The organism is Mesorhizobium sp. B2-3-7 (genome assembly GCF_006442695.1).
GTDB lineage: Bacteria > Pseudomonadota > Alphaproteobacteria > Rhizobiales > Rhizobiaceae > Mesorhizobium.
Window position 1 is genome coordinate 226,621 of record NZ_VFVV01000009.1, and the last position, 45,155, is coordinate 271,775.

Below are 45,155 nucleotides of genomic sequence, written 5' to 3' on the forward strand. Positions count from 1 at the left end.
CCATAGGTGCGGAGAGCGGTGAGGAGCTGGTCGAGCTGTTTGGCCCGGCAATGTCTATATCGGCCCGCTCACGGTCGGCGGCAGAATGAACTGCTGCCCATGGTCGCAACGTCTGTGCCTTCCATCATAATTTCAGGAACTAGGAACATAGGGCCCTCGTCCGAGTTCCATTGAAAGTGTGGGAACATAGCTCAGTTTGCCAAGGGATCGGGCGAGGATTCCTTGCTCTGTGAGCGCTCCCACTTTCCACATTGTGTTCAACGAATGCTCCGGATCATGGGTCGCCCACAGCTTTCCTCCCTGGCTTTCAGCCTCCTGGTACTCGTTAATTGTGCATTGCTGCAAAGCAGGGCCTGGGCACAGCTACCCTGCCCCGCCGACCACGCCAAGCTCCTGGCTGCCCTCAAGGCAAACGTCAAAGCAAGCGGAGGCCCCGCCAATGGCGGCTTCGAGACCAATGAATGGGCGGCGATCGTTACGCGTGACGGGACAGTTTGCGCCGTTGCTTTCAGCGGCCCCACCAGCGATGCGCAGTGGCCCGGCAGCCGGCTGATCGCAGCCGAAAAGGCCAGCACGGCCAACGGGCTCAGCGTTGCCCAGATGGCTCTCTCGACGGCGAATCTATATGCTTCTGTTCAGCCGGGTGGCCCCTTGTTCGGCTTGCAGCTTACCAATCCTGTCAACCAGGCAGCCGCTTATGCCGGCGACAGCAAGACCTTTGGGAGTGCGAGCGATCCGCTGATTGGCAAGCCGATCGGCGGCGTCGTGGCATTTGGCGGCGGCCTTGCTCTCTACGACGGCAAAACGATTGTCGGCGGGCTTGGCATCAGCGGCGACTCCTCCTGCGCCGATCACAATGTCGCTTGGCGCCTGCGTGCGGCCCTGGGCCTGGACAAGGTTCCGGCGGGCGTCAACCCCAACGCCAAGGACGCCATCGTCTACGATCTCGATCCTGGCGGAAAGAGCGCCTCCGGCTGGGGTCATCCGTTGTGCGCGGGAACCGAGGCGGACGTCGCGGCCGAACTCGGCGCCGGAGTGGGAGGTTCGATCCGCAAATGAGGGGATCTCTGAAAGTGGCGTGGAAATACGCATCTGCGACACCAGACGGCCGAGGAGCGGAAAGGGGCCGCGGTTTCGACTTTAGGCCGTTGAAGTGGCTAGTGCTGGCCGCAGGCTGCTCATTGCTGAACGCCGCGGCCGCGCAGTCCGCGGTGACACCCGCCATCACACCGCCCGCCGCGGCCGCGCCACCTGATGACGGCCAATGGACAATGCCGGCTAAGAATTATGCCTCGACGCGCTACAGCGAACTGGCGGACATTAACGAGGACAATGTCAAGAACCTTCAAGTTGCCTTCACTTTTTCGACCGGAGTGAACAAGGGTCAGGAAGCGGCGCCACTCGTCGTCGGCAACACGATGTATATCGTGACACCTTTTCCAAACATCGTCTACGCGCTCGATCTTTCCAAACCGGGCGCGCCGATGAAATGGAAGTACGAGCCAAATCCTGAGCCTGCCGCGCAGGGCGTTGCCTGCTGCGACGTGGTCAACCGCGGTGCGGTCTTCGCCGACGGGCGCCTCTTCTTCAACACGCTGGATGGTCACACGATCGCGCTGGATGCCGCCACTGGCCAACCGGTGTGGAACGCGCATGTCGGCAACATCAATATCGGCGAGACCATAACCATGGCGCCGCTTGTGGTGAAGGGCAAAGTGCTGGTCGGCAATTCCGGCGGCGAGATGGGTGTGCGCGGCTGGGTCAAGGCGCTGGACGCGGGCGACGGACATGTCGTCTGGACGGCTTACGGCACCGGACCGGACAAGGACGTGCTGATCGGGCGGGATTTCAAGCCGCATTACGACATGGACAAGGGCAAGGACCTTGGCGTGACCACATGGCCGCCGGAAGCCTGGAAGATCGGCGGCGGCAACATGTGGGGCTGGATCTCTTACGATCCGGACCTCAACTTGATCTATCACGGGACCGGCAATCCAGGGCCGTGGAATCCGGACCTTCGGCCCGGCGACAACAAATGGACCTCCGGGATTTTCGCGCGCGATCCCGATACCGGAGCCGCGAAATGGTTCTACCAATGGAGCCCGCACGACCTGCACGACTACGACGGCATCAACGAGCAGATCCTGCTCGATATGAATTGGCAGGGTAAGCCGCGCAAAGTGCTCGTCCGCCCGGAGCGCAACGGCTATCTCTACATTCTGGATCGGACCACCGGGGAAGTCCTGTCAGCGACACCCTATGGGGCCGTCAATTCCAGCAAGGGCGTCGATCTGAAAACCGGGCGCCTGATCGAAAACCCGGACAAGAAAACCGGCACCGGCAGGGTGATCCGGGATATCTGCCCGACAGCATCCGGGCTCAAGGATTGGCAGCCATCTGCGTTCTCGCCGAAGACAGGACTGCTCTACATCCCACACAACAATCTGTGCATGGACGAAGAAGGCCTCGAGGTGAACTACATCGCCGGCACCCCCTATGTCGGCATGAATGTGCGCATGATCCCGGGCCCGGGTGGCAACCGCGGTGCCTTCACCGCCTGGGACATCGCGGCCGCAAAGCCGGCTTGGAACCTTAAAGAGAATTTTCCGGTGTGGAGTGGCGCGGTCGCCACCGCCGGCAACGTCGTGTTCTACGGCACAATGGAGGGCTGGTTCAAAGCTGTGAGCGCAAGGACAGGGGAATTGCTTTGGCAGTTCAAGACCTCGTCCGGGATCATCGGCCAGCCGGTCACCTATCGCGGCCCCGACGGGCACCAATACGTCGCGATCCTGTCGGGCGTCGGCGGTTGGGCCGGCGCGATCGTATCGGGCGACCTCGACCCGCGCGACGCTACCGCCGCGCTCGGCTTCGTCAATGCGATGAAAGACCTGAAGAACGCGACCACGGCGGGAGGCACGCTCTATGTGTTCCGGCTCCCCTGATGCTTTCGAGTTGAAGGCAGTTCGAAGACGCGAGGCGAACGGGCGTCTTGTGGCCGCGGTGGTAGCGTTTGCCTCGCTGCTCTTCGCGGTTGCCGCCGACGCACGTGAACTCAAGGTATGTGCCGACCCTAACAACATGCCGTTTTCCAACGCCGCTGGACAGGGCTTCGAAAACAAGATTGCCCAGATCATCGCCAAAGAGCTGGATGCAAGACTTTCCTATACCTGGTGGGCCCAACGCCGCGGTTTCGTTCGCAACACGCTCAAGGCAGGCCTGTGCGATCTCATACCTGGCACTCCCGCCAATCTCGAAATTCTCCGCGCCACCGCTCCCTATTACCGCTCGACCTATGTCTTCGTGACGCGGCGGGACAGTCCCGAGATCACGTCTTTCAACGATCCACGCCTGCGCACTCTGCGCATCGGCGTGCAGCTCATCGGCGATGACGGGGCCAACTCCCCACCGGCCCAGGCACTCGGCCGCCGCGGCATTGTCGGTCATCTCGTCGGCTATCCAGTCTATGGCGACTATTCGGCTCCCAACCCGCCCGCGCGCATTGTCGAGGCGGTGGCCAGCGGCGAGATCGATGTTGCCGTCGTCTGGGGCCCGCTCGCCGGTTATTTCGCCGCCAAGCAGAAGACACCGCTGCGCATCACGCCCGTGACACCTCGAATCGACGGGCCTCAATTGCCAATGGTCTACGACATCTCCATGGGCGTCCGACGCGGGGACGACGCGCTGCGCGACGAAGTGGATGCAGCCCTTGCCAAGCACAAGGCTGAGATCGACGCGACCCTGGCCCGATACGGTGTGCCGCGCCTTGATATCGGCGGGAGCGCGGACCGATGAGGCGGAGCCTCACCGTGCTCTTGTCGGCGATGCTGGCCCTTGCCGCTTGCCAGCGGGAAGAGCGCGACACACGTCCGCAATCGGCCCTTGGGTCCGGCCAACAGCCAACGCCGGTGACTGCGCTGGAGCCAGGCGGCCAAAGGCCGCTCCCGAGCGACAACAAGGCTGCCAGCTTCGAGGCCAACGCCTTTCATCTCAGCGAGGGCAAGCGCCTGTTCAGCTGGTTCAATTGCTCGGGGTGCCATGCCAATGGCGGCGGCGGCATGGGACCGGCGCTGATGGATGAGAAGTGGGTTTACGGCAGCTCGATCGAGAGTATCCACGCAACGATCCGGGACGGGCGGCCTAACGGCATGCCTAGCTTCCGAAACAAGATACCCGATGATCAGATTTGGGAGCTTGCAGCCTTCGTACGTTCGCTGAGCGGCAACGCCCCCTCCTCCGCCGCACCGCAGCGTAACGACGACATGATGGTCCATCCGTCGGAAAATCGCCTCCCCGATGCCGCGACGCTGGGGAAATCGCCGTGAAACGATTTTTTCCCAAAGCGAGTTGCGCAGCCGCTCTCCTGGCGCTTTCAGGTTGCAGCGGCTGGCAGTCCGCTCTCGATCCGAAAGGCCCGGCCGCAGGCGAGCTCGCCTGGTTGATCTGGTTTTTCACTGCCCTGTGCGCGGCCGTGTGGATGCTGGTGATGGTCGTGCTGGTCGCCACCCTGTTCCAGCGAGTTCGAACAGGAAAAGATCCGCTCGTGCTCGACCTCGCTTCCGAACATCGCAAAATGCGCGTGGTCTTGACCGCGGTTGGGGTGACTGCGGCGATCCTAATTGGGCTGACCCTGCTGAGCTTCTTCGCCAACCGGACCCTTGCCGGGATCGGATCGGACGAGGCGCTGACGGTCCGCGTGACCGGCCACCAATGGTGGTGGGAAGTGCGCTACGAGAATGCTCAGCCAAGCCGCATCCTGACGACGGCGAACGAGATCCATATTCCGGCCGGCGAGCCGGTTCGGCTTCTTTTGAGTTCAACAGACGTAATCCACTCCTTCTGGGTGCCGAGCCTTGCCGGCAAGCTCGACCTCATCCCCGGACATATGAATGTGTTGGACATCAGGGCTGACAAGCCAGGCGTCTATCGTGGTCAATGTGCTGAGTTCTGCGGCGCGCAGCACGCCAACATGGGCACCTTCATCATTGCCGAGCCGCGGCCGCAGTTCGATGCCTGGCTGGACGACCAGTTGCGGCCTGCCGCCGCTCCGACCAATGCCGAAGCCAAGGCCGGCGCGGATCTTTTCCTCCAGCGGCCCTGCGTGATGTGCCACAGGATCGGCGGCACACCCGCAGGCGGCACGGTAGCGCCCGATCTTACCCATATAGCCAGCCGGCAAACTCTCGCAGCCGGAACGCTGACGATGAGCCGCGGCAATCTCGCCGCTTGGATCGCCGATCCGCAAGGCATCAAGCCCGGCTCCCACATGCCTGTAATGGCTCTCAATGGCGACGAGCTCAATGCCATCGTCGCTTACCTCGAGGGGCTGAAATGACCAGCGCCGACCTGACGAGCGGACGCGACCTGCGGGCGGAAGCCCAAGCAAAGGGAGATCTCGCTCCCGAGCATGACGGACCGCGCGATACCGGCATGGAGGAAGCCGACCTCCAGCGGCGGCTGGAGCGCACCTGGCGTACGCCCCCCGGCATCGTCGGCGCGCTTTCGAGCGTCGACCACAAGGTGATCGCCAGGCGCTATCTGATCACTGCCTTTATCTTTCTGTGTCTGGGCGGGCTCAACGCAGTGGCTATGCGTGTTCAGCTCTCGGGACCACAGCGTGGGCTGATCGGGCCGGACCTCTACAACCAGCTGTTTACCATGCACGGCGTCACGATGATGTTCCTGTTCGCGGTACCGATCGTGCAGGCGACCGGCATTTATCTCGTGCCGCTGATGGTCGGCACCCGCAACATTGCGTTTCCGCGGCTGAATGCGTTCAGTTACTGGGTCTATGTTTCGGGCGGCCTGTTCGCCTGGGTGTCTTTCGCTCTCAACATGGCGCCGGACGTCGGCTGGTTCGCCTATGTGCCGCTGTCCGGTCCCGAATTCGCCCCTGGCAAGCGCGCCGACGTCTGGGCGCAGATGATTACCTATACCGAGGTGTCTTCACTGGCTGTGGCAGTGGCGACGATCGTCACGATCTTGAAGCAGCGTGCTCCCGGCATGTCGCTGGACAAGATCCCGCTATACGTCTGGGCGATGCTGGTCACCTCCTTTGTCGTCGTCTTCGCAATGCCGGCGGTGATGATCACCTCGACATTCCTGATCCTCGACAGGCTGGTCGGCACACACATCTTCAACCCGGCCGAAGGCGGTGATGCCTTGCTGTTCCAGCATCTGTTCTGGTTCTTCGGTCACCCCGAGGTCTACATCATCTTCCTGCCGGCGACCGGCATGGTCTCCTCGATCATCCCGGCTTTCGCCCGCCGACCGGTGTTCGGCCATCTCGGCATGGTTCTGTCGTTGATCGCGGTCGGCTTCCTGTCCTTTGGCCTGTGGGTCCACCATATGTTCGCGACAGGCCTGCCCAAGCTCGGCGCCAGCTTCTTCACCGCTTCCAGCATGATGATCGCTATTCCCAACGGCGTACAGATCTTCTGCTGGCTGGCAACGATGTGGGACGGCAGACCGGTGATCCGCACGCCAATGTTGTTCGTGTTCGGCTTCTTCTTCATCTTCGTCATCGGCGGTCTCACCGGCGTCATGCTGGCCTCCGTGCCGCTGGATCTGCAGGTGCACGACACCTACTTCGTCGTCGCGCATTTCCACTATGTGCTGATCGGCGGATCGGTATTCCCGCTGCTGGGTGCGGCCTATTTCTGGTTTCCTAAAATCACCGGCCGAATGATGAGCGAGCGCCTGGGCCGCTTGCATTTCTGGCTGGCCTTCATTGGCTTCAACGCCGCCTTTTTCCCGATGCACATCGTGGGGCTGTGGGGCATGCCGCGACGGGTCTACACCTATCCGGCCGAGCTTGGCTGGGGGAACATCAACCTGTTCATAACAGCAGGCGCGGTGGTCTTCTTCCTGAGTTTCGTCCTGTTCACCTTCAATCTTGTGCATGGCGCGTTGAAAGGCGCAGCGGCAGGCAACAATCCCTGGGAGGCCGGCACCCTGGAATGGGCAACGCCCTCGCCGCCGCCGAGCTATAATTTCGCGCGCATTCCGGTCGTCACCAACGCGGAGCCACTCTGGGCCGAGCGCGACGCTCTTCCCGTAGCGACCGGGCTTCGCGTCGACGCGCGCGAGCTGCTGGTCTCGACAGTCGCTGAAGCCCATCCCGACATTCGCGAGAAATCGGCGACACCGTCGATCTGGCCGCTCTTTGCAGCGTTCGCCGTAGGCGGCACGTTTCTCTATTCGATCTTCACCCCCTGGGCCATCGTGTGGGGCGCCCTGCCAATCGCCGTCACCTTGATCGGCTGGTTCTGGCCAAAAGGTGATCCGGAGGACGAGGAATGAACGAGCGTCCCGTCACAGATGTTTCCGGTCTCCCCACCTTTGGGCATGGTCCGCGCAGCCCGACCTGGTGGGGCACGCTCGCTTTCATGGCTCTGGAGGGCACCGGCTTTGCGCTCGCCGCAGCCGCCTATCTCTACTTGGCGGTCTCTTGGCCTGAATGGCCGTTGAGTGCACCGCAGCCGAACCATTGGCCAGGAACGATCGTCACGCTGCTGCTGATCGCCAGCCTGGTGCCGAACCACATCCTCGATCGCTATGCCAAGCAATGCGCCATCGTGCCGGTGCGGATCGGACTGGTTGTCATGTCGCTGCTCGGCCTCGCCCCGCTCCTTGTGCGCTGGTTCGAGTTTCCGGCCTTGAACGTTTACTGGGATACGAACGCCTACGGCTCGATGCTTTGGGTGCTGCTCGGGCTCCACACCACGCATCTGATAACAGATGTCGGCGATACGATCGTGCTGACGGTGCTGATGTTCACGCGCCATGGCTATAGCGGGCGACGCTTCGGCGACGTCGGCGACAATGTTTTCTATTGGGATTTCGTGGTCGCAACCTGGCTTCCGATCTATCTGCTGATCTACTGGGTACCGAGGCTCGGCTGACATGCGCGCGGTCCGGTTGGGAACTTCCTGGGGTGGGCTTTTGTCGGGCCCGTTGGCTTGGGCGGTCTCGACGCAACTGAACTACTCGCTGGTTCCCTGGCAATGCAATCACCAGGTGCCGGTCGTGCTTCCCTTAGCGTTGCTGCTGGCCTTGTTCTCGCTTCTGGGCGGTGCTCTGTCCTGGCAGGCAAAGCGGCAAGGCGGCGCTGCTTTCAAAGCAGAACGCACGCGCGGTACCGAGCATTTCGTCGCCGATCTCGGCATGCTGGCGGCTCTCCTGTTTGCACTGGTCATCATCATGCAGGGAAGCGCCGCACTTATCCTGGACGAGTGTCTGCGATGAACCTGGCCACTCTCTTCTCCACCTCGATCTGCTATGGCTCCGGCGCGCCCGAGGCCGGATGGACACTTGCGCTTCACATCACGGCCCCGCTGACGGCCGTCGCGCTCATCTACATGGCCGGTGCGATGCGGCTGTGGCGCCGCAGCACTCGCGGCCGTCCGCTACGGATGCGTCAGGCGCTGCTGTTTGCCGCCGGCTGGAGCGTACTGACGGCAGCGTTGGTCAGTCCGATCCATGCTCTCGGCGAGCGGCTGTTTGTCGCGCACATGATCGAGCACGAGTTGCTGATGGCAGTGGCGGCGCCGCTGCTGGTCATCGCCTGCCCCGCCCCTGCTCTGCTGTGGGCATTTCCCGTAACGTTTCGGCGTGCCCTGGGTATGGTTGGGCATGGCAAATCGCTGCGAGCGCTCTGGACCTTTGCGAGCCGGCCTGTCACCGCAACGATTGTTCACGGGATCGCGATATGGGTGTGGCACATTCCGGTCCTGTTTGAGGCAGCGCTCGAGCATGGCGTGCTGCACTATGCCCAACATGCGAGCTTCCTCGGCACAGGCCTGCTCTTCTGGTGGGCGTTGCTGCCGCGCCCAAGCCAACAGCAGACCTATGGAAATGCCGTGATGCATCTTTTCTTCACCTCCCTGCACACCGGCCTGCTCGGCGTCCTGCTTCTTCTATCGCCGAAGCTCTGGTACCCGGAGAATGCTGCCGGGGCGGCAGTGTGGAATTTAAGCCCGATCGAGGACCAGCAGCTTGCCGGGCTCGTTATGTGGGTCCCGGCCGGCCTTATCTATGGCGGGGCAGCGCTATTGCTGGCCGGCCTCTGGATAACAACGAGCGGAACCAGGAAGGTCGCGCATGCGCCCTGGCCCATCTAAATTGATCATCGCCGTGTGCATTCTGCTGGTCGTCGCGGGCGGCGCGCTCGCATTGTGGGCCGACCGAGCCCGTCGGGTGCAGCAAGAGGCGGATGCCGCTACCGGCGGCGTCGGTGCACGTGCGATACCGATCATGCTGGCGAATGGCTGCGCCGGCTGCCACACCATCACCGGTGTACCCGGTGCGGTAGGCCACGTCGGCCCACGCCTGGACGCCAGTCTATCTGACAGGATCTATGTTGGCGGTGTGCTGGCTAACAATCCGGAGAACATGATCCACTGGATACGGTCAGCAAGGGACATCAATCCGCACACCGCCATGCCCTCCACCGGCATCACCGAGCAGCAAGCGCGTGACATCGCCGCCTATCTCTATGCTTTGAGATAGACCAGTCTCGCCGCCTCGGCGGGACCACGGGCTGCGCCCAGGACCATAGCCGACCGACGGGGGAACAAAGCTGCCCGATTATGGTTTGGACAGCAGCCGGCGCAGTACAAATTCAAGTCCGCCGTGCTGCTGGGTCATAAGCCCCAGCCAAGAGCCCGCTTCCCCCTCCCTCAAGAGCGGGCTCTTTCCTTGTGGATCGATGCGGAGCGATCAGGGGCGTGGACTGAGGCGACATGAAGCAACTTCTGTCAGATCTCGCCGCAATGGCCGAACCCGGCTTCTGGATCGCCTTGGGGCTTTTAGCCCTGCCTTACTCCGTGGGAGTAATCTTCCTGATCAAGACATGCCACTGCCTCTGATCGCCCAGCCTTCCGGTCGTACGGGCTTTATTACCTGCCAGCGCAAGATGTGAGTGACCATCACGGATCGTCGCCGAGCGAGAGCGTGCAGGCCATCCGCGCCGCTCGAACACCCATAGGGCTGCCGACCACGCGTTGGAGGAGTTGCCGGGGAACCATGCATTGCCGCGGAGGAGCCTTCCGCACTTGTATGTCGCCTTCGGTGGGCCCTGAACGATGCGCGGAAGCGCGCGTTCACAGCATCGAACTGGCCGGTTGAGCATACCGCGACGTTGGTCGAAGAATCCGGATTGCGGCGAGCACATTTCTCCCCTTTTTCGGTCACATTTTATCGGGGCGGATCCCACTCACACCGATGCGGCAACCATCGAGTCCGAGGAGACACTGGACAAGTCGTTCTGTTGCTGGCGGCGAAACCAGTCCAGGGTGAGGCGCACACCCTCTTCAAGAGGTATTTGACAGGCCCAGCCGGGGATGATCCTCCGCGCTAGGGTTAAGTCCGGACAGCGGTTCGTCGGATCTTGGGGGATCGGATCAACATGCACGATTTTGGTGCCTGGCACCAAGCCAGCGACGTAACGGGCAACATCGACAACGGAAATCTCACGATCGTTTCCGATGTTCAGGGGACCAATATAACCATGCTCCTTCCCCCAGAAGAATTGTTCTAGGCCGTCCACGATATCGCTGACGTATCCCCAACTCCGCGACTGCAAGCCGTCGCCAAAAACGATTATAGGTTTGCCGAACAGCGCATTCGTGATGAAATTTGATACTGCACGTCCATCGTCAGGTCGTGTCCTAGGTCCGTAGACGTTGAACAATCTTGCAACTCGAATGTCGAGCCCGCTCAATCGGTTACTCTCAAAAAGCAGGGCCTCGGCGCAACGCTTACCTTCGTCATACGATGAACGCGGCCCGGTGCAATCAACGGAGCCCCTATAAGTTTCCGGTTGCGGCGTTACCAGCGGATCGCCGTAAACCTCAGACGTGGACGTGAAACAGAAGCGGCCCCCGGCGCGAAGAAGGGTCAGAAGCCGCATAGTTCCTATTACGTTGGCCGAGATGGTTCGTACCGGATCTTGCATATACCAGGGAGGCGAAGCAGGCGAGGCGAGATGATAGATCTCGTCAAAAAGGCTCCCCTGCTGAAAATCTTCAACAGCCACATCTATCACGACCAAGCGAGGGTCGGCGATATGATCCAGATTGGCACGCGTACCAGTCCAGAAATTGTCAACAGCAACAATTCGATTGATTTCTTGCCTTAACAACAGTCGATCAACCAGGTGGGATCCGATGAACCCGGCTGCTCCCGCGACAAGAACACTTTTCATTTCCGACCCAAAGCTTTGCAGCTTGCTCAGGAGCTATGAACGCTGACTCGTCAAGCCGTCTGAATTTCCAATGAGATGTCACTCCCTCCACGCAATGATGGTTCGCGCAACGCGCATCGCCCGAACAACCCTAATCCGCGCAAATAGTACCACCCCATTGGACAATGGCACATCTTAAGGACCCTGTCACCAGCGGTGCAGTGCATACACTACACTGTAAAAACGACAGATTTCTGTAGCCTGACTATCTTCGATGGGCATAACATCACCACAAGTTCAATGGGAAATGTATCCTCGACAAACCCAGCACAGGTGGGAGAGTAGCGGTAGAAACTCAGACGGCCCGGGCAGGTGTTCGTTCGCATCCGGATCGAACGTAAAGTCCGTGTGCGAGAAATGCCCTCCTTCTTATCGAACAACGGGGATATGTGGCGCGATCTCGCGCCCCCGGAGGATCTGGTCGAGCATTAAGGGCGGCTGCTTGCGCTCTCGAATGGTGAGGTTCGTGGAACGGCAGGCACCATCAAAAGTGCTGATTGCACTGCGCGGAAATGTAGGCCTCAATGGGGCTGTCAAGGGAGGCGGACGCCATCATCGTGTCAGATCGGACAGGCGCGCAATCAGCTGTCGTGACAATCATCGATCCGTCCCGCAAGCGAGGACTGTTCGAACCTTCCGAGCTTTGGCGATATCGGGAAGTTGTGTTCTTCCTGGCCTGGCGTGATTTCAAGGTCAAATACCGGCAGACTTATCTGGGCATCCTTTGGGCAATGCTGCAGCCGCTCGTTGCTATGTCGGTCTTCAGCATCTTCTTCGGCAAGCTCGCAGGCATTTCGTCCAACGGCGCGCCATACCCGCTATTTGTTCTGTGTGGGCTTGTGCCATGGAGTTTTTTTTCGCGAGCCGTCGCCAGCATGACGGGCAGCCTCGTCAGAAACCAGGAACTGGTGAAACGCGTCTATTTCCCGCGTCTGATCATTCCCATCTCCACGATGGCCTCATGCCTGACCGATATGCTCGTCGGCTTCGCTCTTTTGTTCGCCGCCATGCTGGCATTCGGAAGCTGGCCGGCACCACAAGCAGTCTTCTTGCCGCTGTTCGTGCTCGTAATGGCTGCGTCAGCGACTGGAGTGGGCGTGGCATTGTCGGCGATCAACGTTCGCTTTCGCGATGTGGGCTATCTGTTGCCGTTCAGCCTTCAGATACTTCTGTTCATGACCCCGATCGTGTACCCAGCCAATCTCGTCCCTCAATTGTGGCGGCCGCTTTATAGTCTGAACCCAATGGTTGGGACAGTCGAGGCCATCCGCTGGAGCGTGCTGGGCACGCCTGCGGACTGGCTCATGATCTCGATATCAACGCTCTCCTCGCTAGCCCTTCTCGTTGCCGGACTGACTATCTTCTCAAAATCCGAACGCGCGTTTCCGGACCTGATCTGAGTGATGACCGACATCGTGATCCAGGCTGCCAATCTCTCCAAGGCGTATAGACTTGGTGTGGCGAACAACAGCTTCCCCACGCTGCGAGACGCGCTCGCCAGCAAAAGGCGGGGTCTTCGCGGGGAGGCCGATACAAGCCACCGCAAAGGTGCGGACGAGCCGTTCTGGGCGTTGAAAAACGTCTCCTTCGAGGTGCACGCAGGCGAAGTCCTTGCCGTGATCGGTCCCAACGGTGCAGGAAAGAGCACCATTCTCAAGATACTGGCGAAGATCGTGGAGCCGACTTCCGGCCGCGCGACGATACATGGACGGCTGGGAGCTTTGCTGGAGGTCGGCACGGGGTTCCATGCCGAACTGACCGGCCGTGAGAACATTTATCTCAACGGGGCCATACTCGGCATGCGGCGCATCGAGATCAATTCCAAGCTTGACGAGATCGTGGATTTCTCCGGGGTCGAGCCGTTTCTCGATACGCCTGTCAAACGATACTCAAGCGGCATGTACTTGCGTCTGGCCTTCGCGATTGCCGCCCACGTCAATCCCGACATTCTGGTGGTCGATGAGGTCTTGGCCGTCGGCGATGCCACGTTCCAGAAGAAATGCATCGCCAAGGCAGCGAGCATCGCCGGGACAGGCCGCACCGTGCTGATCGTCAGTCACCAGATGCCGGTTCTGCAGCGACTTTGCACCCGCGCAATCCTTATCGACGGCGGGATGATCCAGGCGGACGGTCCGACTCAGGACGTGGTCCGGGATTATCTCCAGACGCTTGAGGCCCGCGCAGGAACCGATCTGAGTGTGCGATCCACGCGCACCGGGCGCGGCCGCCTCCGTGTGGTCGGCATCGAAGTTTTCAATGAAATGGGTCCCGTCGCGTCCGGGCAGCCGGCAACTTTTCGGCTTCAGGTTGATGGGCCGCGCGAAACATTGCAGTGCCTTGTGACTATCATTGATGATCTCGGGGATCCTGTGACCTCATTTGATAGCCGGGAGCATTCCCTGCATGACCGTCACGGCGAAGTCTACACGGTACATGTGGACAGCCTTATGCTGAGACCAGGGCGCTACAGGATTGACGTAGCGCTGGTGGCGGACGACAGGGTGGTCGAAGACCATGTCGAGACGGCCGCTGTGTTCGATGTCATGCCCGGTTTGCTCGACGATCGACCGGTCAGCGCCCAGCCTGGCTTTGGCAATGTCAGCTTCCCGCATCGATGGGTGGTCAGGAAGTGACGCCTGTTTTCACCTGGCCACGTGCGCAAGCTGTCGCCGAATCCTGCGCCGCTGCTTTGCTGTCCACATCATGATCTTCAGGGCAAGCCGTTCGGCTTTGCTTCCGATCGTTGCAGGCGTGACATAGGGCGCGCGTGCCAGCCGCAGCGCCAATTGGAGGCGGGAATCCCGCGTTCCACTTTCCATCATATGCTCCGCGATCCAGTCCAGAAAAGCGGCGCGGGCGGGGTGTTTCCCCATCCGATCGTAGAGCCCTCGCTGAGTGGCAATCGCCGAGGCCGAACTGGAATGTTGCCGGTAACGTGCGAGAGTTACAGGAGTGATAAAGGCTGGGAATCGCAGGAATAGCTTCGCCCACAGAGCCTGGTCTTCATAGAGCTCAAAGTGCTCCTCAAAGCCACCAACCGTGCTAACCGCGCTTCTCCGCAAGAGCACGGAACAGGTACACGGAACGTGGCCGTCCTGCATCAGCAGCAGCCGACCCAAAAGCCGGGGGGGCTGATGTAAGCGTGCGGCAAGTCCATCCGTCGGCTCGACCCAGTCGGAGCGCGCTCCATCCGGGTACCACCATTTGGTCGGCCCGAAAATCATTGCGGCATCCGGGTTGGCATCGGCTGCCGCCAGGACCGTCTGCAGCATATGCGGCTCGTACAAATCATCTGCATCCAGGAAGGCAAGCAAATCGCCGCAGCTGGCCGCTATTCCGGCGTTTCTCGCTGCCGCGGCGCCACGCTTGGATCCGGGAGGCCTGCGCAGCACCTTAATTCGAGGATCGATTGCCGCGGCATCATTGGCGATCCTGATACTGTCGTCCGTCGAATTGTCGTCAACCAGCAAGAGCTCCCAATCTGCAATCGTCTGGGCCCGGACGCTGGCGATCGCTTCACCCAGATTTGACGCCGCATTGAGGAAGGGGGTTATGATCGTCACCCGCGGCACGGAAGTCATCGCTGCAGCCGTCTTACGATGCTTCGCTTGCTCGTCTTCCAGGTTTCGCGCGCGAGCACTTTCCAGATTGCGGAACGAATGCGGAAGGAGGCGCCCTGATCCGCCATCACCCCATTCAGCCATCTGAGAAACATGATACGCGCGGCTTCGTCAGCGCCTGCCCTGGCAGAAGCGGCAGAGCAGCTTTCGACGTGCTGGCGGTATCTCGCCCAGGTCTGGCCGGACACGTAGACGGGCGCGAATGCGAGCGCCTTCGCAAAGAAGGTCTGGTCTTCGAACATCAGGCGGAAGCTGTTCTCGAATCCCCCGAGCGTTGCCAACAAACTTGAACGCATCAGGGCGTTGCAAGTTGTCGGCGTCTGGGCTTGGTTCTGCAGCAGCAGTTCCAGCAGCACGGGCGGATCGTATCGGGCGTTCGGTTCGACTCCGAGCGGGTAATAGTAGTCCGCACGACCAGCAAGCTTTGCCCAGCTATGCCAGATCAACGTCCGGCCGTAGATTAGACCGAGCGCCGGATCGTTTTCCATGATGGAGACTTGTTCGGACAGCTTTTCGGGCAGCCATGTATCGTCTGCATCGAGAAACGCGACATAGGCGCCCCGCGCCTCGGCCAGCCCGCGGTTGCGCGACGCGCTGATACCATGATTGCCCTTGTCGGGATGGGAGAGTAGTCGCACCTTGCCTGGCAAGCGCTGCGCATAGTCGCGCACGATGACAGATGAACGGTCCGTCGAGCCATCGTCGACGACGAGGAGTTCCCAGTCGGTGAAGCTTTGACCTACAACGCTGTCAATAGCTTCCCGGAGGTATCTCTCGCCGTTGAACACGACGATGATTGCCGTGACGCGCGGTTCTCGGCATGCATGGTCAGCCATGGCAAAGGACCGCGCGCCGGAACTCTCTCTCACCCCAATCAGCGACCGTGACCCGCGGCAGTCGGAAGGGGTCGACCCTGAGCCCAGCTTCACGCGGCAGGGTGGTTACTGCATAGTCCATGCCAGCAGATTTTACCGCTTCGGCGGTGCTGTCGTCGAAGTCTCCGAAGGGGTATGCGAATCCCGCCACCCTCCGCCCTGTAATCTCTTCGCATTGTTGGCGGCTAGCAGAGATCTCGCGTTCAAGACTGTCCCGTTTCAGCAACGGCAGGGATGGATGCGTGCAGGTGTGGGCACCGATCGAAACGCCATCGGTGTCGGCGAGATGCCGCAGCTCCGAATGAGTCATGGCGCGGTCACACCTTCGGGGGCTGGCGTCGGTTCCTGCCCATCTTGCCAGCTGCTGCAGCGCCCTCCTCCGTTCGTGTACTCTCAACGGCTTCAGCAGTGCGTGCAAGCCGAAATGGAGCGCCGTGCGGCTGATGACGAGATTCGATTTCGCGCGCGTGGCGTCCTCCGTCACGAGCCAATCATAGTTTCGGCCTGCGATCTGGATCGCGAGCCTCTCCGGGAGAGCAGGCGTTTCCAAAGTGATGCGCGACAGAATATCCCACCAGAACACTGAGGGGTCGCTGAGCGCGTGGGTAGTGACGAAGACGGTCACAGGAGCGTTCATGCGTAGCATGACCGGCACGGCATTTTGCACGACATCCGCATAACCGTCGTCAAAGGTAACTGCCGCGGCATTTCTCGCTGGCTTTCCGTCCCGAAGCCGTTGTGCCAGCCATTGCAGGGGAACAATATCGCGCGCCTTTGTCAGGATTTCGATTTGGCGTGCGAAATTTTGTGGCGAGACCGAGAGTTCCCAAGGATCGACGCGTGGTTCTCCGACGCGATGATACATCAGCACGAGCGGCCGGTTGTAACCGGCAAGCAATCGGCCCCGTCGCAGGAGCTTGCTAAGAGCTTGACGCACTGTCACGCCGCTCATCGCCTGAAAGCGCGCGCGGCGACAATCACCGGGCAACATGGGTCATGCACATCGAGCATTGCCGAATTCAGCTCATGCTCCGCCAAGCCATAGAGAAACCCGGTAGCCGAATAGGCGTTTCCATAGTGGCGGACTTCGACATTCTCCACCCCGAACCTGTCTGAGAGAAGCCGGCCCAGCGCCGCCGGGGTTATCGACCAGAACCAGCTCTCGCCCCATTCTCCTCGGTCAATCGGGCTTACCCAAGGGACCGTGACCAGAAGCACGCCTCCCGGTTTCAGCATCCGCCATAGGGTTGCAACCGCGACAGGCATGTTGAAAAGGAGGTGCAGTGTCTGGGTGAGCACGATGCAGTCAAATGTCTCGGGCGGCAGGTCGTCGCCGTTGGCCAGATCGCCAACGAAGGTTGTCAGCGGGTGACCTTCATATCGGTTTAGAACGTCGCTCCTGGCTACTCGACTGCCTCCGAAGCGGGTCGTATAGGCGTTGTCCCCGATCTCCAGAACCCTGCCGGATATGTTCAGCGAACATGATGCGAGGAAAGTCTCGACATAGCGGCGGTCCACTGGCTTGCCGCGATCAAAACCGAAATTTGTACTGAAGGGCAGCGGGCGGCTGAGGTCACCGAACCGGACGCCTGAGCGGCGCCGACTTGACCAGCCCTTGAAACGCTGCCGCAGCATCATGGTGGTCTGCAATGGCGCTGCGAGCGAAACGGCAATGGTGTTCAGGAGCTGACCGCCGAGCGAAGAACGGGATCGAACCGCTGTACTAAGCTGTCCCAGTTGCAGGTGCGCATAATAGCGTTTCCAATTTTCGACGCCCTGATGGTAGGCGGCCGTCCAGTCTGGATTGGTCCGCGCAAGATTCCTCTGCCGGCCAAGGACTTTGAGCGCCGCGCGCAACATCATCGGATTGCTGTTGGACATATTCGTTGCGTGCCTGCGGTAATCTGCGAGACACTCCGGGGTGCATGCGGCCTTGTTTGCCCGAGACAGGCGAAGGTAGACGTCGTAATCCTCGCAAGCCCGCAGGGATCGGTCAAATCCGCCAGCAGCCTCCAATGTGCTACGCCGATAGAGCACTGTCGCATGCATTCCAATCAGGTTGCCGGTCAAGAATCCGGCATACGGGTCCTCTCCCACCGGCCTCAGCGGAACTGAATTCCTGACTGCGCCGGCCTCATCGATGTAGCAATAGGCTCCATAGACCAAGGCGCAATCCGGACTGTCATGGAACAAAGCAAGATTGGTAGCGAGCGCCGTCGGGCGCAGCCTGTCATCGGCATCCAGGAACGCGATGAATTCGCCACGTGCTGCCTTCATTCCCGTATTGCGGGCAGCGGCTAAACCCTGGTTTTCTTGGCGGATGTAGTGGACGTCGACATACCGGCGAACAACATTTTCGGGATTGTCCAACGAACCATCGTCCACAACGATGATCTCATCGGGCCGCACGCTTTGGTTCCGGACACTGTCGATCGCTTCCGCGAGAAATCGAGCATGGTTATAGGTCGTAATGACAACCGAGACACAGGCTGCCGCGGGTCTGACGGTCATCTTTCGCCCACTTGGCTCTGCGCAGTCGGGTAGCCGGCAAAGGTTAGCCATGCGACTGAGCGCCGACATGCCTCCTCGAAGCCGACCACCGGCTGGTATCCGAGCTCGCGCTCGGCCTTGGCCGACGGGAGTTTCACCCGACACCGGTGCAACAGCGCACGTTCTTCAGATACCTTGATCTTTGGAGCCATAGGCGGCCTCTGATCGAGCCCTGATTTCCGCCACTCGGCATAGCCTACCTTTAGTCCGCTACGAACGGGTCTCGGGAGGCTTCGGACAAGCCGCCGGTAAAGGTCGCCATCTCTCAGCCATTGTGTCCAGTTCGGCGCGAATGACAATGGCGCGGAAACCGAAATCGCAGCCAGGTCGAAGCCCAATGCCTCGGCTATCGGGCGGCAAAGATCTGCCCAACTTATCCTTTCGCGGTCCCCGACCAGATAGGTTTGCCCAGCCGCCTCGGGCACTTCGATGGCAAGCTTGATCGCATGAACGACATTGTCGACATAAGCGCTGTTGCAGATGCCATGGCCGCCATCCACCAGATAGGCAGAGCCGTCGAGGAGATCGTTGGCGAAGCCCCCCGTCCAGCTGGAGCGCGGGCCAAAGACAATTCCGGGCCGCAGCACCACCACCTGGACTGCACCGTCCCGTGACAATTCCCCGAGACGACGTTCAGCACGAACCTTGGCATTGTTGTACTCGACCGTCTGGCCGTCGTGCAGCGCGCTCGTTTCGTCCGTTCCGGCCGGCGGCGATTGGCCATGAACGGATGCGCTACTGAGGTAGACCAGGCGAACGACGCCCGCAGCGGCGGCGGCACGATAGACAGGCTCGACGGCATCGACGATCGTGCGACTATCACCGGCAACTGCATGAACAACGGACTGACAGCCAAGAAGGGCCGCAGTAAGAGCCGGAACGTCATGCGCATCCGCCACCCTTCCATCGATCGCAAAGCGGGACAGGTTGGCGAAAGCACTCGGCCTGCGAACGATCGGCCTCACCTCAGCCCAGCCGGAAAGATGCAGCAACTCCACTGTCCGGCAACCTATGAAGCCGCTGGCGCCAAGCACGGCAACAGTGCCGGTCATTGTCTGGTCTCGGCGGAAGCAATGACGTGGCGAAAGTCTTCTGCTCCGAGCCAAGGCATGTCCAGCCGTTTCCGTCTGGCATAGCATTCCTCGATTCGCTTGAGCACGTTGCGCCCCGCTGTGGCTGACCCGGAAAGGAGGGTTCCATTTCGGACCGTGTCGACCAAGTCCGAAATCTGATCGCAGAACGCGTCGACGAAATCGCGCGACCGGTCGTCGGTGTTGGTGAAGGAGGCGGTGGCTGCCGTGCGGCATCCTTTCAAGGCGATCTCTACAAGCTCAGTCTCATTGGCTGCCCAAGAAATCGAGCCACGTTCGCCCTCAAGACGGTAAAGGTTCGGACGAGCCCAATCACGGCTCAGCCGGACCGTTGCCTCGAAGCCGCCAAAACCTAACCGGACAAGGCAGTTCGCCTCGACGCCGCCCATTGCGTCATCGGCGTAGTGGATTTCATGGGGCTCTCCGAACCACCAGGTCAGGAGGTCAAGGCAATGCGTGCCTATGTCCTGAAGCACGCCACCGCCGGATTCCGCGCGGCTGAAATAGCTCGTCGAAGCGACAGGCCACTGGAAAGGGCCACCCTCAAAACAACAGACACTTTGGATCTTTCCAATCAATCCACTCTCGACCATGGCCTTTATCGATCGGGTGGCAGGGAACTGCCTTCTGACGAGGCCTGTTGCCACATGCAGATTGTTGGCTGCCGCTACCGCCAGGATAAGGTCTGCGTCGGAGCTGCTCGTGGCCATCGGCTTCTCGCATAGAACATGCATGCCGGCCCGCAACGCCTGCATCGACTGATCAAGATGGTATCGAGGCGGGGAAGCGATGATCGCCACATCGGCGCCCACAGCCAGAAGGCCGTCGAAACTGGCTGCAACCTTCGCTCCGGGCAGCCGCGCCTGTACGACCGCGGCGGATTTCGCTTCGGGATCAAAGATGGCTGCGACTGCGATCTGGCCTCTGCCTTGAAGGCGCGACAGCGCTTCCGCATAGTAGAGCTTCGTGACGGCGCCACATCCGGCCAAAACGAGACGGACAGGCTCACCTTGCCGCAGCCGTGCCGGCTGCCGTTGCACAGTTTCAATTTGGGCGGACAATCTCGCCTCCCTGCTTCGCAACGAGCCACAGCATACGTCCAATTGTCTTGAGCGACGGATCGAGGTGGAAGGCTTCACTCATTTGCGCGAGGCATCCAGCCCAATCACCAGAGCCAAGCAGCCGCCGTCCGGTTTCGAGAGCGCTTTGCGAATAAGTCCGCCGAGCCGATGCGGCGACATCGTCCGCGAGTTCGCTTGGAAGATAGCTCTTGAAAATATCAATCGCCATTCGCGTGTAGGCCATGTCCGCGGCATTCCGGATATGGCGCCCTGTGTTCGATTGCGGGTGCATCCGATAAAGCGCAAGGGCTTGCGGTTCGTACCAGACAGGAAAACGAGAAGCGATGCGTATCCACATCTCCCAGTCTTCGCTGCATTTCAGCCGCCGGTCGAAGCCGCCGAGTTCTTCGTAGACCGCGCGTCGGACCGCGATGGACGGCGTCATGATGCGCTGTTCGAGCGCCAATCGGACCACCGCATTCTCAAGCCTTCCGGAGATTGACTGCATTGCAGGTTCGATCGACAACTGCTGTCCGTGGGCGTCCATGAAGACCGTCCGGCAGAACGCCGCTCCTACTCTCGGATCCGCATCGAAACCCCGACCGAGCAATTCGTAAAATTCTGGTCGGACGGCATCGTCGCCGTGCAGGAGATGGACAAGTTCCCCCTGGGCTCGGCTCAGACAGGTATGGAAGTTGCCGATGTGGCCGAGGTTTTGCGGCTGGCGGAAAAAGCCGACACGCCTTCCCCCGATTTCGTTCACGACTTTTTGCGGATCGTCGGACGAACAATCGTCAACCACTTCGATCTGCATATGAGCCGGGTCAGGGGCTTGCGCGAGCACGCTTTGCAGCGTTGAGGCAAGAAAGCGGGCGCTATTATAGACGGGGATCATCACCGACCACTTCGGACGAACAGCCGCCTGTGGCAATGACGGGACCGGATCGCGATTCTCGAAGTTGCGGAAAGCCGTCATCTCCCGAGCACCGAGGATTTCAGCAGGAGCAGTGCCAACCGCGCGATATCGCGTTTCGGCACGTTGTTTCCGCCAGTGCCGCTTCGCAGCAATCGTAGGAAGCACGATCTGGCCGACGGCAAGTCACCTCCGTTCAGATACTGCTTCGACCATTCGTAAAAGTAGCGGGAACAGCCGCCACGGGCAAACTGTGCCCCACGGGCATCCATGACATTCGCCATTCGCCGGTAGAATCCCTCGATCGCATCAAGCCTGAGCGGGCTTGGCAGCGCCGATACAAGCCCACCCGGGTGCAGACGATAGATACCTGCCACCTCGTCGACAAAGGCGAGGTCTGCTGTCTTTGCGCAATGCACATACAGCGGCCAATCAGTAATCGGAAAGAAATCTGCATACCAAGACGGTACATCCCGAACGCACGCGGTTCGCATCATACCGCCGCAAGTGGCGAAGGGATTGCCTTCCCAAATTTCCCTTTGTGTGATTAAGGGCTTCTGATCCCGTGGCGTCCACCGCCGCGACGTGATCTCGTCGCCGTGCGCCACGAGCGCATTGTAAAATATGGCCGAGAGCTCAGGATGCGCGTCAAGATGGGCCACCTGATCTCGCAGCTTGGTCTTGGATGTCCACAGGTCGTCGCCATCAAGGATCGAGACATAGCGCCCGCGCGCAACCCGGAGTCCTCTCGCAACGACCTCGTTGGATCTCAAATTGCTGCCAGAATAGATCGCCGATAGTCTTTCGGGATAATCGGATACATACCGCTCCACGATCTCCCGGGTACCGTCCGTCGAAAAATCTTCGCTGATCAGGATCTCGACACCGGATTCCGTATCTTGCATGAGAACGCTGTCGATCGCTGCCGCTACGTAGCGAGCGTGATTGTAGGTGACAATGAGCACGGTCACACTGACCGTCGGTTCATTCACTGTCCGCTCAAAAGTGCATTCTGCCCTCTGAGCCAAATTGCGGCCCGACGACATCTGCTCTTCCGACAGCAGCAGCTTCTTCATTCCAAGCCTCTAAGGAGAAACGGGCTGTCTGAGCCGCTGCCTTCTTGGGGCATTGCAAAGGTTCCTCGTTCGGGATGCTGCGCCAAATAGCCTCCGCAGGGTCCAAGTTTGCTGTCCATTGCAGCCAGATTGTTGAGCAAGGCACGGTAATCGGTATTCTCGCCGCGATCGAAAAGCTCATCGACAGCGTAGTCCCAGAACGGTTTCCCGATCCCCGAGCCGCGGCCTTCGCGTTCCAGTTTGGTTCCTTGCTTCGCCTTGCGCCGGAAAATGGCAAGCGTCGCACCGACGACTTTCGCGAACTGCGAGGGCGATCGCCAGAGCACTCTGGCGAAGTTCATGCCGACGGCAGCAAAGCGGCGCCTTTTAAGCCCGAGCCTGGCGATCTCGACATCGTTACGGAACATCACATCCGATAGGATCGGGCTCACCATCTCGCTGCAGCGAGCAAAGAGGCTCTCGAGCACCATCCGACGCGAGATGAGCATTCGGACGAAATCTTGCGACATGGCTCCTGGCGTTCGGCGGTATCCGACCAAGTGCTCCTTGACGACATCGAATCGGTATTTCGAGGCGATACTCAATTGGAGGAAGAAGTCCTCACAACCCTCCGCACCGTTTTCGCGCAGTCGCGAGGAATAGCCACCCATTTCGAGTAAGACATCGCGCCGGAACATTGCCGAACTTCCGTGACCGATAAAGTTCTGTCCGAGATGCTGCATGAATACCCATCCGTGCGGGTGCATGCGCTTAGGCGTAATGATCGCCTTATCATCGGCATCAATCGTCCGGTAAAGCGTATAGACAAGCCCAACATCATTGCCTGCTGCAGCGAAAACACGCAGCTGCTTTTCGAGTTTGGTTGGGTGCCAGAGATCGTCGGCGTCTATAGGAGCTATATAGATGCCTTTGCTTGCACGTATCCCCGTATTCCGCGCCGACGCGACGCCACTGTTCTTCTGTTGTAGCAACTTGATACGCGGATCGTCATTGGATAGTCGGCGGACAATTGATGCAGTTTCATCAATCGAGCCGTCGTCAACGACTATTATTTCGATGTTTCTGTATGTCTGGTTTATCACCGACGCCAAGGTGCGTTCGATAAATTGTTCTGCGTTGTAGGCAGGGATAATGACAGCCACGAATGCGTGAGTAGGACATTGTGAGTTGCTCGTAGAACAACTCCCCTTGGTGCGGCCACTTCCCTTCACTGTCACCCGGCCTCTGAGCTCTGCATGTACTGCTAAACGGCCGTTGTCCGGCTCACTAACATTTTGGGCCACGCACACTGGACGGCCCTCGCCCGGCCTTCTTAGGTGGCCGATCCATTCTCTTTGTGCCACAGCCCATAGCGTATTTTCCTTTCGCCCCTGGCCGACTTGGGGTTCGAAAACTCACGCAATAGCCCACGCTGCACCCTGACTAAGTGACCCAAAATGATCTCGCCCGTGCGTAGAGCCGCCCACGCAGAGTGGCGGATCCGAGAGTATCTCCTGTTCCTGCAATCTATGCCCCTGGATGGCGAGTAGATAGATCGTCAAAAGCGGTACCCGTTAAGGAAAATTCGCGACGGTTTCGGGATGCCGCGAGAATAAACGGTCTCTTTTCTGCGCGCGTTCACGAATGTCACGAGCTGACTGAATCGCACCCAAGACTGCGGAAATTCGCCTTCCATCTGGAGTTCGCCCCTGGGACCGGACAAATTGAACAAGCAGGATTGCCGGCTGATGGCGCGCGATCAACCTACTACGATCAGCCCGACACCGCCGTGGATGACACAGCGCTCGTCGAGACGATGGGTCAAATCTCCGACAGCTTCGAAGCTTACGGCTATCGCCGCATGCAGGCGGCGCTGCGGCAGCGCGGCATCGTCGTCAGCCCCAAGAAGGTCAGGCGGTTGATGCGCGAGCGTGATCTGCAGCCCAGGATCAGGCGCCGCTTTGTCGCTGGCTGCCTCCGCCCGCCGATGATGAAGAGCGGGGGTGCCTCGCCCTGATCGATGCGGCACAGGAATTTCCAGATAGACCTTACTGCCATCGTCGAAGGGCGCGCGTCGGCCTCACCCGGTGCCCCGGCAACGGCCGCCTTCGGCGGCAGGACATCGCCGTATATGTCACGACCTTTGCCGGGAAGAATGCTTGCGAATCGCTGCGGAGATCGCCGCCAGGCCACCCCGCAGTTCGTCCTCAAGAGGATAGAGGAAGCCGACACGCATGTGGTTGCGCGGCATCTCGAACCAGTGGCCCGGACCGACATAGGTGCCATAGCTTTCCAGCAGGTCGGCGTAAAAGTCGTCGAAATCGAATCCCGGACCATGACGGAAACGGGGGAAGCAGACCACGCCGCCCTGGGGCTCGACCCATTCGATCAGCTCGTCGCTCTCAATCCAATCGCGCATGATGGCAAGGCGTCCGGCCAGCACTGGCGCCTGCGCGGCGAGGAAGGCGTCGCGGCGTTCCAGGATGCGGGCGCCGATCCACTCGTCGACGACGCTGCCGCAAATGCCGATCTGCTCCTTCGCCGCCAGGAAGCGCTCCATCAAGTGCACGTCGCGCGTCATGATCCAGCCCACGCGGATGCCCGGCGCGCCGTAAGCCTTGGACAGCGAAGCCACACTGATCGCGGCGGGGCTGAGCGAGGCGGCGGGGGGCAGCATCTCGCCATGGGTCAGGTCGCGGTAGGTTTCGTCCACCAGTAGCCTGCATCCCGCCTTTTCGACCAAGGCGATCAGCGCGTCCAGTTGAGGGCGGCCGATCATCGTGCCGGTTGGGTTATGCGGGCAGGTGATGCTGACATAGCGGGTGTTCGGGCGCAGAGCGCTGGCGACGGCATCGATGTCGAGGCCGAACCGATCGTCGAATTTGAGGTCGATAAAGGTGATGCCGCAGCCGATGGCGCGCGGCGTCTCGATGTTAGTGGCATAGTTCGGCCGCACCACGACAAGATGGTCGTCGCGCGATAGAAGCGTGGTGGCGATGATGAACAGCGCGCCAGCGGCGCCGGCGGCCACCAAAACGTCGTTGGGGCCGAGGCCCTTGCCCTGCGCGGCTACCAACGCCCGAAGCTCAGGGTCGCCGCGATGCTCGCCATAGGGCAGCAGCAGGTCAGGGACGGAGAGATGGAAATCGGACAGCTTACGGTCTCGTACGGAGCTTTCCGACAGGTTGAAGCGAATGCGGTCATAGCCGTATTCCTCCGGTGATTCCTTCTCGATCACCATGCGTGCGTAGTCCATGCTTTCCCCCGTCAGGCTGCCAGCCGGGCGACGGCCAAAACGGCCTGGTCGACCTCGTCTGCTGTGGTGTAATGCGATAGGCCGAGCCGAGCGACTCCGCCTTGCTCGCGCAGGCCGAGCAGGCCGGAGGCTTCATAAGCGTAGAAATCGCCGGCCCAGCCGAAGATGTTTTCGCCCGCCAGCGCGGCTGCGATCTCCTGCGGCGACTTCTTGGCCAGCCGGAAGCTGAAGGTGGGCACACGGGCGTCCAGCCGGTTGCGGCTGGCGATGCCGCAGAGCTTGAAACCGGGAATGCCGGCAACACCCGCCAGGAACCGGTCCATCAGTCCGGCTTCGTAGTCGGTCGCCGCCTCCAATCCCGCCACGATGCGCTGGCGCAGCGGCGCGGCAACGTCGACGCCGGCGCACTGCTCGCCGAGCCAAGCGATGTGCTCGATCGCCGCCTGCGTGCCGGCCTGCGCCTCGAAGGAGGGAGTGCCGGGGGTGTGGCGCCACGGCATGTCGAAGGAGGCGGGCCGCACCTTGAGCGGCGTGAGCCGGTCGCGCAGCTCCGGCCGTATATACATGACCCCGGCGTGCGGACCGAAGAACTTGTAGGCAGAGCATGCGAGCAGGTCGCAGCCGATCGCCGACACGTCGAGGGCCAAATGCGGCGCCGACTGCACGGCATCGACCATGGTGACGGCGCCGGCAGCTTTACCAGCAGCCACGATACGGGCAACGTCGTTGACGGTGCCAAAGATGTTGCTCGCGTGATTGCAGGCAACCAGACGCGTGCGCGGGCCGATCAGTTCGTCCAGCATGTCGTAGCGATATTCGAAGGTTTCGGTATCGAACTCGAGCCAGCGGACGGTGACGCCACGTTCCTCGGCTGCGATGATCCACGGGCCGACATTGCCATCATGGTCCATGCGGGTAAGCACGATCTCGTCGCCCGGTTTCCAGTCGCGTGCCACCATGCGCGAAAAATGGAAGATCAGCGAGGTGCTGTTGAGGCCGAAGACGATCTCGTCCGGCTGTGCACCGAGCAAGGCGGCCGCCGCTGCATGCGCTCCCACCAAGATGCGGTCGCTATCACGCGAGGTGTGGAAGGCACCGCCTTCGTTGGCGCAGCTTCGCAGCATCACCTCGCTCATGCGCTCGACCACGCGTGCCGGTACTTGCGAGCCGCCCGGCGCGTCGAGATAGATACGTGGCTTGCCGTCGTCGGTGATCGCCAGCGCCGGGAAGGCCCCGCGCACCGCCTCGATGTCCCATCGTCCAGTCGTCATGGAATTCCCTTTCAGGTCAGTCGCACCGCCGCGATCGCGGCCGTCAGTTCGTCGTAGTCGAAATTCCCGCCGCACAGCACGATCGCATTGACTTGGCCGCGGTACCGTTCCGGGTGCTTCATCAGCCCTGCCAGCGCTAGGCCGGCTGCACCCTCGACCAATAGATGCTCTTCGATCGCGAGACGGGCGAGCGCGCCGGCGATCTCGGCTTCGGAACAGATGACCACATCGTCGACGACCGACCGGGCGAGGCCGAGCGTGACTGAATCCTCATCCATGCCGCCGGCGACGCCGTCGGCCAACGTCGGCAAGTGCTCGACATCGATCACCTTGCCCGCTTCCATCGACGCTGCCAGCGCCATGCTGTTGGCGGCCGCGCAGCCGATGATCCGCGTGCGCGGACTGAAGGCCTTCATCACGGCGCCGATGCCGCCGATCAACCCGCCGCCGCCCATGGCGATGAAGACATTGTCGATACGCGAATGCTCTTCCAGCAGTTCGAGCCCGATCGTGCCCTGGCCAGCAACAACGTCGGGATCGTTGTACGGAGATACGTAGACGAGTCCCTTCTCCTCGCCCAGGCGGCGCGCGTGCGCCTCGGACTGGCCGCTTTCGTCGCCATGCAGGATCACGTCGACGCCAAAGGACCGTATGCGCGCCAGTTTGGCCTTCGTGACATTGTGCGGAAGCACGACCGACAATTTTCGGAACAGGCGCGACGCCGCGAAGCTGGAGGCTATGCCGTGGTTGCCGGACGAGGCGGTGACGAACGGCCGGCCCCCGGTCGCATCGTCCATCGCGGTCAGCTTCGAGAAGGCGCCTCGCGCCTTGAAGGAGTTGGTGAACTGGAAATTTTCGCATTTGAACAAAACGGTGCTACCGATCGCGTCGCCGACGGCGGACGCGCCCAGCAGCGGCGTCTTCGCGATGTGGCCGCGGATGCGGGCATGCGCCCGCACGGACCGCGCGGCAGCGGCGGCGATGTCACCTTCGTTCGACATGGTTCTGTCCTGGGTCAAGAGTTTGCGGCTGTGCCGGCGCTCGCGAGGATGGCGCTGGCGATTGCCGCGTCCTCTGCGCCGAGGCCGGTCAGGTCGGCGATGCTGATGTCACCAGGCTTGCGCGTCAATGAGCCAGTCCGCAGCGATACGCCGATCTCACCGATCCGCTCTGGCTCGACGAGGCCGGCCGCGATGGCATGAGCGAACTCGCCATGGTCGATGCTCTGCAGGGCCGAATCGGCGAGCAACGTGTTGGCGCGCGCGACCAGCGTATTCTCCAATTCCTGTTTGCCGGGCGCATCGGCTCCGATGGCTGTAATGTGCGTGCCGGGCGCGATCCATTCAGCGCGCACCAGCGGCGCGGTCGCGGGCGTCGTGGTGACAATCACTTGTGAATCGGAACAAAGGTCGGCGAGCGAGCCGACTGGCGATACCTGGAGGCCAAGGTCGGCCACGTCGGCGGCGAAGCGTCCCGCCGCCGCTGGCGAGCGGCCCCATACCGCGACCGAAAGCGGCTCGCCGTGAGCCAGCGCTCGCAGCGCGCGTAACTGCATGCGTGCCTGGGTTCCGGTGCCGACGATGCCGAGGCGCGTCGCGCCCTTAGGCCAGCACAGCCGGGTCGCCAGCGCGCCGGCATAGCCAGTGCGCCAGTCGGTCAGCATGCCTTGGTCGAACAGCAGCGCTACCGGTTCGCCTGTCGTGGCCGACAGCGCCACCATCATGCCGTTGCCGCTTGGAAGGCCCTTGGTCGGATTGTCGTAGAACCCAGTCGCGACTTTGACGACGAAGATCGACGCGCCCGATACATGGGCGCATTTCACATGGCAATCGCCGTTCGCCGCCGCGAATCCCATGTGGACGACGGGCGGCTGCTGGACTGCCCCGGCGCTGTAGGCGACGAGGCTTTCGCGAACGGCCGCAATACCGGCGGCGTGGTCGAGCCGCCGCAGGATCTCCGCCCGGTCGAGGATGAGCGGCATGTTTGTGGCTGGCCTAGCCATGGTCGTTCCGTTCAGGCCGCCGAGCGGGCAAGGCCGCGCAGGAAGAGCTGCACACGTTCCAACCCGCCTTCCAGGACATGCGCCGGCGCGCCGATGCCGACGCGGAAATAGCCGTCCATGCCGTAGACGTCGCCCGGCGCGACAAGCACGCCCTGCTCGTCCTTGACGCGATGCGCCAGCTCGGTCGAATTTATCGGCAAGTGATAGCGCACGAATGCCATGCCGCCTGCCTGCGGCGGCGCCAGCGAGACCAGCCCCTCGTTGGCGCGGACCCAGCGCACCATCATGTCGACATTGCGTGACAGGAGGTCCCGGCTGCGGTCGAGGATCGCCTTGCGGCGCGCCGGCTGCAACACCATCGACGCGACCAGTTCGCTGACCGCGCCGGTAGTGATGGAGGTATAGTCCTTGCGCTGCCAGGAGGCATAGATCTCGGCAGCGGGGCCGACCAGCCAGCCGATGCGCAGGCCCGGCATCGCCATCGCCTTCGACAAGCCGCTGGTGACGATGGCTTTCTCATAAAGGTCGACGCTGCTCGGCGGCTCGAGGGTACCGTATTCGGCTCCCTTGTAGACCTCGTCCGTATGTAGCCAGATGCCGTTGGTGCGTGCGATGGCCACAATTTCCCCGAGCAGGTCCGCCGGCACCACGCGTCCGGTCGGATTGTTGGGCGTGCAGAGCGTGATGACCTTGGTGCGGGGCGAAATCGCCGCGCGGATGTCGGCCGGATCGGGCAGCCAGCCCAGTTCCTCGCGCAGCGGCACATCACGTACCACCGCGCCGAGCGCCTTCGCCCATCCCCTGATCTGCAGGTAGTTGGGGACGACGACGATGATCTCGTCGCCCGGCTCCAGCAGCGTCATCGCCATCAGAAAATTGGCTTCGGCCGAGCCGTTGGTGACCATCACCTCGTCGGCCGTACGATTCTTGTATGTGGCCGCGATCGCCTCGCGAAGGACGACGGCACCGTTCGTCCAGCCGTAACCGAGTTCGGCGGCAAGCACCTTTTCGCGTTCCTCCGGGCTCAGCAGTTCGTTGAGCGAATAGGGGTGTACCCCGCTATCGGAGAGGTTGTACTCGACGATGTTCTCGTAGAGCGACTGGATGCGTTCGAGGGTGAATTCTTCGATCTGCATGTGTGTACGATTCCTCTTCTTCAGGAAGCCGCGCGGGCCGGTGAGGTCGCGTTGGCCAGGATGCCTAGCACAGTTCTGTGCAACTCAGGTGTGGCGCTGGCCACGACGGAACGGCGGCCGGAACGGATCGTCAGCTCGCCGCCCTGCCAGTCGGTCATGACGCCACCGGCGTTACGCACGATCGGGATCAGTGCGCAATAATCGAAGGCGTCCAGCCCCCCGTCCACATTGATGTCCAGCGCGCCGTCGGCGACGCGGCCATAGGCATGGCAACCGCCGCCATAGACGCTCCAGCGCACCTGGCGGCGCAGCCTCTTGTAGGCGGCCGTATCCTTGTCGTCGAAGGATTCCGGGTTGCCGTTGCCGACAAGGGCCTCGCTAAGTTCCTGGCAGGCGCGCGTGCGTACGGGCTTGCCGTTGAGGGTGGTCGGCGAACCGTCGGCGCCCAGCCAGCGCTCGTTGGTGACGGGATTGTCGATGACCCCGAGCATGGGAACGCCGTTGCGGGCCAGCGCGATCAGCGTGCCGAAGGTCGGAATGCCGGTGATGAAGGCTTTGGTGCCGTCGATCGGATCGATGACCCAGACCCATTCCGCGTCGAGGCCGACGGACCCAAATTCCTCGCCAAGGATGCCGTGGTCGGGATACGCCTCCTGGATGCGCGCGCGCAGCCTCTCCTCGACCTCCCGGTCTACCGCGGTGACAGGGCTTGCATCGCCCTTGGAAACGAAGCCGTGTTGCTCGCTGAGCGCTTCCTGGATTGTCGCCCGGCTGACGTCTGCCAGCGAACCGGCGAAAGCCGTAAAGGTCTTGGGGTCAGATGCCGGCATTGTCGGCTCCCTCTATGGGTGGGGTTGCGGGTTCGTCCAGAGGACGCGTGTGTCGTGAAAGCCTGTATTCGAGGGCGCGCAACGCCGTGGTGAGCACGTAGGTAATGGTGAGGTAGATAAGCGCCGCGGTGATGAAGAGCTCATAGGGCGCGAAGGTGCGGGCGACGATCGTGTTGGCGGCGCCGGTCAGCTCCATGACGGTGATGGTCGAGGCGAGTGATGTGGATTTCAGCATGCTGACCACCTCGTTGCCGTAAGCCGGCAGGGCGATGCGGAAGGCGCCCGGCAGGATGATCGTGCGGTAGGTCAACGCCGTCGACATGCCGCAGGCACGCGCCGCCTCGATCTCACCGGCTGGCACCGCCTCGATGGCGCCGCGCAGGATGTAGGCGGTGTAGGCGGCCGTGTTCAGGCTGAAGGTCAGAATGGCGCACACCCAGGCCTGGCGCAGATATGGCCACAGAAAGCTGTCGCGAACGACCTCGAGCTGGGCGAGACCGTAATAGACAAGGAATATCTGGACCAGGAGCGGCGTGCCGCGGAAGAAGTAAATGTACCAGTGCAGCAGGAGGCGCACCGGCGCCGGGCCGCTGACGCGCAGGATGGCGACGGGAAGTGCCACCGCCATGCCGCAGAAGAGTGAGGCGACGAGCAGTTCGATCGTCGTGACGGTGGCCGACAGCAGCGCCGGCAAGCTCTCGACCATAAGCTCGAAGTTCATCGCGCCAGCTTCCTCTCGCCGCGCGTCGCACGCCGTTCCAGCGCGTCGACAATCGAGGTGTTCAGTATGGTGAGCAGGAGGTAGATCAGCGCCGCGGCGAGGTAGAAGCGGAAGGGTTCGCCATTGACCTGCGTCGCCATGGTGGAGATGCGCATCAGCTCCTCCAGCCCGACGATGGAGATAAGCGACGTGTCCTTGATGAGCGAGATCCAGTTGTTGCCGAGGCCGGGCAGCGCGTAGCGCCACATCAGCGGCAGGCGGATGTGGATGAAGCTGGTCGCGGCCGACATGCCGAAGGCATCTGCCGCCTCGATCTCGCCCTTGGGAATGGCGAGATAGGCGCCGCGCAGCACCTCGGCCGCGTAGCCGCCGAAGACCAGGCTGAGCGCGAAGACGCCGGCCGGCATCGCCGGCACTTCGAGAAAGCGGATGCTGGGGTCAATCATCTTCGCCAAGCCGGTCAGGGCCACCGTGCCGCCGAAATAGGCGATGAGGATGATGAGGAGTTCGGGCGTGCCGCGCACGACCAGAGTGAAGCCCCGGCCGATGGCGCGCAGCACACAGTTCGAGGAGAGCTGTGCCAGCGCGCCGAGAATGCCCCAAACGAGGCCGACCGCCAGCGACAGCAGCGCGACCTCGACGGTGGTCATGAGCCCGCTCGCGACCTCCAAACCCCATCCCTGGAAAATGTCCATCTGCCGCTCCTGCGGTGGCAAGAAGAAAGACGCCGGCCATCGGGTGAAATGGCCGGCGATGAACCGTACGGCTCGGCCTAGTTCGATGCCGGCAGCACGCTGAACGACCAGTACTTGTCGTTGATGGTCTTGAACGTGCCGTCGTCGATCATGGCCTTCATCGCCTTGTCGAGCTCGTCGCGCAGGCCGGCATCGTCCTTGCGCATGCCGATGCCCACGCCTGGCCCGAAATACTTCACGTCCTTGATCTCCGGACCGATGAATTTGTAACCCTTGCCTCGGTCCTTGTTGAGGAAGTCGTTGGCGAGCTTGATCGGGCCGGCGAAGACGAGATCGGTCCGCTTGGAGGTCAGGTCGAGCAGCATGTTGTCGGCCGTGTCGTAGAGCTGGATCGTGGCCTCAGGAAAGTTGTCTCGCATGTAGTTCTCGTAAGTTGAGGCACGCTCGATCCCGATGGTCTTGCCCTTGAGACCATCGGGGTTGGGCTTGCCGTCGTCCGTCAGCGGCTTGGCATCGCTTCCGTCCGGACCGACGAACCGGGCGGTGGAGGAGCGGTACGGGATCGAAAAGTCGATGCTCTTCTTGCGCTCGTCGGTGATCGACATCGACGCGGCGAGAAGATCGAACTTGCCGGCGACAAGGCCCGGAATAAGCGAATCGAAAGGCATGCAGACAAAGGAGGCGTCGGCGCCGAGGCGCTTGACAACTTCCTTCGCGACATCGATGTCGAAGCCGCGCAACTCGCCGTTCGCGTCCTTGTAGTTGAACGGCGGGTATGTGCATTCACTGCCGACGCGCAGGTCGCGCGCCGAGACCTGCGTGGCGAAGGCGGCGAGGCCGGCCGCAAGCACCAAGACAAGTTTTTTCATCATGTTCCCCTGTTGTTTGTCCTGTTCAAAGAACGCGCTGCAGGAAGGCCCGGCAGCGCGCCGATTGCGGATCGCCGAGAACCTGTCCCGGCGGGCCGCGCTCCTCCACCATGCCCTGGTGGAGAAAGAGCACCTCGCGCGAGATCTCGCGCGCGAAACCTATTTCATGGGTGACGACGATCATCGTGCGTCCTTCTTCGGCGAGCGTGCGCATGACCGAGAGCACCTCGCCGACCAGTTCCGGGTCGAGCGCGGAGGTCGGCTCGTCGAACAGCATCAGCTTCGGCTCCATCGCCAGCGCGCGGGCGATGCCGACGCGCTGCTGCTGGCCGCCGGAAATATGCGCGGGGTAGTGGTCGCGCTTCTCGAACAGCCCGACCTTGGCGAGATAGGCCCCGGCTCGCTGCCGGGCCTCCTGTTTGGACAGGCCGAGCACCTTCATCGGTGCAAGCATCACGTTGTCGAGCACGGTGCGCTGGCTCCACAGATTGAAGCTCTGGAAGACCATGCCGATGCGGCTGCGGATGCGATTGATCTGGCGCGCATTCAGCTTCGCGCGCCCCGAACTGCGATCCAGCGTCAATTCCTCGCCTTCCACCGCGATCGTGCCGGCGTCGGGAATTTCCAGAAGATTCATGCAGCGCAGGAAGGTGCTCTTGCCCGACCCGCTGGCGCCGATCATGGTGATCACGTCATGGGCATGGGCGACCAGGTCGACGCCTTTCAAGACTTCCAGAGCGCCGAAGCTCTTACGGATGTTATTTGCCCGCAGGACGGTGTTTTGGTCCATGTCCACTTGGTGCCCTTGCCTCCCGATCGGCTGGACACGGAGATTGTCCCGGAAGCGCGGCTGCCCAAAGAGCCAATTTCGCCGACGGGCAGCGGACCAATTCCAGTCCCGTGGGCTGTGAATGCGTCGTCAACCGTGTTCGAGGATAGTCTGCGCGAGGATGTCGACGCAACGCGGGATGCGGCGGACCGACGTGTTGCCGAAGCCCAGCACAAGACCCCTCGGCCTGGTTTCCCGGCGTGCGTAGCGCGAGAGTGGTGGGCAGTCCAGCCCCTTCTGGAGCAGTGTTCGCGATACGGCCACGTCGTCAAACGGTTCGCGTGCGTGGACGGTCAGGTGCAGGCCGGCGTGAACGTCGGGAACATCGAAGCCGTCTCGCAGCTTTGCGCGCAGGCATTGTGTCAGGCAGGCGGCGCGATCGCGGTAGATGGTGCGCATACGCCGAAGGTGCGAGGCGAGTCGCCCCTGGTCCATGAAGTCGGCGACCAGCGCCTGGTCCGGTAGCGGTGCGTAGAAGGAGAAAATACGCTGGGCGAGGGCGAACGCCTCGACCAGCGGCATCGGCGCGATCAAATAGGCGAGCCGCAGGCCGGGCGCCAGCATGCGGTTGAACGAGCCGGTATAGATGACCCGCCGCGGATCGCGCGCGTAGAGCGTCGTCTGCGCTTCGCCCGACCAGCGGATCTCGCTATTGGAATCATCCTCGAATATCCAGCCGGGCCGGTCCGCCGCCCAATCAAGCAGCTTTTGCCGGCGATCCGCCGTCATCGTGCAGCCGAACGGCCATTGCTCGGTCGGGGAGACAACGGCCATACGCGCCTCTCGGACCATCACGCCGGCGGCTTCTGTGTCGAAGCCTTGCCTGTCGAGCGGGGCGGGAACGGTGACAAGGCCGAAGGCTTCCAGCGTGGCGATCTCGGGCATGTGGCAAGGATCCTCGACCAGAACGGTGTCGCCGCGGTCGAGCAGAACATGAGACGCGAGAGCGGCCGCTTGCAGCGTATTGCCGATGACGATGATCTGTTCGGGACGACAGTTGATCGCTTTAGCCTCCGCCAGATAGCCCGCGATGCGGGTGGCCAGCAGTGGCGCGCCGCGCGAATAGTCATAGCCGGTGTGGGCGCTGGCGTGCTCGCGCCAGCGGCGGCTAGCGATCTGAGCGAACTCGTCATAGGGGAACTCGTTCAGCGCCGGCACGCCGGCGCTGAGATCGTAGGTCTCGATGCGTTCGGCTGGCAGGTTCATGTCGAGCAGCGCCTGGCCGCGGCGCGAGGGTGCCGGGAGCGCATTTGGACCTGACACCGGTATGACCGCCGTCTCGGCTCGGGGGTGATTGTCTTCCGGCAGCATGGTTTCGACGAAGGTGCCGGCGCCGATCCGACGTGCGACATAGCCCTCCGTGGCAAGTCGCTCATAGGCGAGGACAACGGTGTTGCGCGAGAGCCCGAGTTCCTCGGCCATGACGCGGCTTGGCGGCAGGCGCGCTCCTGGCGCCACGATGCCATCCCGTATCCAGCGGCGTAACTGCTCGAAAAGTTGCTCGTTCAACGGCGTGCCACGGCTGCGGTCGAAGACGATCCTGTTCCAGCTGGGATAGTTGAAAGCGTGCATGTCTGTTCACCGGCTACGGCGGGACCTCACGAGCGGCGACGCAGCCATAAGGATGATCTTCCTATCGAATTGAAATCACCCTATCACATGACGAACGATGAGCAGAAAGCCTTCTCTGCATGCGTCGAATGCCAGCTTTCAGCCACTGGCAGCGTTCACCAAATGGCCGAGATGCACGCGCAAATTGTTCACGGCTCCACTCGTGAAGTGGAGCCGCTCTTGATCACACCTCAGTTGCCTCGGCAAGTTCGAGAGCATCTTCTACATCGACTCCCAGATAGCGGACCGTGTTCACGATCTTGCTATGACCGAGCAAAGACTGGATGGCTCCCAGAGGATAACTGACCTCAATCCAACAAGCATGTTTCTGACAGCTCAGCCTCCGCACGTCGACAGAGCCGGTTTGGGCGGGCCCGGTCCTTTCCGAATGATTCTCTCTGCTGCTCAGCCGCCGCCAAAGGTTTGTGCCCCTCCGAGCACAGGAACCGTTATTGACCGCTGAATGCCGCAAAGCTTTTTTCGAAGCGGTCGACGACATCCTCGATATCGGACATTGCTAAGCAAAGCGGCGGACACATGCGGATGACATTGCGGTACGGTCCCGAGCGGCTGGCGACGAGCCCGTTGCGGCGCGTTTCCTCGAAAATGGCGAGCGTCTCCTCCGGCGCCGGCTCTTTCGTCGCGCCGTCCTTGACGAGTTCGATCGCAAGCATAAGCCCACGGCCCCTGATATCGCCGATGATTGGAAAGCGCTCCTTCATGTCGTTAAGGCGACCCTTGAGCACCGCGCCAACATCCCGGGCGTTCTCCTGGAGTCGTTCCTCTTTTATGACCTTTAGCACGGCTCGGCCGGCCGCGCATGCCACCGGATTGGCGCCATAGGTGTGGAACAGAAATTTATCGGCCATGGATTCAGCGACATCTCGCTTGGCGATGACCGCGCCGAGCGGGATGCCGTTGCCCACACCTTTGGCGATGACGACGATATCGGGCACAATGCCATGGGATTCAAACGCCCAGAAGGCATCGCCGGTTCGGGCGACACCGGATTGCACTTCATCAATGATACAGAGACCGCCGGCCGCGCGGACACGCTCGACAGCGCCGGCAATGTAGCCCGGCGGCATCGGCACGATGCCGCCATAGCCCTGCACCGGCTCGATAATCATGCCGGCCAGCCCGCCGCTGGTTGAACTCGCTATGGCGCGCTCGACCTCGTCGAGATAGGGCTGCAAGCCTTCGCCATGAATGCCGCGATACTGGTTGGGCTCGGCCACGAAAGTGACCCCGCCAAGCTGGGGCACGGGATGGCGAAAACCCGCTATCCCGGTCACCGACTGCGCGCCGAAAGTGGCGCCGTGATAGCTCGAGGCAAGCGCCAGCATGTCGATGTTGCCGGTATGCGAGCGCGCCATCAGCAGCGCAAGATCGATAGCTTCGGCCCCGCTGTTGGTGAAATGTACGACCCAATCGTGACCGGCCGGCATCGTTGCCACCAGTTCCTCCGCGTACTGAGCCGGAACCGGGTGGTAGAACATCGTCGTGCAATGCGTCAGTTCCGCCAGTTGCTCGGTGGCCGCCTTGACCACCTGCGGATGCGCGTGGCCGACCGAGATGCAAAGATTCATGCCGAGCAGGTCGATGTATTTACGATCCTTCTCGTCCCAGACATACTGGCCCTTGCCGCGCTTGAGGATCAGCGGGTCCTTGTAAGGTACGAACTTGCGCTGCGTGGCCGAATAGAAGCGGTTCCGCCGATCGACGATGGCCTCGGTCGACCAGTCGATGTCCAGGTTGGAATGGACGTGCGGAGCGTTCATGCCGTGTCTCCCGTGTTGCGAACTCCTGGATTGAAAACACGGAATGCGCGGCGCGCACACCGCCAAACCTCCTTATCAGGATAACTGATGGAGTTGATTAGTCATGCGACGAGGGGCGATCGACGGCATAGCAGTCGGCGGGAAGGCCAGGCAGGCGGGTGCTGATCGCGTTGGTCAGCACTTCCGCGGTACGCGTGGCGAAAGCCTCGGGGAGGTTTCCGAGCTCCCGCTCGCGCGCGACCAGAAGGATGTTGCGCGACAGCCCGGTGAACGGCAAGGGATGGACGTCAATCTCCATACCCTCCGCCAGCCCGTCGATGAGCAGGGTCGGCGTCAGGATCGCAAAGCCCATGCCGGCCGCGACCGGCGCCATCACCACGCTGGAGCGGTCACCTTCCATAGCACGCGGGATCTCGATGCGCAGGCGGCTCAGATGCTGGTCGACGCGCAGGCCAACCGGCGTCTCGCGCGAGAAGCGCACGAAGGCGAGCTTCTTGGAGAGCTTGACGATGTCACCGACATCGCCGGCAAAACCCTTTGGCGTCACCAGCAGGAATTTTTCGGTCATCACAGGATAACGTGTCAGTCCCTCAATCTCGAACAGCTCGCCGGAGGTGACGGCGAGGTCGGCGCGGCGGGCCCGCAGCAAGGCGACGTGGTCGGTCGCCAAACCCGCGAACAGGCTGAGCTCGGGAATGCCGAAACCCTTGCGGGCAAGGACCGAAAGCGCCGGCGCCAGCGTTGTCGCGATCGACGCCAGAAGCGCGATGCGCAACAGCGGCAGCGGTGCTGCATTGACGCGCCGCGCGTCGGTGCGCAGGCCCTCGACCTCGGCCAGTATGGCAACGGCGCGGCGATGCAGCGCGATGCCGGCTTTGGTGAGCTCGATCGGCCGCAAATTGCGATCGATCAGGCTGACGCCGAGCGCGCTTTCCAGGTTCTTCAGATGCTGCGAAGCGGCCGATTGCGTCATGCCCAGCATCTGTGCCGCCTGGGTGACGTGCCTGGTCTCGACGATGGCGACGAAAACCTCGATCGATCGGAAAAGGTTGAAATCGAAACTGCCGCTCTTCACCCGCAACTCCGCCCGTGAAGCATCATAAGTTTTCCTAATGTTGCGAATTTGGGTTGAGCGCAAGTGGTTTAGCGGGAAAAGATCGCGCTGTTCCAATCCAGCGAAGGTATCCCACAAGGTGAATGGCAGCGCACGCATCGTGATCATTGGCGGCGGTGTCATTGGCCTCGGCATAGCTTATCACCTTGCCGAACTGGGCGTGAGCGATGTCGTCCTTCTGGAGCGCCACCAACTGACCAGCGGCACATCCTGGCACGCCGCCGGAATCGTCGGTCCGTTACGCGCCAGCCTCAACCTGACAAGGCTGGCGCAATATGCGACCGAGCTGTTTCCACGCCTCGAGAAAGTGACGGGCCAGGCGTCCGGCTACCGCCGCACCGGCGGCCTGTGGCTGGCGCGACGTGCGGAGCGCATGGACGAACTGAAGCGCATCGCGCATTTGGGCGATGTCTGCGGCCTCACCGTTGAGATTGTCGATCAGGCGGGCGTGGCCGAGCACGTGCGCGGCATCGTCACCGATGGCGTCGAGGGCGCGCTGCGGGTCGAGGAAGACGGCCAGGCCAATCCAGTTGATATCTGTGCGGCCTATGCAAAACGGGCCCGCGCCGCCGGTATCCGCATCCTCAAGGGGTTAGCCTGTTCGGGCATCGTGACCCGCAACGGCCGGGTCGCTGGCGTCAAGCTGGCCTCCGGCGCCACCATCGATTGCGAGACCGTCGTCAACTGTGCCGGCGCCTGGGCGCGCGATATCGGCGCGCTCGCCGACGTTCCTGTGCCGCTGCAGGCCGTCGAGCACATGTATGTCGTGACGGAGCCGATCGCCGGCCTGCAGGATCCGTTTCCCATCCTGCGCGACCTCGACGAAGGCATCTACATCAAGGGTGATTCGGGCAAGCTGGTGCTGGGCGGCTTCGAGCCGAACGCCAAGCTCTTCGACGTTCGCGGACCGGTTGGCGACAGGCCATTCCTCGAACTGCCCGAGGATTGGGAGCAGTTCGAGCCTTTCATGTCGGCCGGGCTGAAACTCCTGCCGGCGCTGTCGCAGACCGGCATCAGGCACTTCATGAATGGCCCGGAGAGTTTTACCCCCGACACGCGGCCGCTGATGGGCGAGTCGCCCTATCTGCGCGGCTTCTATGTCGCCGCCGGCTTCAACTCGACAGGCATGATGTCGTCGGCCGGCGCCGGCAAGGCCATGGCCGAATGGATCGTCGACGGCGAGCCCAGCCTCGATCTGTGGGCGCTTGACATCGCCCGCTTCGACCGCGCCGCCGCGGCGCGCTCTTTCGTCGGCGCCAGGATGGAGGAAGCGGTTGCCGACCTCTTCCGCATGCATTGGCCTTACAAGCAGGCCGCCGCCGGGCGCGAGGTGCGGCGTTCCGCCTTTCACCGTACGTTCGCCGAAGCGGGTGCTGTGTTCGGCGCGCCGACCGGCTGGGAGCGACCGCTCTGGTTCGGCGGCACGGAGACGCGCGGCTATTCCGTCGGCGCTCAGAAATGGTGGAGCCCGGCCAAGGCCGAAGCCGAGCGAATGGCGCAAGGCGTTGGCCTGTTCGAGCTTTCGCCCTTCACCAAGATCGATGTGCGTGGACGCGACGCGATCCAGCTGATGCAAAGCCTGTGCGCGGGGGACGTCGACAGGCCCGAAGGCCGCGCCGTCTATGCGCAGATGCTCAACGCACGCGGCGGCATCGAGGCCGATGTGACGGTCACGCGAGTCGACGAGCACGGCTTCCGGGTTATTTCAGGTGCCGCGACCAGACAGAAAGATTTTGCCTGGATCGCGCGCCATGCTGAGGATCTTGGTCTCAACGTCTCGGTCTTCGACGCCACGTCCGCGGAGGCCGTTCTCGGGGTCATGGGGCCGAATTCGCGGGCGCTGCTGCAGAGCCTGACTGACGTCGATCTTTCGGACGCAGCCTTCCCGTTCTCGACTTCGCGCCGCATCGACATCGGCACCGCGAATGTGCGGGCGACCCGAGTCAGCTTTGTCGGCGAGCTCGGCTTCGAGCTTTATGTGCCGGTCGAACACGCCGAGAGCCTGCTTGCCATGATCGTCTCAGCGGGCGGCGCCCATGGCCTGACCTTTTGTGGCCACTACGCGCTGGATGGCTGCCGGTTGGAAAAGGGCTATCGCCATTGGGGCCATGATATCGGGCCGAAGGACACGCCGCTGGAGGCGGGCCTGTCCTTCGCGGTGTCCTGGAAGAGGGATGATTTCATCGGCCGCGATGCCCTGCTGAAGCAGAAGGCCGATGGCCTGAAGCGCCGGCTCATGCATTTCGCCGTCGACGGCGACAATCCGCTTCTGCTGCATGACGAACCGATCTATCGCGACGGCAAACTTGCCGGGTTGACGACGTCAGGTGGCCTCGGCGTTCGCACGGGGCTCAGCCTTTGCCTGGGCTACGTTGCCTGTGATCCAGGCGAGACGAAAACGCAGCTGCTTGCCTGCGACTACCAGATCGCGGTGGCCGGTGCGCGCTACAGGCTGCGCCCACTCGACAAGCCACCCTATGACCCAACCGGATCGCGCATGCGCGTAAGCGCGGAGGAAAATTCATGAGACAACAGGCCCGCGTGGTCGTTATCGGCGGCGGCGCCATGGGCGTGTCGCTGCTCTATCACCTGGCCAAGCGCGGCTGGAGCGATGTCATGCTCGTCGAGAGGCAGGAGCTGACAGCAGGCTCGACCTGGCACGCCGCCGGGCTCTGCACGCATTTCGCCCACAATGCGACGATCATGGAGATGCGCGCGCATTCGGTGCGGCTCTATCGCGAAATCCTGACCGCCGAGACCGGGTTGCCGACAGGTTTCCACCCAAGCGGCGCATTGCGCATTACGCGCTCGCCGGAGCGCATTGACGAATTCCGCCATGTGCAGGGGCTTGGCCGGTTCGTCGGCCATGACTTCCACATTCTCAGTCCCGATGAGCTCAAGCAGATCTATCCGCTCTGCCATACCGACGGCATCATCGGCGCGATCTACGAGCCCAATGACGGTCATGTCGATCCGACGCTGGCGACCAACGCAATGGCCAGCGGCGCGCGCTCGCGCGGCGCCGAGATCGTGCGCCACAATCCGGTCCTGGCAATCGAGCGCAAGCCATCGGGCGAGTGGCTGGTCCGCACACAACAGGGTGACATTGTCGCGGAGCATGTGGTGAACGCGGCCGGCACATGGTGCCGCGAGATTGGCGCCATGATGGGGCTCGACCTGCCCGTGGTGCCGATGCTGCACCAATATGTCGTGACCGATACCGTCCCCGAGATTGCCGACCGGATCGCCGCCGGCGCCAAGGAACTGCCGATCATCCGCGATCCGGAAGAAAGCTGGTATCTGCGCCAGGAGCGCGACGGCTTTATCGTCGGCCCCTATGAAAAGTCGGCTCACCCCTGGGCGGTCGATGGCGTGCCACCAGAATTCGGCATGGACTTGCTGCCGCCCGACCTGGATCGGGTCGAGCACATCATCGCGCTGGCGATGGAGCGTGTCCCGGCACTCGCCAATGCCGGCATCAAGACGGTGGTCAACGGGCCGATCACCTTCACGCCGGATGCCAATCCGCTGGTCGGTCCGGCATTCGGCCTCGGCAATGCCTGGCTGCTCACCGGCTCAAGCATGGGCGTGATGGAAGGCGGCGGCGCCGGTCGCTTTCTCGCCGACTGGATCGTCGACGGATCACCGCCAATGGATGCGCTTGCCATCGACCCACGCCGCTTCGGCAATTATGCCGACCGCGACTATCGCATCGACAAGGCGGTGGAAGGGTTCGGCCTGCAATTCGGCATCCACTATCCCAACGAGGAACGCGAGGCCGGCCGCCCGCGCCGCACGACGCCGGCGCTCGAACTTCAGAGAAGCCAGGGGGCAGTGCTGGGCGCCGCCTATGGCTGGGAGCGGCCGAACTGGTTCGCTGCCAACGGCGCCGACCGTGACCCGCCACTGACCTTCCGCAAGCCCGGCTGGTTCGACGCGGTGCGCGGCGAGTGCCGTGACGTGCAGGCCAGCGTCGGCGCCATCGACCTTTCGGCCTTCTCCAAATTCGAGATCGGCGGACCAGGCGCCAGCGCCTTCATGGCTTCGCTCGGCGCCAACCGACCACCGGAACGTCACGGCCGCATCGGGCTCATTCACGCGCTGACGGCAAAGGGCGGCGTGGCGTCGGAATTTACCGTGACCCGACTCGGCGACGATGGGTTCTACTTGACCAGCGCAGCACTTGCGGAGCGACATGACGAAGGTCTGCTACGCTCACGCGCCGCAGCCTTTCCAGGTGTGACGATCGACAACGTCACCGAGAGGCGCGGCGTGCTCGGCGTGATGGGGCCGCGTGCCCGTGACCTCTTGGGAAAGATCTGCGAAGCCGATCTATCGAATGCTGCATTCCCCTGGCTTTCCGCGCAGATCATCCGCGTGGCCGGCATCAAGACGGCAGCGCTCCGGGTCTCTTATGCCGGTGAGCTCGGATGGGAACTGCACGTTCAGTTGGCGCAGTTCGGCAAGCTCTACGAAGCGATCACCAAGGTCGGAACGCAGTTCGACCTGCGTCCGTTCGGCATCTACGCGCTCAACGCGATGCGGTTGGAAAAAGGTTATCGTGCTTGGGGCGCCGACCTGACCACCGAACGTACGCCGCTGGAGGCTGGGCTGGGTGCGCTGGTCAAGACTGACAACCGGACGTTCGTCGGCCGTGAGGCGATGCTGGAGCGCATCGGCGAAAGCGCCTGGTCCATGCTGCTGCTCGAGATCGATGACGACGGCGAGAGGCTGCCGTTCTACGCCCACGCCGTGGTGCAGGCGGGGCGCCCGGTCGGGGTCGTTACCTCCGGCAGCCACGGCTTCCGCACCGGCAAGACCGTTGCGCTCGCCTATCTGCGACCCGGTGTTGCGGCTGAAGGCCTGACCGTCTCGATCCTCGGCAGGGAACTGACGGCGCGGGAGCTGAAGAAAGCGCCTTACGATCCGGACAATCTGCGGCTGCGCGGCCTTCAGGCCGATGCGCCGGCCGCCTTCATGCCTGCCTGATCACGGAGACGAAAATGGACAAGGACGCGATGATCGACGCTCCAGCGCCACGAAGCGGGGGCCGAGCGGGAAGGCAAGGCCAGCGCCTGGCCCAGCAGGCGCCGCGGCGTGCCTACATCAGCCGGCGGATCGGCACGTTCAATATCCTCGACGAGGAAGGCCTGAGCCTGATCGAGGCGAATGCCGACCGGCTGCTCAAGGAGGTCGGCATGGAGTTCCATGACGATCCCGAGATCCTCGACATCTTTCGCGATGCAGGCGCCGACGTGCAGGGCACCAGGGTTCGCTTCGAGCCCGGCATGTGCCGCACGATCATCCGCGCCACCGCGCCTTCGCAATTCAAGCAGCACGCTCGCAACCCAGCCAACACGGTGGTGATCGGCGGCGACAACACCGTGCTGTGTCCGTCGTGGGGACCGCCCTTCGTCCACGATCTCGATCGCGGACGGCGCTACGCCACGATTGCGGACTTCCGCGATCTGGTGAAGATCCATCAGATGATCCCGCATCTACATCATTCGGGCGGCGTCGTTTGCGAGCCTGTCGACCTGCCGGCCAACAAGCGTCATCTCGACATGCTCTACACCCACATCCGCCATTCGGACCGTGCCTTCATGGGCGCGTTCATCGGTTCGAGGCGAGCACAGGACGCGGTCGACATGGCCAAGATCGTCTTCGGCGAGGAGTTCGTCGCCAACAACGCTGTGCTCTACAACGTCTCCAACACCAATGCGCCGCTGGTGCTCGACGCCAACATGTCGGGTTCGCTGAAGGTCTGCGCCCGCAACAACCAGCCGGTCGCCTGCACGCCATGGACGCTGGCCGGCGCGATGAGCCCGTGCACGGTCGCCGGCACGCTGGCGCAGGTGCTGGCCGAGGCGCTCGCCTGTCTCAGCCTCGTACAGCTGATCAACCCCGGCGCGCCCTGCCTGATGGGAAGCTTTGCCAGCACGATCTCGATGCAGAGTGGAGCGCCGACATTCGGGACGCCGGAAGCGGGCAAGATGGTGCTCGCCTGCGGGCAGTTGGCGCGTCGCGTCGGCGTGCCGTTCCACACCGTCGGTTCGCTGTCGGCCTCAAAGCTTCCCGACGCACAGGCCGAGCAGGAAGCGACATGGGGCATATTGATGTCGATGTTTGCCGGCGCCAACGTGATCAACCACGCCACCGGCTGGCTCGAGGGCGGACTGGTCACCGGTTTCGAAAAGACGGTCATCGACGCCGATCTCTGCGGCAAGGTCGCCAGCCTGTTCGAAGGCATCGATCTGTCGCTCAATGCGCAGGCGATGGAGGCGATCGAAGCGGTCGGGCCGGGATCGCATTTCCTGGGCAGTGCGCATACGCAGTCCAATTTCCTCTCGGCCTTCTATCGCTCCACCAGCAGCGACAACAATTCCTTCGAGCAATGGAACGAGGACGGCCGGCTCGACGCCGCGCAACGCGCCAACCGGCAATGGAAGAGGCTGCTCGACGACTACCAGGATCCGGGGCTCGATCCGGCGATCGACGAAGCGCTCCGGGCCTTCATCGCCAACCGCAAGACCAGCGAGCCGGACCAGGCTTATTTCTAGAGCGGGATGAATTTAGGTTGGGCATATCCGGCCTCAGTGAAGTAATTTCGGCATTCGGTTGAAGTGACCGTGC

Annotated in this window: 39 protein-coding genes and 1 pseudogene; 16 read left to right on the plus strand and 24 right to left on the minus strand. The window is 62.1% G+C overall.

Annotated elements, in window-relative coordinates; genetic code table 11:
* The first annotated feature begins 222 nt into the window (after window positions 1-222).
* The 10 genes from FJ940_RS19485 to FJ940_RS19530 all read left to right on the plus strand — a co-directional run bounded on the left by FJ940_RS19485 (window position 223) and on the right by FJ940_RS19530 (window position 9,507).
* Window positions 223-1,059 carry a heme-binding protein gene (locus tag FJ940_RS19485; protein ID WP_224718639.1) on the plus strand — a complete coding sequence of 279 codons (837 nt, stop codon included), beginning with the start codon at window positions 223-225 and terminating at the stop codon, window positions 1,057-1,059.
* 122 nt (window positions 1,060-1,181) lie between these two features.
* Window positions 1,182-2,942, plus strand: coding sequence for a methanol/ethanol family PQQ-dependent dehydrogenase (locus FJ940_RS19490; RefSeq protein ID WP_348641157.1), 1,761 nt, complete (start codon window positions 1,182-1,184; stop codon window positions 2,940-2,942).
* Window positions 2,943-2,991: 49 nt separating this feature from the next.
* Window positions 2,992-3,792 carry a substrate-binding domain-containing protein gene (locus FJ940_RS19495; RefSeq protein ID WP_281405882.1) on the plus strand — a complete coding sequence of 267 codons (801 nt, stop codon included), beginning with the start codon at window positions 2,992-2,994 and terminating at the stop codon, window positions 3,790-3,792.
* Window positions 3,789-4,322 (plus strand): c-type cytochrome, encoded by a 534-nt coding sequence (locus FJ940_RS19500; RefSeq protein WP_140657558.1) that lies wholly within the window; start codon window positions 3,789-3,791, stop codon window positions 4,320-4,322. The genes FJ940_RS19495 and FJ940_RS19500 overlap by 4 nt, the downstream gene beginning before the upstream one ends.
* Complete coding sequence (gene coxB / locus FJ940_RS19505) at window positions 4,319-5,332, plus strand: cytochrome c oxidase subunit II (protein ID WP_140559928.1); 1,014 nt, start codon at window positions 4,319-4,321, stop codon at window positions 5,330-5,332. Before FJ940_RS19500 ends, coxB begins: the two co-directional genes overlap by 4 nt.
* Window positions 5,329-7,299: a cytochrome c oxidase subunit I gene (gene ctaD / locus FJ940_RS19510; protein ID WP_140657560.1), complete on the plus strand. Its 1,971-nt coding sequence runs from the start codon at window positions 5,329-5,331 to the stop codon at window positions 7,297-7,299. The genes coxB and ctaD overlap by 4 nt, the downstream gene beginning before the upstream one ends.
* Window positions 7,296-7,901, plus strand: coding sequence for a cytochrome c oxidase subunit 3 (locus FJ940_RS19515; RefSeq protein ID WP_140500655.1), 606 nt, complete (start codon window positions 7,296-7,298; stop codon window positions 7,899-7,901). The genes ctaD and FJ940_RS19515 overlap by 4 nt, the downstream gene beginning before the upstream one ends.
* Before the next feature lies 1 nt (window position 7,902).
* A complete protein-coding gene (locus FJ940_RS19520; protein WP_140500656.1) occupies window positions 7,903-8,244 on the plus strand; it encodes a hypothetical protein in 342 nt (113 codons plus the stop codon).
* Window positions 8,241-9,119 carry a cytochrome c oxidase assembly protein gene (locus FJ940_RS19525; RefSeq protein ID WP_140657562.1) on the plus strand — a complete coding sequence of 293 codons (879 nt, stop codon included), beginning with the start codon at window positions 8,241-8,243 and terminating at the stop codon, window positions 9,117-9,119. The genes FJ940_RS19520 and FJ940_RS19525 overlap by 4 nt, the downstream gene beginning before the upstream one ends.
* 1 nt (window position 9,120) lies before the next feature.
* Complete coding sequence (locus tag FJ940_RS19530; protein ID WP_226880554.1) at window positions 9,121-9,507, plus strand: c-type cytochrome; 387 nt, start codon at window positions 9,121-9,123, stop codon at window positions 9,505-9,507.
* Between the two features lie 706 nt (window positions 9,508-10,213).
* Here the strand turns inward: FJ940_RS19530 and FJ940_RS19535 are convergent.
* Window positions 10,214-11,203: an NAD-dependent epimerase/dehydratase family protein gene (locus FJ940_RS19535; RefSeq protein WP_140558719.1), complete on the minus strand. Its 990-nt coding sequence runs from the start codon at window positions 11,201-11,203 to the stop codon at window positions 10,214-10,216.
* A gap of 629 nt (window positions 11,204-11,832) precedes the next feature.
* On the opposite strand from FJ940_RS19535, the gene FJ940_RS19540 reads away from it, so the two are divergent.
* Together FJ940_RS19540 and FJ940_RS19545 are read left to right on the plus strand one after the other, a co-directional pair.
* Complete coding sequence (locus FJ940_RS19540) at window positions 11,833-12,642, plus strand: ABC transporter permease (RefSeq protein ID WP_181168455.1); 810 nt, start codon at window positions 11,833-11,835, stop codon at window positions 12,640-12,642.
* Between the two features lie 3 nt (window positions 12,643-12,645).
* Entirely contained in the window at window positions 12,646-13,875 is a 1,230-nt protein-coding gene (locus tag FJ940_RS19545; protein WP_140558720.1) for an ABC transporter ATP-binding protein, read from the plus strand.
* A 9-nt stretch (window positions 13,876-13,884) separates the two neighbouring features.
* On the opposite strand, the gene FJ940_RS19550 is transcribed toward FJ940_RS19545, so the two are convergent.
* Genes FJ940_RS19550 through FJ940_RS19590 form a run of 9 tightly spaced genes read right to left on the minus strand, consistent with a single transcriptional unit; the run spans window position 13,885 to window position 23,570 of the window.
* Window positions 13,885-14,823 carry a glycosyltransferase gene (locus FJ940_RS19550; RefSeq protein ID WP_181169963.1) on the minus strand — a complete coding sequence of 313 codons (939 nt, stop codon included), beginning with the start codon at window positions 14,821-14,823 and terminating at the stop codon, window positions 13,885-13,887.
* Window positions 14,820-15,698, minus strand: a complete 879-nt coding sequence (locus tag FJ940_RS19555; protein WP_140657566.1) for a glycosyltransferase — start codon at window positions 15,696-15,698, stop codon at window positions 14,820-14,822. The genes FJ940_RS19550 and FJ940_RS19555 overlap by 4 nt, the downstream gene beginning before the upstream one ends.
* Window positions 15,691-16,635, minus strand: coding sequence for a polysaccharide deacetylase family protein (locus FJ940_RS19560; RefSeq protein ID WP_181171785.1), 945 nt, complete (start codon window positions 16,633-16,635; stop codon window positions 15,691-15,693). Before FJ940_RS19560 ends, FJ940_RS19555 begins: the two co-directional genes overlap by 8 nt.
* A 50-nt stretch (window positions 16,636-16,685) precedes the next feature.
* Window positions 16,686-18,248 carry a glycosyltransferase gene (locus tag FJ940_RS19565; RefSeq protein ID WP_140657570.1) on the minus strand — a complete coding sequence of 521 codons (1,563 nt, stop codon included), beginning with the start codon at window positions 18,246-18,248 and terminating at the stop codon, window positions 16,686-16,688.
* Entirely contained in the window at window positions 18,245-19,339 is a 1,095-nt protein-coding gene (locus tag FJ940_RS19570) for an NAD-dependent epimerase/dehydratase family protein (RefSeq protein ID WP_181171786.1), read from the minus strand. The genes FJ940_RS19565 and FJ940_RS19570 overlap by 4 nt, the downstream gene beginning before the upstream one ends.
* Window positions 19,336-20,439 carry a Gfo/Idh/MocA family oxidoreductase gene (locus FJ940_RS19575; RefSeq protein ID WP_181171787.1) on the minus strand — a complete coding sequence of 368 codons (1,104 nt, stop codon included), beginning with the start codon at window positions 20,437-20,439 and terminating at the stop codon, window positions 19,336-19,338. Before FJ940_RS19575 ends, FJ940_RS19570 begins: the two co-directional genes overlap by 4 nt.
* Window positions 20,423-21,415, minus strand: a complete 993-nt coding sequence (locus tag FJ940_RS19580) for a glycosyltransferase (protein ID WP_140657576.1) — start codon at window positions 21,413-21,415, stop codon at window positions 20,423-20,425. Before FJ940_RS19580 ends, FJ940_RS19575 begins: the two co-directional genes overlap by 17 nt.
* Window positions 21,412-22,428 (minus strand): glycosyltransferase, encoded by a 1,017-nt coding sequence (locus FJ940_RS19585; protein WP_140517478.1) that lies wholly within the window; start codon window positions 22,426-22,428, stop codon window positions 21,412-21,414. Before FJ940_RS19585 ends, FJ940_RS19580 begins: the two co-directional genes overlap by 4 nt.
* Window positions 22,425-23,570, minus strand: coding sequence for a glycosyltransferase family 2 protein (locus FJ940_RS19590; RefSeq protein ID WP_181168453.1), 1,146 nt, complete (start codon window positions 23,568-23,570; stop codon window positions 22,425-22,427). Before FJ940_RS19590 ends, FJ940_RS19585 begins: the two co-directional genes overlap by 4 nt.
* A 626-nt stretch (window positions 23,571-24,196) precedes the next feature.
* Between FJ940_RS19590 and FJ940_RS19595 the strand changes: the two genes are divergently transcribed.
* Window positions 24,197-24,424, plus strand: a complete 228-nt coding sequence (locus tag FJ940_RS19595; RefSeq protein WP_140657580.1) for an IS3 family transposase — start codon at window positions 24,197-24,199, stop codon at window positions 24,422-24,424.
* A gap of 117 nt (window positions 24,425-24,541) precedes the next feature.
* Here the strand turns inward: FJ940_RS19595 and FJ940_RS19600 are convergent, their stop codons facing one another.
* From FJ940_RS19600 to FJ940_RS19660, 14 genes and pseudogenes are all read right to left on the minus strand, one after another.
* Window positions 24,542-25,663, minus strand: coding sequence for an aminotransferase class I/II-fold pyridoxal phosphate-dependent enzyme (locus FJ940_RS19600; RefSeq protein WP_140558730.1), 1,122 nt, complete (start codon window positions 25,661-25,663; stop codon window positions 24,542-24,544).
* Between the two features lie 11 nt (window positions 25,664-25,674).
* Window positions 25,675-26,934: a cysteine desulfurase-like protein gene (locus FJ940_RS19605; RefSeq protein WP_140558731.1), complete on the minus strand. Its 1,260-nt coding sequence runs from the start codon at window positions 26,932-26,934 to the stop codon at window positions 25,675-25,677.
* Window positions 26,935-26,945: 11 nt separating this feature from the next.
* On the minus strand, window positions 26,946-27,935 hold the full coding sequence (locus FJ940_RS19610; protein ID WP_140657582.1) for a pyridoxal-phosphate dependent enzyme: 990 nt from the start codon (window positions 27,933-27,935) through the stop codon (window positions 26,946-26,948).
* A gap of 14 nt (window positions 27,936-27,949) precedes the next feature.
* Window positions 27,950-28,936 carry an ornithine cyclodeaminase family protein gene (locus FJ940_RS19615; protein WP_140657584.1) on the minus strand — a complete coding sequence of 329 codons (987 nt, stop codon included), beginning with the start codon at window positions 28,934-28,936 and terminating at the stop codon, window positions 27,950-27,952.
* An 11-nt stretch (window positions 28,937-28,947) separates the two neighbouring features.
* Window positions 28,948-30,072 (minus strand): aminotransferase class I/II-fold pyridoxal phosphate-dependent enzyme, encoded by a 1,125-nt coding sequence (locus FJ940_RS19620; RefSeq protein WP_140500675.1) that lies wholly within the window; start codon window positions 30,070-30,072, stop codon window positions 28,948-28,950.
* A 20-nt stretch (window positions 30,073-30,092) separates the two neighbouring features.
* Window positions 30,093-30,902, minus strand: a complete 810-nt coding sequence (gene hisN, locus FJ940_RS19625) for a histidinol-phosphatase (RefSeq protein ID WP_140657586.1) — start codon at window positions 30,900-30,902, stop codon at window positions 30,093-30,095.
* Window positions 30,889-31,623: an ABC transporter permease gene (locus FJ940_RS19630; RefSeq protein WP_140657588.1), complete on the minus strand. Its 735-nt coding sequence runs from the start codon at window positions 31,621-31,623 to the stop codon at window positions 30,889-30,891. Before FJ940_RS19630 ends, hisN begins: the two co-directional genes overlap by 14 nt.
* A complete protein-coding gene (locus tag FJ940_RS19635) occupies window positions 31,620-32,318 on the minus strand; it encodes an ABC transporter permease subunit (protein ID WP_140657590.1) in 699 nt (232 codons plus the stop codon). The genes FJ940_RS19630 and FJ940_RS19635 overlap by 4 nt, the downstream gene beginning before the upstream one ends.
* A 77-nt stretch (window positions 32,319-32,395) precedes the next feature.
* Window positions 32,396-33,187, minus strand: coding sequence for a transporter substrate-binding domain-containing protein (locus FJ940_RS19640; protein ID WP_181168452.1), 792 nt, complete (start codon window positions 33,185-33,187; stop codon window positions 32,396-32,398).
* A gap of 25 nt (window positions 33,188-33,212) precedes the next feature.
* Window positions 33,213-33,977: an ATP-binding cassette domain-containing protein gene (locus FJ940_RS19645; RefSeq protein WP_140500680.1), complete on the minus strand. Its 765-nt coding sequence runs from the start codon at window positions 33,975-33,977 to the stop codon at window positions 33,213-33,215.
* A 129-nt stretch (window positions 33,978-34,106) separates the two neighbouring features.
* Window positions 34,107-35,588 carry a PLP-dependent aminotransferase family protein gene (locus FJ940_RS19650; RefSeq protein WP_140657592.1) on the minus strand — a complete coding sequence of 494 codons (1,482 nt, stop codon included), beginning with the start codon at window positions 35,586-35,588 and terminating at the stop codon, window positions 34,107-34,109.
* A 223-nt stretch (window positions 35,589-35,811) separates the two neighbouring features.
* Window positions 35,812-35,922, minus strand: a pseudogene (locus tag FJ940_RS28855) (integrase); the annotation flags it as partial.
* Window positions 35,923-36,076: 154 nt separating this feature from the next.
* Window positions 36,077-37,408, minus strand: coding sequence for an aspartate aminotransferase family protein (locus FJ940_RS19655; protein ID WP_140500682.1), 1,332 nt, complete (start codon window positions 37,406-37,408; stop codon window positions 36,077-36,079).
* A 97-nt stretch (window positions 37,409-37,505) separates the two neighbouring features.
* Entirely contained in the window at window positions 37,506-38,483 is a 978-nt protein-coding gene (locus FJ940_RS19660) for a LysR family transcriptional regulator (protein ID WP_140500683.1), read from the minus strand.
* A 118-nt stretch (window positions 38,484-38,601) separates the two neighbouring features.
* Here FJ940_RS19660 and FJ940_RS19665 point away from each other — a divergent pair, with 118 nt between their 5' ends.
* Genes FJ940_RS19665 through FJ940_RS19675 form a run of 3 tightly spaced genes read left to right on the plus strand, consistent with a single transcriptional unit; the run spans window position 38,602 to window position 45,082 of the window.
* Entirely contained in the window at window positions 38,602-41,049 is a 2,448-nt protein-coding gene (locus tag FJ940_RS19665) for an FAD-dependent oxidoreductase (protein WP_210242430.1), read from the plus strand.
* Window positions 41,046-43,511 (plus strand): FAD-dependent oxidoreductase, encoded by a 2,466-nt coding sequence (locus FJ940_RS19670; RefSeq protein ID WP_140657598.1) that lies wholly within the window; start codon window positions 41,046-41,048, stop codon window positions 43,509-43,511. Before FJ940_RS19665 ends, FJ940_RS19670 begins: the two co-directional genes overlap by 4 nt.
* Window positions 43,512-43,525: 14 nt before the next feature.
* Window positions 43,526-45,082, plus strand: a complete 1,557-nt coding sequence (locus tag FJ940_RS19675) for a trimethylamine methyltransferase family protein (protein WP_246671046.1) — start codon at window positions 43,526-43,528, stop codon at window positions 45,080-45,082.
* Window positions 45,083-45,155 lie beyond the last annotated feature (73 nt).

What these genes read in the sequence shown, in the direction of transcription:
- FJ940_RS19630 (WP_140657588.1), bottom strand. Translation starts at nt 31,623, where the DNA reads ATGAACTTCGAGCTTATGGTCGAGAGCTTGCCGGCGCTGCTGTCGGCC.
- FJ940_RS19515 (WP_140500655.1), top strand. Translation starts at nt 7,296, where the DNA reads ATGAACGAGCGTCCCGTCACAGATGTTTCCGGTCTCCCCACCTTTGGG.
- FJ940_RS19535 (WP_140558719.1), bottom strand. Translation starts at nt 11,203, where the DNA reads ATGAAAAGTGTTCTTGTCGCGGGAGCAGCCGGGTTCATCGGATCCCAC.
- FJ940_RS19640 (WP_181168452.1), bottom strand. Translation starts at nt 33,187, where the DNA reads ATGAAAAAACTTGTCTTGGTGCTTGCGGCCGGCCTCGCCGCCTTCGCC.
- FJ940_RS19550 (WP_181169963.1), bottom strand. Translation starts at nt 14,823, where the DNA reads ATGACTTCCGTGCCGCGGGTGACGATCATAACCCCCTTCCTCAATGCG.
- FJ940_RS19670 (WP_140657598.1), top strand. Translation starts at nt 41,046, where the DNA reads ATGAGACAACAGGCCCGCGTGGTCGTTATCGGCGGCGGCGCCATGGGC.
- FJ940_RS19635 (WP_140657590.1), bottom strand. Translation starts at nt 32,318, where the DNA reads ATGGACATTTTCCAGGGATGGGGTTTGGAGGTCGCGAGCGGGCTCATG.
- FJ940_RS19610 (WP_140657582.1), bottom strand. Translation starts at nt 27,935, where the DNA reads ATGTCGAACGAAGGTGACATCGCCGCCGCTGCCGCGCGGTCCGTGCGG.
- FJ940_RS19675 (WP_246671046.1), top strand. Translation starts at nt 43,526, where the DNA reads ATGGACAAGGACGCGATGATCGACGCTCCAGCGCCACGAAGCGGGGGC.
- ctaD (WP_140657560.1), top strand. Translation starts at nt 5,329, where the DNA reads ATGACCAGCGCCGACCTGACGAGCGGACGCGACCTGCGGGCGGAAGCC.
- FJ940_RS19545 (WP_140558720.1), top strand. Translation starts at nt 12,646, where the DNA reads ATGACCGACATCGTGATCCAGGCTGCCAATCTCTCCAAGGCGTATAGA.
- FJ940_RS19645 (WP_140500680.1), bottom strand. Translation starts at nt 33,977, where the DNA reads ATGGACCAAAACACCGTCCTGCGGGCAAATAACATCCGTAAGAGCTTC.
- FJ940_RS19585 (WP_140517478.1), bottom strand. Translation starts at nt 22,428, where the DNA reads ATGAAGAAGCTGCTGCTGTCGGAAGAGCAGATGTCGTCGGGCCGCAAT.
- FJ940_RS19570 (WP_181171786.1), bottom strand. Translation starts at nt 19,339, where the DNA reads ATGACCGGCACTGTTGCCGTGCTTGGCGCCAGCGGCTTCATAGGTTGC.
- FJ940_RS19650 (WP_140657592.1), bottom strand. Translation starts at nt 35,588, where the DNA reads ATGCACGCTTTCAACTATCCCAGCTGGAACAGGATCGTCTTCGACCGC.
- FJ940_RS19500 (WP_140657558.1), top strand. Translation starts at nt 3,789, where the DNA reads ATGAGGCGGAGCCTCACCGTGCTCTTGTCGGCGATGCTGGCCCTTGCC.
- FJ940_RS19600 (WP_140558730.1), bottom strand. Translation starts at nt 25,663, where the DNA reads ATGGACTACGCACGCATGGTGATCGAGAAGGAATCACCGGAGGAATAC.
- FJ940_RS19580 (WP_140657576.1), bottom strand. Translation starts at nt 21,415, where the DNA reads ATGACGGCTTTCCGCAACTTCGAGAATCGCGATCCGGTCCCGTCATTG.
- hisN (WP_140657586.1), bottom strand. Translation starts at nt 30,902, where the DNA reads ATGCCGGCATCTGACCCCAAGACCTTTACGGCTTTCGCCGGTTCGCTG.
- FJ940_RS19620 (WP_140500675.1), bottom strand. Translation starts at nt 30,072, where the DNA reads ATGCAGATCGAAGAATTCACCCTCGAACGCATCCAGTCGCTCTACGAG.
- FJ940_RS19525 (WP_140657562.1), top strand. Translation starts at nt 8,241, where the DNA reads ATGAACCTGGCCACTCTCTTCTCCACCTCGATCTGCTATGGCTCCGGC.
- FJ940_RS19555 (WP_140657566.1), bottom strand. Translation starts at nt 15,698, where the DNA reads ATGGCTGACCATGCATGCCGAGAACCGCGCGTCACGGCAATCATCGTC.
- FJ940_RS19520 (WP_140500656.1), top strand. Translation starts at nt 7,903, where the DNA reads ATGCGCGCGGTCCGGTTGGGAACTTCCTGGGGTGGGCTTTTGTCGGGC.
- FJ940_RS19615 (WP_140657584.1), bottom strand. Translation starts at nt 28,936, where the DNA reads ATGGCTAGGCCAGCCACAAACATGCCGCTCATCCTCGACCGGGCGGAG.
- FJ940_RS19605 (WP_140558731.1), bottom strand. Translation starts at nt 26,934, where the DNA reads ATGACGACTGGACGATGGGACATCGAGGCGGTGCGCGGGGCCTTCCCG.
- FJ940_RS19655 (WP_140500682.1), bottom strand. Translation starts at nt 37,408, where the DNA reads ATGAACGCTCCGCACGTCCATTCCAACCTGGACATCGACTGGTCGACC.
- FJ940_RS19565 (WP_140657570.1), bottom strand. Translation starts at nt 18,248, where the DNA reads ATGACCGTCAGACCCGCGGCAGCCTGTGTCTCGGTTGTCATTACGACC.